The sequence below is a fragment of the Pseudomonas sp. WS 5078 genome (assembly GCF_012985745.1).
GTDB classification, from domain to species: Bacteria; Pseudomonadota; Gammaproteobacteria; order Pseudomonadales; family Pseudomonadaceae; genus Aquipseudomonas; species Aquipseudomonas lundensis_A.
This window is the reverse complement of record NZ_JAAQWX010000022.1, coordinates 1-44832: the sequence shown is the minus strand read 5'-3', so window position 1 is coordinate 44832 and position 44832 is coordinate 1. Positions and strand designations below refer to the sequence as shown.

General features: G+C 57.3%; 38 protein-coding genes. 23 read left to right on the top strand and 15 right to left on the bottom strand.

Annotated elements, in window-relative coordinates:
* The first annotated feature begins 292 nt into the window (after window positions 1-292).
* The 12 genes from HBN68_RS21670 to HBN68_RS21615 all read left to right on the top strand — a co-directional run bounded on the left by HBN68_RS21670 (window position 293) and on the right by HBN68_RS21615 (window position 11767).
* On the top strand, window positions 293-952 hold the full coding sequence (locus tag HBN68_RS21670; RefSeq protein WP_169966067.1) for a paraquat-inducible protein A: 660 nt from the start codon (window positions 293-295) through the stop codon (window positions 950-952).
* Window positions 939-1562 carry a paraquat-inducible protein A gene (locus tag HBN68_RS21665; RefSeq protein WP_094995238.1) on the top strand — a complete coding sequence of 208 codons (624 nt, stop codon included), beginning with the start codon at window positions 939-941 and terminating at the stop codon, window positions 1560-1562. The genes HBN68_RS21670 and HBN68_RS21665 overlap by 14 nt, the downstream gene beginning before the upstream one ends.
* Complete coding sequence (locus HBN68_RS21660; RefSeq protein ID WP_169966069.1) at window positions 1555-3858, top strand: MlaD family protein; 2304 nt, start codon at window positions 1555-1557, stop codon at window positions 3856-3858. The genes HBN68_RS21665 and HBN68_RS21660 overlap by 8 nt, the downstream gene beginning before the upstream one ends.
* 383 nt (window positions 3859-4241) lie before the next feature.
* Window positions 4242-4772: a fimbrial protein gene (locus HBN68_RS21655; protein WP_094995240.1), complete on the top strand. Its 531-nt coding sequence runs from the start codon at window positions 4242-4244 to the stop codon at window positions 4770-4772.
* Window positions 4773-4825: 53 nt separating this feature from the next.
* Entirely contained in the window at window positions 4826-5389 is a 564-nt protein-coding gene (locus tag HBN68_RS21650) for a fimbrial protein (RefSeq protein WP_094995252.1), read from the top strand.
* On the top strand, window positions 5390-7948 hold the full coding sequence (locus HBN68_RS21645) for an outer membrane usher protein (protein ID WP_169966071.1): 2559 nt from the start codon (window positions 5390-5392) through the stop codon (window positions 7946-7948). It begins immediately after the preceding gene.
* Complete coding sequence (locus HBN68_RS21640; protein WP_094995242.1) at window positions 7945-8706, top strand: fimbria/pilus periplasmic chaperone; 762 nt, start codon at window positions 7945-7947, stop codon at window positions 8704-8706. The genes HBN68_RS21645 and HBN68_RS21640 overlap by 4 nt, the downstream gene beginning before the upstream one ends.
* Window positions 8707-8727: 21 nt before the next feature.
* Window positions 8728-9303: a fimbrial protein gene (locus tag HBN68_RS21635; protein WP_169966073.1), complete on the top strand. Its 576-nt coding sequence runs from the start codon at window positions 8728-8730 to the stop codon at window positions 9301-9303.
* Window positions 9296-9808 (top strand): fimbrial protein, encoded by a 513-nt coding sequence (locus tag HBN68_RS21630; RefSeq protein WP_169966075.1) that lies wholly within the window; start codon window positions 9296-9298, stop codon window positions 9806-9808. Before HBN68_RS21635 ends, HBN68_RS21630 begins: the two co-directional genes overlap by 8 nt.
* Before the next feature lie 13 nt (window positions 9809-9821).
* The gene (locus HBN68_RS21625) at window positions 9822-10301 is read left to right on the top strand and encodes a fimbrial protein (RefSeq protein ID WP_169966077.1); all 480 of its coding nucleotides are present in this window, start codon (window positions 9822-9824) and stop codon (window positions 10299-10301) included.
* Between the two features lie 11 nt (window positions 10302-10312).
* Window positions 10313-10867 carry a fimbrial protein gene (locus HBN68_RS21620; RefSeq protein ID WP_169966079.1) on the top strand — a complete coding sequence of 185 codons (555 nt, stop codon included), beginning with the start codon at window positions 10313-10315 and terminating at the stop codon, window positions 10865-10867.
* Window positions 10868-10915: 48 nt separating this feature from the next.
* On the top strand, window positions 10916-11767 hold the full coding sequence (locus HBN68_RS21615; protein WP_169966081.1) for a hypothetical protein: 852 nt from the start codon (window positions 10916-10918) through the stop codon (window positions 11765-11767).
* Here HBN68_RS21615 and HBN68_RS21610 read toward each other — a convergent pair.
* On the bottom strand, window positions 11760-12203 hold the full coding sequence (locus HBN68_RS21610) for an Hpt domain-containing protein (RefSeq protein WP_094995248.1): 444 nt from the start codon (window positions 12201-12203) through the stop codon (window positions 11760-11762). The genes HBN68_RS21615 and HBN68_RS21610 overlap by 8 nt on opposite strands.
* A gap of 45 nt (window positions 12204-12248) precedes the next feature.
* Here HBN68_RS21610 and HBN68_RS21605 point away from each other — a divergent pair, with 45 nt between their 5' ends.
* Complete coding sequence (locus HBN68_RS21605; RefSeq protein WP_169966083.1) at window positions 12249-13193, top strand: fimbrial protein; 945 nt, start codon at window positions 12249-12251, stop codon at window positions 13191-13193.
* Window positions 13194-13264: 71 nt separating this feature from the next.
* On the opposite strand, the gene HBN68_RS21600 is transcribed toward HBN68_RS21605, so the two are convergent.
* The 5 genes from HBN68_RS21600 to mksB all read right to left on the bottom strand — a co-directional run bounded on the left by HBN68_RS21600 (window position 13265) and on the right by mksB (window position 22721).
* Window positions 13265-16894, bottom strand: coding sequence for a transporter substrate-binding domain-containing protein (locus HBN68_RS21600; protein ID WP_262373583.1), 3630 nt, complete (start codon window positions 16892-16894; stop codon window positions 13265-13267).
* Complete coding sequence (locus tag HBN68_RS21595; protein ID WP_094995251.1) at window positions 16891-17520, bottom strand: response regulator transcription factor; 630 nt, start codon at window positions 17518-17520, stop codon at window positions 16891-16893. Before HBN68_RS21595 ends, HBN68_RS21600 begins: the two co-directional genes overlap by 4 nt.
* A gap of 431 nt (window positions 17521-17951) precedes the next feature.
* Window positions 17952-20792 (bottom strand): Mks condensin complex protein MksF, encoded by a 2841-nt coding sequence (mksF, locus tag HBN68_RS21590; protein ID WP_169966085.1) that lies wholly within the window; start codon window positions 20790-20792, stop codon window positions 17952-17954.
* Entirely contained in the window at window positions 20789-21451 is a 663-nt protein-coding gene (gene mksE, locus HBN68_RS21585) for an Mks condensin complex protein MksE (RefSeq protein ID WP_047273292.1), read from the bottom strand. Before mksE ends, mksF begins: the two co-directional genes overlap by 4 nt.
* Window positions 21441-22721 carry an Mks condensin complex protein MksB gene (mksB, locus tag HBN68_RS21580; protein WP_094994818.1) on the bottom strand — a complete coding sequence of 427 codons (1281 nt, stop codon included), beginning with the start codon at window positions 22719-22721 and terminating at the stop codon, window positions 21441-21443. The genes mksE and mksB overlap by 11 nt, the downstream gene beginning before the upstream one ends.
* A 169-nt stretch (window positions 22722-22890) precedes the next feature.
* On the opposite strand from mksB, the gene HBN68_RS21575 reads away from it, so the two are divergent.
* Window positions 22891-23664 (top strand): energy transducer TonB, encoded by a 774-nt coding sequence (locus HBN68_RS21575; protein WP_169966087.1) that lies wholly within the window; start codon window positions 22891-22893, stop codon window positions 23662-23664.
* Window positions 23657-24109, top strand: a complete 453-nt coding sequence (rimI, locus tag HBN68_RS21570; RefSeq protein ID WP_047281800.1) for a ribosomal protein S18-alanine N-acetyltransferase — start codon at window positions 23657-23659, stop codon at window positions 24107-24109. The genes HBN68_RS21575 and rimI overlap by 8 nt, the downstream gene beginning before the upstream one ends.
* 48 nt (window positions 24110-24157) lie before the next feature.
* Here the strand turns inward: rimI and HBN68_RS21565 are convergent, their stop codons facing one another.
* Entirely contained in the window at window positions 24158-24574 is a 417-nt protein-coding gene (locus HBN68_RS21565) for a serine kinase/phosphatase (protein ID WP_094994816.1), read from the bottom strand.
* A gap of 153 nt (window positions 24575-24727) precedes the next feature.
* Here HBN68_RS21565 and can point away from each other — a divergent pair, with 153 nt between their 5' ends.
* Complete coding sequence (can, locus tag HBN68_RS21560; protein WP_094994815.1) at window positions 24728-25372, top strand: carbonate dehydratase; 645 nt, start codon at window positions 24728-24730, stop codon at window positions 25370-25372.
* A 52-nt stretch (window positions 25373-25424) separates the two neighbouring features.
* On the opposite strand, the gene HBN68_RS21555 is transcribed toward can, so the two are convergent.
* Entirely contained in the window at window positions 25425-26843 is a 1419-nt protein-coding gene (locus HBN68_RS21555) for a TIGR00366 family protein (RefSeq protein WP_094994814.1), read from the bottom strand.
* 209 nt (window positions 26844-27052) lie between these two features.
* On the opposite strand from HBN68_RS21555, the gene HBN68_RS21550 reads away from it, so the two are divergent.
* On the top strand, window positions 27053-27217 hold the full coding sequence (locus HBN68_RS21550; RefSeq protein ID WP_094994813.1) for a metallothionein: 165 nt from the start codon (window positions 27053-27055) through the stop codon (window positions 27215-27217).
* 55 nt (window positions 27218-27272) lie between these two features.
* Here HBN68_RS21550 and HBN68_RS21545 read toward each other — a convergent pair whose 3' ends face one another.
* On the bottom strand, window positions 27273-27503 hold the full coding sequence (locus HBN68_RS21545) for a DUF6555 family protein (protein ID WP_094994812.1): 231 nt from the start codon (window positions 27501-27503) through the stop codon (window positions 27273-27275).
* A gap of 223 nt (window positions 27504-27726) precedes the next feature.
* Here HBN68_RS21545 and HBN68_RS21540 point away from each other — a divergent pair, with 223 nt between their 5' ends.
* The 6 genes from HBN68_RS21540 to HBN68_RS21515 all read left to right on the top strand — a co-directional run bounded on the left by HBN68_RS21540 (window position 27727) and on the right by HBN68_RS21515 (window position 38189).
* Window positions 27727-29043 carry a methyl-accepting chemotaxis protein gene (locus HBN68_RS21540; protein ID WP_094994811.1) on the top strand — a complete coding sequence of 439 codons (1317 nt, stop codon included), beginning with the start codon at window positions 27727-27729 and terminating at the stop codon, window positions 29041-29043.
* A gap of 97 nt (window positions 29044-29140) precedes the next feature.
* Complete coding sequence (locus HBN68_RS21535) at window positions 29141-30025, top strand: Dyp-type peroxidase (protein ID WP_169966089.1); 885 nt, start codon at window positions 29141-29143, stop codon at window positions 30023-30025.
* Window positions 30026-30116: 91 nt separating this feature from the next.
* Window positions 30117-32951: an ATP-binding protein gene (locus tag HBN68_RS21530; protein WP_169966091.1), complete on the top strand. Its 2835-nt coding sequence runs from the start codon at window positions 30117-30119 to the stop codon at window positions 32949-32951.
* The gene (locus HBN68_RS21525; RefSeq protein ID WP_169966093.1) at window positions 32941-34131 is read left to right on the top strand and encodes an EAL domain-containing protein; all 1191 of its coding nucleotides are present in this window, start codon (window positions 32941-32943) and stop codon (window positions 34129-34131) included. The genes HBN68_RS21530 and HBN68_RS21525 overlap by 11 nt, the downstream gene beginning before the upstream one ends.
* 119 nt (window positions 34132-34250) lie before the next feature.
* Complete coding sequence (locus tag HBN68_RS21520; RefSeq protein ID WP_169966095.1) at window positions 34251-37472, top strand: hybrid sensor histidine kinase/response regulator; 3222 nt, start codon at window positions 34251-34253, stop codon at window positions 37470-37472.
* A gap of 69 nt (window positions 37473-37541) precedes the next feature.
* The gene (locus HBN68_RS21515) at window positions 37542-38189 is read left to right on the top strand and encodes a response regulator (RefSeq protein ID WP_169966097.1); all 648 of its coding nucleotides are present in this window, start codon (window positions 37542-37544) and stop codon (window positions 38187-38189) included.
* A 12-nt stretch (window positions 38190-38201) separates the two neighbouring features.
* Here the strand turns inward: HBN68_RS21515 and HBN68_RS21510 are convergent, their stop codons facing one another.
* From HBN68_RS21510 to HBN68_RS21485, 6 genes are all read right to left on the bottom strand, one after another.
* On the bottom strand, window positions 38202-38963 hold the full coding sequence (locus HBN68_RS21510; RefSeq protein WP_169966099.1) for a molecular chaperone: 762 nt from the start codon (window positions 38961-38963) through the stop codon (window positions 38202-38204).
* A 2-nt stretch (window positions 38964-38965) separates the two neighbouring features.
* Window positions 38966-40279, bottom strand: a complete 1314-nt coding sequence (locus HBN68_RS21505) for a fimbrial protein (RefSeq protein WP_169966101.1) — start codon at window positions 40277-40279, stop codon at window positions 38966-38968.
* 25 nt (window positions 40280-40304) lie between these two features.
* The gene (locus tag HBN68_RS21500) at window positions 40305-42950 is read right to left on the bottom strand and encodes a fimbria/pilus outer membrane usher protein (protein ID WP_169966103.1); all 2646 of its coding nucleotides are present in this window, start codon (window positions 42948-42950) and stop codon (window positions 40305-40307) included.
* A gap of 15 nt (window positions 42951-42965) precedes the next feature.
* Complete coding sequence (locus HBN68_RS21495) at window positions 42966-43694, bottom strand: molecular chaperone (protein ID WP_169966105.1); 729 nt, start codon at window positions 43692-43694, stop codon at window positions 42966-42968.
* 99 nt (window positions 43695-43793) lie between these two features.
* On the bottom strand, window positions 43794-44321 hold the full coding sequence (locus HBN68_RS21490; protein ID WP_169966107.1) for a fimbrial protein: 528 nt from the start codon (window positions 44319-44321) through the stop codon (window positions 43794-43796).
* 329 nt (window positions 44322-44650) lie between these two features.
* The coding region (locus HBN68_RS21485) for a DUF6482 family protein (RefSeq protein WP_222931634.1) at window positions 44651-44832 on the bottom strand (182 nt) is incomplete at its 5' end.

The window sequence follows — 44832 nt, the reverse complement described above, 5'->3', positions numbered from 1 at the left end:
CGATGCATCGCCGATGGTAGTGTGGGGTTTCCCCATGTGAGAGTAGGTCATCGTCAAGATTAAATTCCAGAATCCCTGTCTGCTCACGCAGACAGGGATTTTGTTTTTGTGGCTGAAAAAGAGCGTGTACGCCATCTCTACGCTGGACACTCCTTACCCCGTCCCCGCACGCATTTCATTTTTTCAGCGTGGTTTCAACCGAGTGCTCCTAAAGTCCTACAAATAGGCCGCGTCATTTCGTAGTTCGCACACTAGAATAGGCGCACTCATTTTCAAGCCAGAGACGCCTTATATGCCAGATCCGGTTGACGCTCGCAGGGTGTCAGATTTACCGCTGGACGAGTTAGTGGCCTGCCATGAGTGCGATCTTCTGATGCGCAAACCGCACCTTGCCCTCGGTGAAAAAGCGCAATGTCCGCGCTGTGGTTACGAGCTCTACGCCCATCGCCATAACGTCGTAGAGCGCAGCCTTGCACTCGTTATCGCTGCGTTGCTGTTGTACGTGCCTGCGAACTTTTTGCCCATCATGCAACTCAATCTGTTGGGGCAAGCTTCTCAAGACACTGTCTGGAGCGGAGTGGTCGGCCTGTTCGACACCGGCATGCAAGGCATCGCCGTGGTGGTGTTCTTGTGCAGCATGGGAATCCCGCTCCTTAAACTCCTATGCCAGCTGGCAGTCTTGCTTAGCATTCGCTGGAATATCGGCCGTTCCTATGGATTGCTGATCTACAGGATTTATCACCACTTGAAAGACTGGGGCATGCTTGAGGTGTACCTGATGGGCGTGTTGGTGGCCATTGTGAAATTAGCCGACATGGCAGAATTAAGCCTTGGCCTGGGCCTGACGTGCTTTGTGAGTTTATTACTGGTACAGGTCTGGTTAGAGGTTGTCATGTCACCCCATCAGATCTGGCAGGCCCTTTCAGGGGAGGACACTCATGCGTGCGATTGATGCGGGCATTTTGATATGTGCCGAGTGTCACGAGCTGAATAGGCAAGACGAAGAGGCTGACGAGCAAACCTGTACCCGTTGCGGGGCGTTGGTGCATGCGCGTCGCCCTGACAGTCTGATGCGCACTTGGGCTTTACTGCTGACGTCCGCCATTCTGTACATTCCTGCCAACCTGTTGCCCATCATGACCGTCAGCTCACTGGGTCAGGGTTCCCCAAGCACCATCATGGCAGGGGTTATTGAGTTGGTGCAGCACGGCATGATCCCCATCGCCGCAGTGGTATTTATCGCCAGTATTCTGGTGCCGACCTTCAAACTGGTTGGCATTGCCTTGCTGCTGTTCTCGGTGCAACGCCGTCAGCCTTTATCGGCCCGTCAGCGCATCATCATGTACCGGTTTATCGAATTCATTGGCCGTTGGTCGATGCTGGATATTTTTGTCATCGCCATTCTGGTGGCGGTGGTCAACTTTGGGCGAATAGCTAGCGTAGAGGCCAACCTCGGCGCTGTGGCCTTTGCCAGTGTGGTGATATTAACGATGCTTGCTGCTGTTACTTTTGATCCCCGACTGATTTGGGATAACACGGAGTCGGACGACGACCATGAGTGAGTTACCTACCGCAAAAACCCGCCCGGCTTCTAACTGGTCGGCTATCTGGATTCTGCCCCTGATCGCGCTGATTATTGGAGGCTGGCTGGGGTGGCGCGCCTACAGTGAAACCGGGATCAACATTCAGGTGCGTTTCGAAAGCGGAGAAGGGATCGTCGCCAACAAGACCGAAGTGGTCTACAAAGGCATGCCTGTGGGCAAGGTAAAAACCTTGGCGCTGGATGAGGACGGCCCCAACAAAGGCGTGATTGCCACGGTTGAAATGGACAAGGATGTCGAGCGATACCTGAAAACCAATACCCGTTTCTGGCTGGTCAAACCCAGTGTCACACTGGCCGGTATTACCGGCCTTGAAACGTTGGTTTCCGGTAATTACATCGCGGTCAGTCCTGCCGACGGCGAGCCTGCGCGCAAGTTCAAAGCCCTGTCGCAAGAGCCGCCGTTGTCGGATGCCAAGCCCGGTCTGCACTTAACGCTCAAAGCCGAACGCCTGGGGTCGTTGAACCGTGGCAGTCCCGTGTTCTACAAACAGATCCAAGTCGGCCAGATTAAAAGCTACGTGCTGTCGGAAGATCAGAGCACTGTTGAGGTCAAGGTCTACATCGAGCCGACCTACGCCAATCTGGTGCGTAAACACACACGCTTCTGGAATGCCAGCGGCATCAGTATCGACGCCAACCTGTCCGGCGTGAAACTGCGCAGTGAATCACTGGCCAGCATCGTCGCAGGCGGCATTGCCTTTGCCACCCCTGAAAACCGTAAAGACAGCCCGCCGACGGATCCAAACCTGCCGTTCCGTTTGTATGAAGACTTTGACGCGGCTCAGGCGGGCATCAAGGTCAAAGTCAAACTCAGCGACTTTGAGGGCCTCCAGGCCGGGCGTACGCCCGTGATGTACAAAGGCATTCAGGTGGGCAGCCTTAAAGGTTTGAAGGTTGATCCAGACCTTACCAGTGCAAGCGCAGAGTTGGCCCTGGATCCGTTGGCCGAGGACTACCTGGTGGAAGGCACTCAGTTTTGGGTGGTGAAACCGTCGATTTCCCTGGCGGGTATTACGGGGCTCGAAGCGTTGGTCAAAGGTAACTACATTGCGATTCGTCCAGGTGACAAGGGCAGTAAACCCGAGCGCGAATTCATTGCGCGTCCAAAAGCACCGCCTCTGGATTTGCGTTCACCGGGCCTGCACATGGTGCTGTTCACCGACAATCTGGGCTCACTGGATGTAGGCAGCCCGATTCTCTACAAGCAAGTGAAAGTAGGATCGGTACAGAGCTATCAATTCTCGCGCACGAAAAAGCAGTTGATCATTGGTGTACACATCGAGAAGGAATACGAAGGGCTTGTGAACGCCTCGACCCGTTTCTGGAACGCCAGTGGTGTGACATTGACGGGCGGATTGACCAGCGGCATACAGGTTAAGAGTGAGTCGCTGCAAAGCTTGATGGCCGGTGGCATTGCGTTTGAAACACCCAAGGCGACAGCGCCTTTGCAAAAGCGTATCCCGCGCTTCCGCCTCTTTACCGATCGTGACGCCGCCATGCAGCAAGGGGTGCCTATCACCATCAAAGTGGCACGTGCTGACGGTTTGAGCACCGGCTCGCCGATACGCTTCAAAGGGCTGACAGTCGGCAAGATCGAAAGCGTTGACTTGAGTGATGACCTTCAATCGGTTTTATTGCAGGCACGCATCACCGAAGTGCCAGAGCGTATTGCCCGGGAAGGCTCACTGTTTTGGGTGGTGAAGCCTGAACTGGGCCTGATGAAAACCGCCAACCTTGAAACGCTGGTAACTGGCCAATACCTCGAAGTGCAACCTGCTCCCAAAGACCGTGGTCCGCAAACCCGGTTTGTGGCACTGGATCAGGCGCCTGACGCCGTAGCGCCCCAAGCCGGTTTGCGTCTGGTACTGAGTGCAGCGCGTCGCGGATCGCTCAAAGAGGGTGTGCCTGTCACCTATCGGGAAGTCACTGTAGGCAAAGTCACCGGGTATGAGTTGGGCAATACGGCGGACCGAGTACTGATCCACATCTTGATCGAGCCTCGCTATGCGCCATTGGTGCGCAGCGGAACCCGTTTCTGGAACAGCAGTGGCTTTGGCGTCGATTTTGGTTTGTTCAAAGGGGCCACGATTCGTACAGAATCACTTGAAACCCTGGTTCAGGGCGGGATTGCATTTGCCACCCCGGGCGACGACAAAATGGGCAACCCGGCGCGGCCGCAACAGACCTTCCCGCTTTTTGACAAATTCGAGGACGAATGGCTGCAGTGGGCACCCAAAATCCCCCTGGGAAAGTAACTGTCCCTAACGACTAACACCCTTTTAAAAGGCCGCGATCAACCCCTGATCGCGGCCTTTTTGCATTCGGCATTGCCAGCGGTCTTACTAATTAAAATTGTTCAGAGAATTCCTACGTAGTTCTTAAATACGGTGCGGTAACTTCTTATCAGTTTTCACCGCAGGGGTTTAACAAAGGCGCGAAAACTCATTGAGTTTTCTGTTGTTTCCTTTGTTTAAAAGAAGGTGCGGTAAAACGTGCTGGCTGTGCTCATTAACACCTGAGTGTTGTTATGAGCCATTCATTGTTGCCCGGTATACACCCGTAAGTACGCGGTGGGCGCAAGGTCGGCCTGTAGATGAGAGTTGCTTGACTCTTTTAATAACTGAATGGGAATACTTGAATGAAATACGTACTTAAATCTGCTTTGGCTTCCATGGTCTTGCTGGCGGGCTCGGCCTCTATTGCACAAGCTGCCGGAGCCGGGGCGGGGACGGTAACGTTTGAAGGCGCCATTATCGAAGCGGCCTGCTCCATCAAGCCAGAAAGCGTTGATCAAACCGTTAAGCTGGGCCAAGTGGCTCGCTCTGTTTTGGCCGATGGTGGCGCTGCGAGCCCTGAGCCGTTCTATATCGACCTGGTAGGCTGCGACACATCTACCCTCAAGACCGTTACCACGAAATTCACAGGCGCTGAGTCGGTTGCTGTACCGGGTGCCCTGGGGATTGTCGGTACTGCCAGCGGTGCCGGCATCATGATGCGTGATGGCACAGGTGCACAAATTGTGTTGGGAACTCCGACCAAGCCCCAAATGTTGGATGACGGTAATACGAAGTTGTCCTTTGGTGCTTACTTGCAAGGCAGTACGGCAACCGACGCTGTTAAACCGGGTGAATTTACAGCGGTCACTAACTTCTCATTGGCTTACCAATAAGAATGTGCCCTGCCACCGCAAGGTGGCAGGGTTTAGTGGATGGGAATAAGAACGTGAACGTACTTTCACCGGCGACGTTTGCAGCATCGCTCGTACTTCTAACGCTTTCTGTTAATACAGCGCAGGCCGCAGGTCAGGGCAATGGTGTCGTTACATTGGGTGGCGAAATCGTTGATACCGCCTGCACGCTGGATACGGGAAGTGCCTTTCAGGTCATAGAAATGGACCCTATGCCTGTTGGGCGCATGATTCGTGAAGGAGAAGGTGATCCACATCCCTTTACCTTGCGCTTAATCGGTTGCTCGCTTACCCGGCAAGACCCCAATCACTTGGGCGAACGTTTACCTGACTGGCAGCATGTCAGGGTGACCTTTGAGGGTGAGCCAGACCGCGAAGGTCGTTCTTTCGCGGCAAGAGGTACTTCGCAGGGCGTTGCGCTGCACATCATCGATGCGCTAGGCAGGGAAAGTCTGCCGGGAGTGCCGATGCCACTGGTTTCAATCTCGGCCAGTAAAGATCAAGTTCTTCATTACACCCTTCGTTTGGTCGGCAATGACCAACCTATGTATGTGGGCAGCCATAGCGCTGCTGTGCGGTTCAGGCTGGAGTATTACTGAATGAATGGGTTGTCTACTCTGCTGAGTCCATCAGCAGTCAAGGCGTTGTTGCGCCCGGGTTTTGTCGGCGGCCTGATGTCAATTGGAAGTGCCGCCTTTGCGGCTGAGATTCAATTTAATACCGATATTCTGGACTTGAACGATCGGACCAATATCGACCTGTCACAGTTTTCTCGCAGTGGTTTCATATTGCCGGGTGTTTACCCGATGAACGTGCAGATAAATGCGCAGAGTTTGTCTGAACAACGTGTGGTTTTTATGCCCCCGGATGACGATCCAAAAGGCAGCGAAGCCTGCCTGACACCTGAGTTGCTGGAGCAGTTTGGTCTCACAAAAGAAAGCCTTGCGCAGCTTACCTGGTGGAAAACTGCCGAATGTCTGGATGTCCGCAGTTTGCCGGGTCTGGAGGTCAGCGGGGACTTGAGTACTTCAACGCTGCGTATCTCATTGCCCCAGGCGTATTTGCAATACACCGCCCCGAATTGGGATCCGCCCTCGCGTTGGGATGAAGGCGTGCCGGGGGTGCTGTTTGATTACAACCTTACGGCGCAGTCGATCCATCAGGAGGACAGCGAGGCACGACTCGGTTTTAGCGGCACCGGCACAGTGGGAGCGAATGCCGGCCCGTGGCGATTTCGCGCTGACTGGCAGGGACGGGTTGATGATGATGGCACTCAACGTACGCAAAACCTGGAGTGGAGCCGTTTCTATGCCTATCGGGCAGTACCGGCATTGCAGGCGCGCCTGACGCTGGGTGAAAACTATTTGTATTCGGATGTGTTCGACAGCTTCCGTTATATCGGAGCTTCCCTGAACTCTGATGACAATCAGTTACCTCCCAATTTGCGCGGGTATGCACCGGAAGTGGTCGGTATGGCCAAAACCAATGCCAAGGTCATCATCAGCCAGCAAGGTCGCGTGTTGTATGAAACGTTAGTGGCAGCGGGGCCTTTCCGTATTCAGGACCTTAATGATGCCGTCACGGGCACGCTCGATGTTCGCGTCGAGGAGCAAGACGGCTCGGTACACTCCTTCAAAGTGGATTCAGCCAGCATTCCGTACCTGACGCGTCCTGGCACCGTGCGTTACAAATTGGCCACTGGGCGACCCTCGGCCTTGCACGCAGGCGAGCAAGGCGATGTCTTTGGCACGGGTGAATTTTCATGGGGTATCAGTAACGGTTGGTCGTTGTATGGCGGGGCACTGGGCGACAACAACTATAAGGCTCTGTCACTGGGGTTGGGGCGAGATCTGCTGGCGTTTGGTGCCGTGTCACTGGATGCCACGCGTGCGAAAACCCAATTGCAGGATGAAACCTTGTCAGGTGCTTCTTACCGGTTGAGCTACTCAAAAACCTTTGCCGAGTTTGACAGCCAGGTCACGTTTGCGGGGTATCGCTTTTCCGAGAAAAACTTCTTGAGCATGAGCGAATACCTGAACGCACTTAATTATGGAGGCCCGGTGGGGGGCAGCAAATCGCTGTACACCGCGACGTTCAATAAGCAGTTTCGCGAATCAGGGGTCTCGGTATTTCTTAACTACAGCAATCAGTCTTATTGGGACCGTGCTGACCAGAAACGCTGGAATCTGTCTGTTGCGCGTTATTTCAATGTTGGCCCGGTCAAGAACGTCAGCGTCTCGCTAAATATGTTCCGGACTCAGGAGCGTGACCAGCCGAGCAGCGACGGGCTTTATCTTTCACTCAGCATGCCCTTGGGACGCTCGGGCTCTCTGTCGACCAGTGCAAGCCGGTCTCAGAACAAAAACAATTACTCAGCGCGTTTCAGCGACCGCTTGAATGAGCGAACCCATTATCAGCTGACTGGCAGTAACACCTCAGTCGGGGGTTATTTGAGCCACATAGGCGACCGTGCGGACATAGATATCAGCGCTGGCCTTGAGGAGGACAACTACACCAGCCTCAGCCTGTCAGCCAGGGGCGGCGCGACCGTCACCGCTCACGGCGCGGCCTTGCACCGCAGCAGCAGTATAGGCGGCACGCGGTTGATGGTGGACACCCTTGGCGTCCCCGACGTGCCCGTTCGCGGTTATGGCACTCCGACGCGCACCAATACGTTCGGCAAAGCGGTGATCGCCGACATCAGCAGTTATTACCGGACAGACGCCAGCGTCGACCTGGAAAACCTGCCCACAAACGTCGAGGCCACTCAGTCCGTTACCCAACTCACCCTGACCGAAGGTGCCATTGGCTACCGCACGCTGGATGTGATTGCCGGTGAAAAAGCCATGGCGGTACTGCGCTTGCCTGATGGAAAAACGCCTCCTTTTGGCGCCATCGTCAAAAACAGCCGGCAACAGGACACGGGCATCGTGAATGACGGCGGCATCGTCTACTTGAGCGGTATTCAGCCCGCAGACCAGATGATCGTCAGTTGGGGCGAGGACGAACAATGCACGCTGACGCTGCCAGCGGACCTTCCCACGGATGGACTGAGTTCAATGTTGAACCTGCTGTGCCAAACCAGTACCTCCAAGAACGCTCTGCCTGAACCCACCACCGTGGGCACCCCTGACAAAACGGAGAAGAAAAACTCATGATCGCTCCCACACGCCTTATGCCGTTGGCACTCACCGTTCTGGCGGGGGCTTTGACTCTGCCGGCTCAGGCCGCCATTGGCCTGGACCGGACCCGCGTGATTTTCGACGGCGCCAAGGATGCCGTCAGCATGAACATCGCCAATAACAATACCGAGCTGCCGTATTTGGCACAGGGCTGGATTGAGGACGAACAGGGCAACAAAATCACTTCGCCCTTGACGGTACTCCCGCCTGTGCAACGACTGGAGCCTGGCAAACACAGCCAGGTAAAGGTCCAGGCGTTACCAGGCGCCAAGCTACTCGCCCAGGACCGGGAGACGGTGTACTACTTCAACCTGCGCGAAATTCCACCTCGGAGCGACAAAAGCAACACGTTGCAGATCGCTTTGCAGACGCGGATCAAGCTGTTTTATCGGCCCGCCGCCATCATTCCGAGCCAACAAGAGCTGGCGAACCCGTGGCAGGAGAAGTTGACCCTGACCCGACAGGGCAACCACTTTCAGGTCAATAACCCGACGCCTTACTACGTCACCCTGGTGGACGCACGCAGTGGGAAAGACGCCAAAACCGCAGCCGATTTTGAGCCAGTCATGGTGCCGCCTAAAGGTTCGCTGCCGCTTGGGCCGAGTGCCGCCGCGCTGGGGCCTACCCCTTATCTGACCTACATCAACGACTACGGAGGCCGCCCCACACTGGCGTTTTCGTGTAATGGCAATAACTGCACGGTCGACCTTAAAGCGTCGCCGGGCAATGAATAATCGCAGTTACCGGAGACCGTCATGAAACCTTGTTCGATCATGGCATCGCTGGGGCTGGTGTTCGCCTCATGCGTCAAGGCCGTTGAAGAAGAGGCTGCCATGTCTGTTGACGGCATCCTGGATATCCGCGGCTCTCTGCACCATGCCCCTTGTATTCTGGAAATGACCTCGGCTTACCAAACCGTTGATTTGGGCAACGTGCCGCGCAGTTACCTGCAAAAACCCGGCGACATGGCGCCCCCCATCGCGTTTCAACTGCGCTTTATGGAGTGTCGGCGTATTGCCGGAGGTTTGCCTGATGCGCGCACTTCCACACTGGTATGGAGCCCCTACGAGCCCGTGCTCTCCGTGGCGTTCGTAGCGCCCGCCGATGCCGATAACTCCCGGCTTGTGAAAGTCAAAGGGGTGACGGGCATCGGACTGCGCCTGACCGATGAGCTGGGTCGAGACAGCCGCCTCGGCGCGTGGGGCGCTCCGTTATTCCTGACCACTGGCAGCGATGTGGTGACCTGGTATGTCCAACCTACACGAACCTCCGCGCCCTTGACCAATGGCGCATTCAGGGCTGTGGCCGATTTCAGGCTCAACTATGACTAATCAACGTCAGATACATCAATCCAGCTGCATTTACGCACTCGTTGTGTGGAGTGCTTTAGTGGGAATACCCACACAAACTGCCCGTGCGGATCTCAACGTGACCATAAGGGGAACCATCGTGGCCCCGCCTTCGTGTGTGATCAATGGCGGCAATACCCTGACAGTACCCTTTGGTAACAACTTACTGACGACCCGCGTAGACGGTGTGACATACCGACGCTCTGTGCCCTATACCGTGACCTGCACCGGCGCGCCCTCTAATGCGATGACGCTCACATTGAAGGGGGCAGGCGCTGCTTTTGATGCTCAGTCATTGGCGACAAATAACACTGATCTGGGCATCAGGATGTATGTCAACGGAGCCTTATGGCCAGTCAATACAGTCGTGAAATTTACTTACCCGGTTTTGCCCGTGATGGAAGCGGTACCCATTAAAAAAGTCTCGAGCACACTCAAGGGCGGCGGGTTTTCAGCGGTAGCCACTTTGATCGTGGCACAGCAATGAGAAGGAATAAGTGATGAAAATCTGCAAACAGCTAGCCCTGTTAGTGTTGTGCACCGCGGGTATTAATGCTGCTGCATCGGCCAATCTGGCGTTCACCGGTACGCTGGTTGAACCTCCTTTGTGCACCATCAATAACGGAAATACCCTGACCATTGATTTCAAGGATGTGGGCGTCAATAAGGTGGACGGGATCAACTACCGTCTGCCGATGAATTACACGATTACCTGTGCGGGCAGCACATTGCCGTGGGAAATGGTGTTGACCGTCAAAGGGACGGCTAGCTCGTTTGAATCTGCTGCGGTGCAGAGCAGCGTCACCGACTTGGGGATTAAGCTTTTGCAAAATGGCCAACCTTTTCAGCTCAATACCCCCATCGTTATCAATCCGGCGACACCTCCTGCATTAGAAGCTGTTCCTGTGAAGCGGCCGGGCAGTACGCTGAAGTCTGGTGGTTTCAGCGCGGCTGCCACATTGATGGCCGAGTACCAGTGATGAGCCCCGGCATGGCGTATGAACTATCAGCTCGTGGTTGGCTGCCGATGACTGTGGCTCTGGTGTTGAGCCTGCCTCTAATGATGCCCGGAAAGATTCAGGCGGCCGATAACCTCAACTTCACAGGAAATCTGGTGGCCGAAGCCTGCACGATCCGCCCGGGCGACGAGGCACTGCAACTCCGATTCGACGACCTTTCCAGTCACTACTTGTACGTCAACACCCGAACGGTAGGGCAGGCCTTTTCTATCCATCTGGTGGGTTGTGACATCAGCATTGCCGATTCAGTGACCACGACGTTCAGCGGTCAGGAAAACACAGAATTACCAGGGCTTCTGGCCTTGGCCTCAGGCAGCCGCGCGCGCGGTATTGCCATTGGTCTGGAGACACTCTCAGATAAATTGTTGCCATTGAACGTAATCAGCGAGCCGCAGGCCCTGAGCATTGGGGACAGTGTGATCGGGTTCAAAGCGTATGTCCGCGGCGAGCCGAAAGCTATCGCGCAGCAAACCATCAGGGCGGGGCAATACCGTGCCGTTTCTACGTTTACCTTGGCTTACCCTTGATCCTTTTAAACACATGTTTTGTTGGTTCAAATGAATATATATAAAGTTATGTTCCGTTTGATGGGGGGCGCTTTACTGCTAGGGATAGCGTCGAACTCGAATGCTTGGCACCTTGTCAATAAAGTAAACGCTGACAGTCGCCCCCTACCCGGTGCCGAGACAATTGTATCGGTCGCTTCCGGTACAGCCAGTGCATATGCGTCGGCCAGTAACGCCTACCCCGGTAAAGTGATCTGCACGGGTGCTGCGACGTGTAAGTTCGGTCCCATTTCTGCCACCAAACTGTACAACGGTCGACGAACATTTTCGGTGATGGGGTGTACGTCGCAGTATAACTGTGGTTATCAAATTACTGATACAAATGTGTCGGTCAATACCGGCATGACCTGGGAGGCTGCTATTGAGGCTTGGGTCTCCCGGTATGGCACCAGCGTTACCAGAACCTACGGATATTCTTACTCGACCGACCCCGGCTGGACCATACAACTGTGCGCCGCTTGGGCAACCTATTCGTTTTCCGGACTCTACACGTTGCCTAGCACCGACTCCTGCGCCACGCCCCCCATCCCGCCCAACCAGTGCGATATTCTTGGTTCAAATGTGGATTTGAATCATGGGGCATTGAAACTGGGCGAAATTGCCGGTGCCAAGGCGCAGGCAACGCGTCAGGTCAAGTGCACGCATAAAGCCAGCGTGCGTTATCAGGTATCAGTGGGCAATCCTTTTCCCTTGGGGCAGGGCGTTAGCACAACCCTCACGGTAAACGGAGTGCGCGCCGGGGAAATGATCAACCTGCCTGCTGGGACATCCACATTGACTATTGGCTCAACATTGGCGGACAACGGCGCTCAAGCCGGGACGTTTTCCAAAACAGTGGTCTTGATTCAAAGCTTCATGTGAGCAGCGTGTTTATCTCACACCCGGCACACTTCAATGACCTCCAATACTTGCGCCATCGCCTCGTATTGTTCGTCAACCCGTGCGCCCAATGGCTCCACTCAGGGCTGAGACAGGCCAGCTCAAGCCCTTCACAGCAGTGGGCCAAGTGCGTTGCCTTGATTATGCGGGCGCCACTTTTCACCTTGTGGGCAATTTCGCTCAAGCCCGGCAAATCGTTTTTGGTGAACGCGTTCAATAGACCGCCCATGTCGTCTTCCAGGCTGTCAATCAACGGCTCCAGCAGGCTCTTCAAGGCATGCGCGTCGCCCTCGGTCAAATGCTCCAGGGCTTCGAGATCAATCAATGGGCTAGTGCCTGAAACATCGTCATGGTTGGGCAGATCCAGGGGCGTACGGCCCCCCGCTTGACTCGCTTTGATGTTGAGCAGCGTGGGCACTTATAACAATGGTTACTTCAACGCGTTCTTAAATGAGAGCCTTAAATGAAATATACAATCGGTTTTTTTTTACTGTTGTTTGGTATGTCAGCGTTCGCCTCACAATGCCGGGTGAATGGAGGACAGTGGAAAAGTATGCCTTCCAATAATTCGCTTGATATCAAGGTTCACGTGCAGCTGTCAGCGAGTTCAAAGCGCATTATGCTCGAGGGGTATTCGCTGGAATGCAGGTTTTCTCGGGATAGCGGCCTCCCCAGTTCGGCCAGGGATTTCTGGCATACCACCATGGGGGGGATTGTCCCTGGGCCTAAATTAGCGGGCTATAACATAGGATTGAATATCCGCAGTGCGGATTATAATGCGCCTGTTCCGGAGATACTCCTTGCGACGTTGTATAACTATGACATGGCCGCTAACTTGAATACGTATATGTATATCATCACGCGTGGCAGTCCGGGCAGTCCAATTAATATAGAAACTAACGATCTGCTGGGAACGATACAGTTAAGGCAAACCAATAATACGGGCAAACCGCCGGTGCCCCTTGTGCGTATCAACCTTATTGCCAATAACCGGCTTGTCATTGAACCTTCCACCTGCACGATTAATGGGAATTATCCCATCACCGTAGACTTCAGTAATGTAGACCGTACGCGCATCGGAGAGTCCGTCTCGAATACGCCGATTCGTAAAGCCGTTCGTTTGAATTATTCATGCCCGGATCCGGGTATCACGCTACCCATCAAGATCACCATGAAAGGTTATTCGGCATCGTTTAGCCGCGACGTCCTGTACATGAGCAATCCTAATGTGGGGACTGGGTTGTTGCGTAATGGCGCGCTCGTGAGACCCGAAGGCTGGTTCAATACCTATATCAGCAACAGTGGGGGCGGCGACAATCTGGAGTTTGTTCTCGTTCGTAAACCCGGCAGCGTGCCTACGACGGGAGCATTTACAGGCAGTGCAACCTTGGTGATGGGCTTGCCATGAGTCATCGACGGGCCGTCTCTTGTTAATGCAAACCCCTTCGTCCTGAGCCCTGTTAGCGGGACGAAGGCTTTTCACACCCGGTACACCTCAATAACCTCCAATACTTGCGCCATCGCTTCGTATTGTTCGTCAACCCGTTGCGCCAAATGGCTCCACTCAGGGCTGAGACAGGCCCGCTCAAGCCCTTCACAGCAGTGGGCCAAGTGCGTCGCCTTGATCATGCGGGCGCCACTTTTCACCTTATGGGCAATTTCGCTCAAGCCCGGCAAATCGTTTTTGGTGAATGCGTTCAATAGACCGCCCATGTCGTCTTCCAGGCTGTCAATCAAAGGCTCCAGCAGGCTCTTCAAGGCATGCGCGTCGCCCCCGGTCAAATGCTCCAGGGCTTCGAGATCAATCAGTGGGCTAGCGCCTGACACATCGTCATGGTTAGGCAGATCCAGAGGCGTACGGTCTGCACTTGCCAAGCGGGCTTCAAGGCTCTGCAAGCTGATGGGCTTAAACAGGCAATCATTCATTCCCGCTGCCAGACAGCGTTTGGCTTCTCCAATTTGGGCATTGGCAGTAAAACCGACGATCAGGATTGCCGCCCCATGACCTGCTGCTTCCTCGGCGCGGATGGCGCGGGTCAGCTCGTAGCCATCCATCACAGGCATGGCGCAGTCGGTCATGATCATGTCGAAGTGACGGCTTCTCCATATTTTCAGTGCTTGGGCGCCGTCTTCAGCCTCCATCGCCGAGTGCCCCAAATACCCCAATTGCTGCGTCAGTAACTTGCGGTTTGGCGGGTAGTCATCAACCACCAAGACCTTGAGCGGGCGTGCATTGCGTGAAGGCACGCGGGGCGCTGGCGCGGCGGGCGTTTGCGACAGCAAGGTCACGATGTCGAATTGCATTGTGATGCAGGTGCCTTTACCCACGGTACTTTTGAGCGTCAGTGTGCCGCCCATCAAGTCGCAGAGCTGACGGCTAATCATCAGCCCGAGCCCTGACCCGCCGGGCTTTTGCGCGCGGGTGTTGACTTGGGAAAAAGGGCTGAACAAGCGTTTTTGATCGCTGGTGGAAATGCCGATGCCGGTGTCTTCAACTTGCACATAGAGTTGAAGCCGCTCACCGTCTTCAGACCATGTGGCCCGCACGCTCAAGCGTACCTGACCGGCATCGGTGAACTTGATGGCGTTGCTCAGCAGGTTGGACAGAATCTGCCGGAAGCGCAGCGGGTCAATCAAAACATCAAGATTGATTTTCGGGTCCAGCTCGGCGCTCATCTGTATCCCTTTTTGTTGTGCCATGCCTTCAAATACGCGCACGGTGGATTGAACCAGGGTCATCAAATGCGTGCGTTGCTGGTTCAGCGATATACGCCCGGATTCAATCTGCACGATGTCCAGAATGTCTCCGATCAGCTCAAGCAATCCGTGCGCAGCTTCGGAGGCCACGTTAATCGAGGCCTGGTCGGCCACACCTTGTTCGGCTTTTTTCATGGCCAGCTCAAGCATCCCGATCACAGCGTTCATTGGCGTACGGATCTCGTGGCTCATGGTGGTCAGAAAGTCGCTCTTGGCCAGGTTGGCCTGGTCGGCATGGTTTTTCGCTTCTTTGAGTTGCTCGACCAATTGCTGGCGTTCACTGATATCGATCCAGCCACCGATGATGCCCATGACGGCGCCATCGCTGCCGCGGTAAGGCAGCACCCAGTGATAAATGGTCAGTACCTTGCCATCGGGCAAGGTCAATGAATGATCGCGCAGCACCGGACAGCCCTCTTGCATCACCTGCAAGTAGTCCGTGTGGTAAATCCGGCTCTGGTCCTCGGGGCTGAAGGTGGATTCCAGCAAATTTTTGCCGATGACCGCGTCGCGGCTGACACCGAAGGCTTGCAGATAGACCTCGTTGCAAATCAATAGCCGTCCTTCGCGGTCGCGCACATAGATCGGATGCGGTGTGCCGTCGATCAAGGTGCGCATGAATGCCAACTGGTCATTTAACGCGCGCTCGGCGTGATCCCGTTTTTGCACCAGCCCGCGCAAGTAAGCAATCCACACAATGCCCACGGTCAGTATGCCCAGCAGTACCAGTGTCACTTTTATAACTGTGGACCGATTGCGGACCCAGTAGCGATTGTCCAGAACCACCGCGCTTTGCCAGCGGTTCGTCATGGTGTCCATTTCTTCGGGTGAAATACTGGTCAGTGCTTTGCCCAGAATCGAGTACAGCTCGTGGGCTCCGGGGTTGGTGGCCAGAGCGAACTGCGCAGGGGCTACACCGACGGTACTGCGTATTCGCAGGCGGCCGCTGTATTGCTGTTTGATCAAATAGCGGGCACTGATCAAGGAGTTAATGGCGCCGTCAACGTCCCCTTTCGCGGCCATTGCCAATGCGTGCGCCGAGTTGGGCGCAGGCACCAGATTAACCTCGGGATAGTGCTGATCCAGATACGCCTGCATCAGGCTATCGGCCACCAGCGCTACCCGTTTACCCTGCAGCTCATCCAGCGTGGCAGGGCTTCCGGGTTTTAATGGCGTGACCAATACAAAGGGCGTGGTGAGATAGGGTTTGGTAAACCTAAGCACATCTTGTCTGTAGCTGCTGGGCGTAAAGGCTGGGGTCAGGTCGGCCTCGCCCCGGTTAATCAGTTCGGTTAACTGGCTGACCGACTGGCTGCGTACCAGATCAAACTTGATCCCGGTGCGCACACTGATCTTGGCCAGCAAGTCGGCTGCCAGGCCGCTGAAGATTCCATGCTCGTCATAAAAGTTGAAAGGCAAAAAATCCTCAGTAATGGCGACTTTCAGGCGCGGGTTTTGATCGATCCAGCGTTGTTCGGCGGGTGAAAAGTTCAGGGGGCCGCGACCTTCGAACCTCATCCCGCTGACGCCCCAACGGCTCAGGATTGCATACTGCTCGTCGCTGGGGATGCGCGCCATGGCCGCATTGATCAGCCGCAGCAAGCGCGGATTGGGGTGATGCACGGCAAACGAAAAGGGATGCCCCTCAAGGGTGGAGAAATCCTTGAGGTAAACGTTGTTCAGGTAGTTTTTGTTGATCAGGTAATTGGTGCTGATCGCGTCTCCCAGATACAGGTCAGCCTGACCAAAGGCGACGGCGCCAATGGCACTCAGCGTGGACGCATACAGCTGCACGTCGGCTTGCGGGTACGCAGCTTTGACTTCCTCCACCGGCTGGTAGTGATACAGCATGGCCAGGCGCAGGCCATCGGGCAGCAGTTTTGCCCTTGGGTCATCGCCCATCCGTGTCACCAGTACCGGCGTGTCCAGCGCATACGAGGAAGAAAAGACCAGTTGCGGGTCCGCCATCTCATACCCGTTAGCGGTCCCCAGCAGGTCAATTTCGCCTTTTTTTAACGCTGAAATAACGTCGCCCCGGGTTTCGTACCGAGACACCTTGATCGGGACTTGCAGCAGGTGGCTGAGAAGCCCGGCATAGTCTGCCGTTACGCCTTCAAAGTAATCACTGCCTGTGGAGATATCGAAGGGCGGATAGTCGGGTGCGGAGGTGCCCAGCGTCAGGGCAGCTTTACCGCTTAACCACTGCCGGTCACCTTCGCTTAGCGCCAGAGGCAGGATGTCGATTTGCGAACGGGCCAATAACTGCAAATCAACCGGTCCGGCCTGACTGACTGAGGTCATGCACAGCGACAAACACAAGGGCAGATATCGCCGGGCAGACACGTTCTTCATTCGACCAAATTATTGCGTTTGGCAAACTCAGCCAGGTACACCACGGACTTAATGTTGAGTTTGTTCAGGACGCGTGTCTTATAAGTGCTGACGGTTTTTTCGCTTAACAGCATGGTTTCAGAGATTTTTTTATTCGAGTAACCCGACACCAGGTATTGAAGTGTGCGCAGCTCACGGTCAGACAGTTTTTTAATAAGTTGTAGGTCGCTGGGGGTGTCGTTGTCAGCGGTTGCGACATTGGCATTCAAGTCATTTAAATAAATGCGGCCATTCATGACGTGATTAATCGCCACGGTCAACGCTTCGACATCTTCGGTTTTTTCAATGAAGCCGATGGCGCCTGCGCGTATACAGCGATCAGCGAAAAACGCAGACCCCTTTGACGTTAGAACCAGTACTTTAATAGGCAAGCCGAGAATATTTAATCGCTTCAGGACTTCAAGCCCGTCGAGCTTGGGCATTGAAAGATCAAGCACGATCAAATGCGGCACATGGGAGCGCGCCAGATCCAGCGCGGTGGCGCCATTGTCTGTTTCAGCGGCGATATGGAAGTTGGCTTTTTCAAGTACCAATCTGACGATTCTTCGAATAAAGGGATGGTCGTCTACGATAAGGGCTTTACGCATGATGTCTCCTACAACTTCTCAAGAGGTTCTTGTAGGCTTTATCTTCAATGCTCACAAGTTGTGAAAGCAAAGCGCTGTTTAATAATGCAAAGTTTAAACGTTAATTCTGTCCCTCCGTGTATTTATTCTGGCTTGATTGCTGCTTGCAACATTCGTCGGTTAGGCGGTGATGGTGTGGGGAGATCTGTTGTTTTCCTTGTTAAAGGTGTTAAGGCTTTTTAATTATCTGTTGGCAGTTTGCCGTTTGATTGATTGATGTCAGGTAGGAATTTTCTGAAATTTAAAATATATTTTTATTTTGCTCAATAGTGTTCTAAGGCCTGTTGCGGGAAGTCATTTTTTGCGTTATCGCGTGCGGTTATAAAGCACGTGTCGAAGGGGAAAAAAAACCGCGATCCGGGATCGCGGTTTTCGGTTACAGGTAATTAGCCTCAGGCTTCGTCCAGCTCAGGCAATGCCGCGTTTATGGGCTTCACGGAGTGTGCTTCGTCATGGCGGCGAATGTACTTCCAGTCGTCCTCATCGATATAAATCCCGTTAGGCCCGCTGCCGCCTTCAAGGTCGATAGCGACATGAGCGCAGACCTGCGGTTTAACGCTGGCCAGAATCGGCACAAATCCCAGTTGCAAACTGGTTTCCAGTAGCGCGGTCTGGTTTTTTTCGTCGATGTCCGCCGCCTCGTCCAAGTAATACGGCAGGCGAATGCGCCCGGCCAGGTCGCGGTCCATCAAGTGCAACAACAAATACATGTTGGTCAGCGCCTTGATGGTCATGGTGGTGCCGTTGGACGCAGCGCCGTCAATGTCGGTGTGGATCACCGGCTGGCCATTGACCTTGGTGATCTCAAACGCCAGCTCGAACAAGTCCTTGAGGCCCAGCTGGTTATGGTTGGCGGCCACCAGGCGTGCCAAATACTCCTTGGCTTCCTCGTTTTTGTTGTCCTGCTCGGCGCTTTGGCTGAGGTCGAACACCGACAGGGTTTCGCCTTCTTCGTACTGGCCGGCGCTGTGGATAATTTGATCGATGTGCTTGAGCGCTTCCTTATTGGGCGCCAATACGATGCGGAAGCTTTGCAGGTTGGACACCTGGCGCTTGTTGATCTCGCGGTTAAACAGCGCCAGTTGATGCTCAAGGCTGTCGTAGTCACTGCGAATGTTGCGCAAGGTGCGGGCGATGTCGGTGACGGCGGCACGACGTGCCTTGCCCAGGGTCAGCGCTTCTTCGGTACGGTGCGCGTAAGCGTTAATCAGCAGTTGCAGGCGGCGTTCCATGTCGTCTTCGCTGTCGAACTTGGCGACGCCTTTCAAGCGCACTTGGGCATACAGCGCTTCGATCTGGCCGTCACAGCGCAGCAAGCCCTGCCAAGTGTCCTGGTAGTCGTTGAGCAAGGGCAGCAGGTTGTCCATGGTGTCGTCGACCGGGTCCATGAACGGCGTACCGAACGGCAGGTCGGCGGGCAGTAACTGACGGCGACGCAAGCTGTCATCCAGTGTGCGCTGTTTGGCTTCCATGTCGCCCAGTTGACGGGCAACCAGTTGCAGCTTGGCCGACAGCTGCTGAACGCGCTCAGTGAAGGCATCACTGGAGCGTTTCAACTCGTCCTGCGCGGCCTCAGCCTGGGCCAGTTGTTCGAGTTTTTCGCCTTCCTCGGCACTTAACGTCTGGCTGCGGCGGAAATCCTCCAGCGCCTTTTGCGCGTCAAGCACCTGTTGGTAAAGCGACTCGGCTTCGCTCTTGCTCGCTGCCCGATCAGACGTCACGGCCTGCTGGGTTTTAAGCTGCTTGAGCTCTTTGTCCAGACGCTCTTTCTGGTCGCGCAACGCTGCCCGGTCAGCCAGCGCTTGCAAGGCTGGTGGCTCGATGTGGCTCAGGTCGATAGATAACCCCGGCGCTTCAAAGCGCTCGCCCTTGAAGCCGTCGAGGATCATCTCCAATGACTTGACCCACGCGTTGCTGTCGTCCAGCGCAATCCCGTGCTCACCCAGCGGCAGGCTGAACAGGGCGCTGTTGAACAGGCGCATCAGGCGCTCAACGTCCTGCTGGGAAAACTCTTCGCGCAGGCGGGCATAGCTGTTGTTGTCGGCGTGATCGAGTTGCTGCTTGACCGACTTGAGGCGTTTTTCCAGGTCCCGGACCCGTTCGTCCAGGTCTTCGGCACTGAACTGACGCGATTGCGCCAAGGCACCGGCCAGTTCGTCGTGGGCGTCCTTGGCCGCGAGCAATTGCTGCTCCAGCACTTTCACATCATCGACCAGAGCGAAACGGTGCTTGAGCACGGAAAGCTCACCCAGCCAGCGCTGGATACTGGCAATCTCACGCTCCAGGCGCATCAACTCCTGAGTGCTGCTGCGCTGATCGTTTTGCAGTGCGTCTTGCTCATTGCGGTAGTGTTCGGACTGGATCAGCAGCTCTTCTTTGCGTGCTCCGCAATAGTCCTGCCAAGTGCCGAGCAACGAGTCCAGCAGTGGTGACAAGCGATGCAACTTGCCGCGCAGCAGGTCGCGCTGGCGCACACCGGCCCCCAGCGACTCCACTAGCGGTCCGGCACCGACCAGTGCGTTGTAGTCCTGTTCCATGCGCCGCACATCGCGGAAGGCTTCTTCACAGGCGGCAATGTAATCCACGCTGCCCGAACGCAGGCTGTGCTCAAAGGCATCGAGAAACAGTTGCTTGAGTTTGGCCGCAGTGATTTCGCGCATGTGCAACAGGTTGATAAACAGCGCGCGGAAGGTTTTCAGACTTTGCTCGCTGGTAGAACGCAGTGGAATCAGCGTCAGGTCCAGCGGGATCGACGTATGGCCGCCCACCAGCAGACGTCGCAGTTCATCGGGTTTGAGCTCGTAGGCTTTAAGGCCGTTGCGCTCAAGGTTGCTGAACAACTCTTTTTGCCGCAGGCAGGTGTCATCTTTTTGATAGTGCGCCAGATCCAGTTGACCGGCGTAGGCAAAAAACTGGTGCCCGAAACCGCCCCCCGGGCCGCGGCCGACCACCCCAATCACGTGAGGGCCGTGGGGCAACGAGACTTCGACGAGGATGTAGCTGGTGTCGGAAGCAAAGTAAAAACGCCGCGATTGTTCGAGGCTGTACTTGCCGAAGCTCATGTCCGACATGCGCGCCAGAATCGGGAACTGCAAGGCGTTGATCGAGGCCGATTTGCCGAGGTTGTTGGCCCCATACACCGACAGCGGGTGTTCCAGCGGGAACAGCCCGAGGCTGTAACCGGCAGTGTTCAACAAGGCAAAACGGCGTATTCCGTAGCGTTCCTGGCTCATGCATCCATCTCCTGTTGCTCGGCGGCAATGGCACGCGCCAGTGCGGCTTCTTCGTCTTCTTCCTCGACCTCGGGGTCGTCACCGGCCAGTACGGGCGTCGGCAGCGGCAAGATGCTGTGCAGGCTGGCGGCCAGATCGCGGTCCTGCTGCACCGACAGGCACACATCCAGAAAGCGGTGCATCGGCGGCAGAAAGCGGTAAATGCCGTTTTCTTCACCGGCAAAGCCGAGCTGGGTCATGCGGCGCATGATCTTCTCCTCCAGCTCGTCCTGAGTGGTGACCTCGGCCTGTACGAACAGGTCGCGGTATTTTTCCAGCAGCGCGGGCAGTTCATCGCGCCCCAAGCTGCCGCCATCGAGCACGGCAATCGGGTCGCGGCCCTGATCGGCCAGGTGCTCGACAATGATGAAGGTGAACAGCGCCAGACGCTGTGCGGTTTTGTTCACCTGCGCGGTGGCGGTGTCGGGAACGAAGTAATAAAAGCCACGGGTATCACACACCAACTCAAAGCCCAGCGCTTTGAACAGCGCGCGGTATTGATCCTGGAAATTCGACAACTGCGCATACAGCTCAGGGTCGCGTCGGCTGACGTGATACCCCTTGAACAGTTCGCGAAAAATCGGTGCCAGTTGGGACAGTTCGGACAGATCAAGATGCATGGAGAGGGCTCGCAGTAGGCTCGGTTGCGTCTTCGCTACGTGACAGCAGGGCGAAAGAGCGCAGGCTGACCATGTGTTCGTGGGTGTGATACTCGCGGCGTTCGAGACGCTCGCGCACGAAGCGTTTTTCTCGCGACAGGCGCGAAAACCAGTACAGCAATTCGTCGGTGTCGCCTTCAGGTTCCTGGGTCAGCAGCCAGCTCATCAAGTCCGGCATGGGGAGCGCATCGCTACAACGGTCCAGCATTTCCTTGACCGTGCGCGGGGCTTTCGGGGCTTCACCGCCTTTTTGGGTTTTGTGCGCTTTGGGGAAGCGCGCCGGTTTGGGTTCAAAACGTGCCAGCGCATACACATACGCTTCGACCTGGCTGGCGCTGCCCAAGAACGTACTTTGAGGGCGGGTGAACATCGGCATCGCCGCTTGCGGTACCGCGTCCAGGCCCTTACGGCGGATGGCGGCAAGTGCCAGCGCCGCGCCGCGGGTCACGGCATTGTGGCGCCGGGCCTCTTCACGCAATGGCAGCAATAACTCACGGGCATGACGCAGGGTCAGTTGAGCACTGGTTTGCATTTCGAGGATGCGCGCGTGGGTACGCAGCAGCATGTCGTCGTCCACCAGATGGCCAAGGCGTTGCTGCTCGCTGAGCATGCGCAGCAGCACGTTTTCGACCTTGCGCACACCTTGCTCAAAGGCGCCGTCGGCGTTGACCAGCTGAATCATCGGCTCGACGTATTCATCCCACGTGGCCAGCACCTCGGCGTAACGCTGGCGCAACGGGATCTGCCGGTCGCTGGTCTTGGCGCGCTCTGCCACGGCCACCAGGGCCTGTTCATCGTTGGCCAGTTTTTTCAGCACATCGCGCACCCGCATATCCAGCAAGCGCAGCTGGCGCGCCAGGTCATTGCCGTCGCGGATGTCGAACGCATCCTGGATATAACCCGCCAGACGCTCCAGATGGCGCAGGTAGGCTTCGATTTCCAGGCACAGGCCGAGGCGGTGCTCACGGCGCAAATAGGCCAGGAAATCATGGATTTGTGCATTGAGCTCGAAGCGGTTCGGGCTTTTGGCGACCGGCACCAGAATGTCGAGTCGGATCCAGCTGTCGAGCACGTTCGTGATGTCTTGCGGGGTGCTGTCCAACTGGTGCGCTGCCAGTTGCAGGCGCAATTCGCTGAGGCTCAACGTGCCTTGGTCGAAGTGTTCGCACAAGGGCTCAAGGAGTGCCCAGTGTTCGGCAAGGGCACGTAAAACGCGCTTGGGTTCGATCATGGGAGGGCCGGTCGATTGGCAATGAAAGGCGGCGATTGTACTGCGCACATCTTCCCTTGGCGATCCGCCTCCCGGATCGCGCGTCCACCGTTTAGCGATCAACTGCGGGCGGGAAGGGCAGAAGGGCGGTAGAATCCCCGTTCTTTAGTTATCCACAGATGGCCGACCCTTGTTGAACGAGTCCCGCCGCCGCGCTTATTTGACTGCCATGCAGGTGGTTACGTGGTTACCCCGCACTGAGTTACCGTTCGCCGCCCCCTCGCGGCCCGAACTGCTGGTGCTCCCCGAGCCGCCCGCAGCACCTGTGATGGCGCCGCCAGCCAACGTGGCAGTGGTGCCGAGCAAACCTGTCGAACGGCCGAAGATTGAAGTGCCTCGCCCGTCCGTCGCCCCGCGTGCGACGAGCGCTCCGGTGACTGAAGCCGAAAAACCGCCCGTGGTCGCCAAAGTGGTGCCCCTGCCAGCGCCGCGTTTTGCCTTGCAACTGCTGCGAGCGGGACGCTGCCTGGTGCTGGTGGAGTTACCCACAGGCGGCGCGTTCCAAAGCCGCGATCCGGCTTACCTGTTACTTAAAGACATGCTGCGCGCTGCCGGTTTACCTGACAGCCCGCAAATCATTGGCGAGCCGATTCGCTGGCCTTTGCTGCGCCGTGGCAATGTCGATCAAGGCCCGGAGGCCGCCCGCGAATTTGTGCAGGGTTTCCTGATGGCACGCCTTGAAGACGCAGAATGTGCCTGTTTGTGGCTGATCGGTTTACCGGCCGTGCGCTTTGCGGGCGAAGCCAACGCCGAGGCCTATAACCGCGAACTGGAAATTGAAGGGCTGGGCTGCGTCTGGGCGCTGCCGGGCCTTGAACTCTTAATGGATGAGCCACAACGCAAAGCGGATGTGTGGCAAGCCATGCGCCGGCTGATGGCGCGCTGGAAACCAATCAATGAGTGACGCTGTAACTTTCCGCCCGATGACCGAGGCGGACCTCGATGCGGTGTTGAAAATCGAATATGCCGCTTTCAGCCACCCCTGGACGCGGGGCATTTTCCTCGACGGGTTGGGCAAATATCACATTTGGTTGATGTTCGAAGGCGAGCAACAAGTCGGTCACGGCGTGGTGCAAATTATTCTGGATGAAGCACACCTGCTCAACATCACGGTAAAACCTGAAAGCCAGGGCCGTGGCTTGGGGCTCAAATTACTGGAACACCTGATGTCGATCGCGTATCAACATGACGCTCGCGAGTGCTTCCTTGAACTGCGCGACAGCAATACGGCTGCGTTCAAGCTGTATGAACGTTATGGTTTCAACGAAATCGGCCGTCGTCGCGACTACTACCCGGCAGTGGGCGGGCGTGAAGATGCAGTGGTCATGGCGTGTACGCTGGTGGATTGATTCACACACCCTGTAGCCGCTGTCGAGCAGCGGCTACAAAAGAGGGACTCACCGTTTTTTGCGGCCCACCGGATCTATATCCGCCAGCTCAGCCTCATCCAGCCCGCGGCCTGCGCCGATCTCGTCTTCATTCACAACGCTCAAATCCCAGTCTGCCGCGCCGCCCTGTTCTTCAAGTGCTTCATATGCATCACGGGCACCGTCTTCGGGCGTTAGCATGTCGGCGTCCAGATCATCCGGGCTCGAATCGCGCCCCGGCAGCGCAGCACCGCTCACTTCCCGATTACGCGGGCGATGAGGGGCAATGTGACGTGCGTATTCCTCATCTGTCACCAAGTCGGTCAGCGGCTCGTGAGTATCTTCGGGATCATCGAAATCCAGCGGCTCAACCGAGCCCATGCGGTCTTCGGTGTCGTCGATGTCCAATGGTTCTTCTGCCCCGAACGGGCGACGTGAATCGGTCATGGTAAATCCTCATACTGTGGGGCCTTGATACGGTGGACTGTAGCTAAGCTTGAAGATTCCACCCGATTGACCACTGGATTTGGCATTTGCCCACGTGACCCCGGCCATCGGTCGGCTGTCATACCTGCGCATCAACTCTTGAGGCCTTACCGTATGAACGAACTACAAGACCTGATTGATAACAACGAACGTTGGGCTGATGCGATCAAGCAGGAAGATCCCGAATTTTTTGCCAAACTGGCCCGCCAGCAAACGCCGGAATACCTATGGATTGGTTGTTCGGATGCGCGCGTGCCGGCCAACGAGATCGTCGGCATGTTGCCCGGCGATCTGTTTGTGCACCGTAACGTGGCCAACGTGGTGCTGCACACCGATTTGAACTGCTTGTCGGTGATTCAGTACGCCGTGGATGTATTGAAGGTCAAACACATTCTGGTCACTGGCCACTACGGCTGTGGCGGCGTGCGTGCTTCGATGAAGGACCAGCAATTGGGATTGATCGACGGCTGGCTGCGCTCGATCCGCGACCTGTATTACGAAAACCGTGAAGTGCTGGCGCAGTTGCCTACTGAAGAAGAGCGGGTTGATCGCTTGTGCGAGCTCAATGTGATCCAGCAGGTGGCCAACGTTGGTCATACCAACATTGTGCAAAATGCCTGGCACCGCGGGCAGAGTCTGTCGGTACATGGGTGCATCTACGGGATCAAGGATGGTCGCTGGAAGAGCTTGAACACGACCATCAGCGGTCTGGACCAATTGCCGCCCCAGTACCGTTTGCGTCCAGTTAACCCTGTCTAGTTGTTCCTTGATCCTGCCCCTCTCCCAAAAGGAGAGGGACAGGGCGAGGGTTTTACGGCATCACAGGCGGCAGGTAAGTCAGTGTCGTCCCCAGCGCCCACAGCAAAAATAGCACCAGCGGCGCATGCACCAGCAACTGCACGAACGAAAAGCCGATCAAGTCCCGTGCTTTCAAGCCCAGTACGCCCAACAGCGGCAGCATGTAAAACGGGTTGATCAGATTCGGCAGCGCTTCGGCCGCGTTGTAAATCTGTACCGCCCAGCCCAAGTGGTATTCCAGGTCATTGGCAACTTGCATCACGTAAGGCGCTTCAATAATCCACTTGCCGCCACCCGACGGAATGAAGAAGCCCAGCACTGCGGAGTACACGCCCATCAGGACGGCGTAGGTGTCGTGGGAGGCGATTTGCACAAAAAACGTGGAAATGTGATGCGCCAGGGTTTCGCCGTCAGTGCCTTTGACCACGGTCATCAGGGCTGCAATCGAGCCGTACAGCGGGAACTGGATCAACACCCCGGTGGTGGTTGGCACCGCGCTGGCCACCGCATTCAGAAAGCTGCGCGGGCGCCAGTGAAGCAGTGCACCGAGCATCAGAAACAAAAAATTGTACGTATTGAGACCTGAAATGGCGCTGATCGCCGGTTTGGTCGAGAACTCATGGAACAGCCAGCCTGCAGCCAGCAGTACCAGCAAAAGGGTCAGCACCGGGCTGTATTCCAGCCACTCGCCGGGCCGTGTGCGTTCTGGCAACGTGGGCAGGCTGAAGGCCGGATCAACACCGCAGGCCGCCGCATCACGGGCAGATTCCGGTCCTGGCGCCGTGGCGTAGGCAACGATGAGCGACACCACCACCAGCGCCGCCAGCAACACACCGGATTGCCACAGGAAGATGGTTTCAGTGAACGGAATTACCCCGGTAATCGCCAGAATCGAGGGCGGCAAACTCGCCGGGTTGGCTTGTAACTGGGCCGCCGAAGATGACAGGCCCAGCGCCCACACGGCACCCAACCCCAGATAAGCGGCTGCACCGGCGGCGCGGTAGTCCATGCGCAGGTTCGTGCGGCGGGCCAGCGCGCGCACCAGCAACCCGCCGAACACCAACGACAACCCCCAGTTGAGCAACGACGCAACCATCGAAATCAGCGCGACCCAGCACACCGCCTGTCGGCCGTTTTTCGGGACGTGCGCCAGTTTGTCGATGAGTTTGACCGCTGGCGGTGAACTGGCCACCACGTAACCTCCAATCACGACGAAGGCCATTTGCATGGTGAAAGGGATCAGGCTCCAAAACCCGTCTCCGAACGCCATCGCGGCATCGGTGGGTTTGGCACCCATCGCCATGGTGGCCAGCGCCACGGTGATCACGGCGACGGCGGCAAACACCCAAGAATCAGGGAACCAGCGTTCTGCCCAATTGGAGCAGCGCAGGGCAAAGCGGGCATAACGGCTGGATTCAATCTCAGCGGCCATGGGAACTACCTCGTTTTTCTTATGATTATGGTGACGCCTCGCGCAGCCTTTTTTGTTTCAAGGCATCAATGGCGACGGCGCACACAGTAAATCAATCCGGGGGAATTTCCGATGGGCAGACGCTTTGAACCCTCGCAACCGGTCTACAGTCACTGCCTGTACGCGGCAATCCTGCCGTGGTGAAACGACCTGACAACATGGAGTTCACGATGAAAGAGCAAACGTGTGATTGTCCGACCTGTCATTGCAAAGTCGGTACTCAAGGGGTAGAGCGGGACGGTAAACATTACTGCTGCAAGGCGTGCGCCGATCATCATCCTGACGGCCAGGGGTGTGCATCATCCAGTGGTTGCCATTGCGGCGAAAAACGCTAAATGAGCTGAGTGCAGACCCGCGCAGTCGTGGACTGCGCGTTTGCGCGGTTGCCTCTCATGTTGAAGCCAGGCGCCACTTGACGTTGGCAATGCCTTTTCTCTCCATTTGCGCACGATCCAGCTTTTTGGCCGCTTCACGCTCATTGCGGGCAATACGTTCAACGCCTGCATCACACCCCGCCCAGTACCAGGCCGTGACATTGTCCAGCGCGGCATGGCGGATGATGAATGACTTGGGCTTGCCATGCAGCGTGTAATCAATAATGAATAATTTTGCCGAGTTCATGATTCAGATAGATCTCCCTGTATTGAATAAGTGAGTCTCTGGCGTTCAAAAAATTCACTCAAAATGAGCGCCGGATCACTGGGTCCGTTGCTATCAATCGTCTGATTGATGTGGATCCATAAAAAGGCTGAATTTATTTGATGGCCGGTCGTCTCACTGGCTCCAGAAAATCGGCTTGGCGCCGATCTCGTTCTACGCAGACATCCCTTTCATCAGGTACTCCATGTTTAACAAACGCTTGAAGCAAGAGCTATCGGCTCTTCGTGAAGAATTGTCCAGCCTCCAGCAAGTCAAGGAGAGTCTGGACAGTGAAATGCTGGTGCTCTCGCTTGGAGCGGACGGACGGATCGAGACCGCCAACCACAACTTTACCCAAGAAATGCTCTACGCCAACTGTTCGCTGGTTGGGCGACACATTGACGACCTGGTGCCCGTATACCTGAAAAATGACGAGCATTACCGCCGGTTCAAAACAGCGATGACCCGCAACGAGCATTTCAGCGGCACCGTGCGGTTGCTACGCGGTGATGGGCAGGAGGCGTGGCTGCGCTCGATCATGCAGCCGATTCTGGATTCCAGCGGCCGTGTGCTGCGGATTTCAATTTTCTCCAGCGACCTGACGCGCACCATCGAAGCTTCCCGCGATCATGAAAACCTGATGAGTGCGCTATTGCGCTCCACAGCCGTGATCGAGTTCAACCTCAAGGGTGAAGTCCTGACCGCCAATGATCGCTTTCTGCAAGGCATGGGTTACACCCTGGCGCAGATTCAGGGCAAGCACCACCGTATGTTCTGCACACCTCAGGAGCAGGGCAGCGAGGCGTATCAGGCGTTCTGGAAGCGGCTGAATGCCGGTGAATTTGTTGCCGGTCGTTTCCAGCGTATCGACAGTCATGGTCGTGATGTCTGGCTCGAGGCCTCGTACAACCCGGTGCGGGACGCGAATAACACGCTGTACAAAGTGGTCAAATTCGCCACGGTGATTACCGATCAGATCCATCAGGAACAAGCGGTTTCCGAGGCCGCCAGCATTGCTTACAGCACCTCCTTGCAAACGGATGAAAGCGCCCAGCGCGGCACTAAAGTCGTGACCCAGGCGGTCGAGGTGATGCGCGACCTGGCCAAACACATGCAGCAGGCAGGCAATGGCATTGAGGCGTTGAACGATCAGTCGCAGGTAATTGGCAGCATCGTCAAAACCATCAGCGGCATTGCTGAGCAAACCAATTTGCTGGCGCTTAATGCGGCCATTGAAGCCGCCCGCGCGGGTGAGCAAGGGCGCGGCTTTGCGGTGGTGGCAGACGAAGTGCGGCAATTGGCATCGCGCACCAGCAAGGCCACTGAAGAGATCATCAACGTGGTGCGTCAAAACCAGGACATGGCCCGTGATGCCGTGACCTTGATGGCCGACGGCAAGCTGCAAGCGGAAGAAGGGTTGGCGCTGGCGGCGGAGGCGGGCACGGTAATTGTCGAGATTCAGGACGGCGCCCAGAAAGTAGTGGATGCAGTCGGACAATTTGCAAATCAACTGTCGACCTAAGCATTGACGTGCGAGGGTTGTACCTAAGAAAAGTAACCCTCGGGTGACTGAAAAAGTACTGGTGGGAGTAAACTCTGCGCTTTCCAAAGGAGTTTCTATGAGTCTCTACCAGTCGAGCATTCTGGCTAAACCTATCCCTTCGCAAGCGCGTTACCTGTTTTTCGCCCTCAAGTCAGTAGAAGCATTGCCGGCTGCACTCGACGTTCTGTCGCAGTGGGTGGACGGCAAAAGCGTGGTGGCGGGGTTTGGCTCGCCGCTGGTAATGGCGTTGGGGGCAAAAGTCCAAGGCTTGCGCGTCTTCCCGGCACTCAATGCCATGGTTGAAAACCCGTCGACCCAGCACGCCCTCTGGTTGTGGCTGTTGGGCGATGACCGTGGGGAGCTGCTGCACCGCAGCCAAAAAATCGAGACTGCGCTGGCGTCTGCTTTCAACCTGCTGCAAGTGACTGAAGGTTTCCGCTACGGCACCGACCGCGACCTGACCGGCTACGAAGACGGCACGGAAAACCCTGTTGACGACGCGGCGGTCGAGGCCGCCATCGTCGCCAATGCCGGCGCGGGACTGGACGGTGGCAGCTTTGTGGCCATCCAGCAGTGGCAGCATGACTTGAACGGTTTTGCGGCATTGCCCCGCGAAGAGCAAGACAACATCATGGGCCGTCGCATGAGCGACAACGAGGAACTGGACGACGCGCCGGCGTCCGCCCACGTCAAGCGCACTGCACAAGAAAGCTTCACGCCTGAGGCCTTTATCGTACGTCGCTCCATGCCCTGGACTGAAAACGGCAAATCCGGCCTGATGTTTGTCGCCTTCGGTCGCACCCTCAACGCCTTTGAAGTGCAACTGCGCCGCATGAGCGGCATGGAAGACGGCATCGTCGATGGCCTGTACCGCTACAGCCGCCCGCTCAATGGCGGTTATTACTGGTGCCCGCCCATGAAAGACGGCCGCCTGGACCTCACTGCGGTGTGCGCTGCCTGAACGTTTCGGTGTTGACCCCCTGCCTTGGCTGAACCGTTTTTTTAAGGTTTGTCTGATATTTCAAATGCTGCCGGCTCCCTAGGCTGGCAGCATGAAGCTCAAACAGTTTTTCCGTCCGTTAGATGCCTCGTTCTCGACCTCAATCGCAGCGCGTACGTTGCTGCGTTCTTTTTTCGTGGCGTTGTTGCTTTCATTGTTCGGCGGGCTCTATGTCTATGTGAATTCCAGCTTTGACCGTGAGATATCCACGCGTCGCGGCTATATGAGCGGCGCCATTCTCGAAGCCCAGCGCTTTTTTACCGGCCATGAAATTCTCCTCAAGAACCTGAGCCTGTCGGCGGTGCGCAACAAAAAAACCGTCACCCTTGACGTGCAAGAAGACAGCGACGAGTTCCTGCTGGTGCTTGGGCAGGGCGCCCATTCGTGGAGCCTGTGGCAAACCTCCCGCGAGCTGGATTACCTGCGCAGCCAAAAAATAAACCTGCTATACGTCAAGGCAGGTAGCGCCTTGCAGGCGGAGCGCCTGACACAGGCGGCACTCAACCCCGTGGCCGTGAATCAGGATGTATTGCGTCAGCTCAAAGCGCTTGAGCACTCGCAGGCGCCGGTCACCGGTGAACATTGGTTTAACGCCACACCGAATCTGGTAATGACAGAAAACGCGGCGCTGTACCTGTTTACCTTGCTCGACAAGCGTGACCCGGCGTCAGGCTGGCTCGGACTGGAGATCGAAGGCGCGGATATTTCCGCCGCCATGAACCGCAAACACGCGGGTGACTTTGTGGTGCTCAATGCCCAGGGTGAAGAAATCTTCGCCAGTGCCTTGAACCCCGGTCTGCGGCAGGCGCTGCAACGGTTTCCCGGTGATCGGCATTTTGGATTTACCGGTGACGGACTGTTGCCCGATTACCTGATCATGCGCAACCAGTTGGGGTATGCCGACCTGCACGTGGTGTATTCGATGGAGTTCAGCCACTTACTGAGAGCCATGCGCGAGTCGTTGTTGATCGCACTGCTGCTGGGGTTTGGGAGTGCGCTCGTGATGGGTTTGCTGGTGCGGCGCATTGAGCGGCAGTTAATCACCCCGGCGATATACCGCAAACAGGCCCTGATCGAAAGCGAGGCGTTCAGCCGCGCGGTAATTCAGACCGCCCCCGTCGCGTTGTGTGTGCTGCGTCGCGCCAATGGTGCCGTGGTGCTGGAAAACACCCTCGCCCAGCAATGGCTGGGGCGCGGCCGTGAGCGCGATGAGTTGTGCCATGAATGGATCGATCACGCGTACAACAACAACGACGGCATTCACCGCATCGACGAATTTTCGGTAGCGGGGAGGCATCTGCACATCAGTTTTATCGCCACCCGCTACAAGTGCGAAGACGTGTTGCTGTGCGCATTCAGTGATATCAGTGCGCACAAGGAAGTCGAACTGGCGCTGGAGCAGGCCAAGCGGGAGGCTGACAAGGCCAATGAAGCCAAAACCCTGTTCCTCGCCACCATGAGCCATGAAATCCGCACACCTTTATATGGCGCGCTGGGCACCCTGGAATTGTTGGGTCGCACCCAGCTCAACCCGCGGCAACAGGAATACCTGCACGCCATTCAGAATTCGTCGTCGACCTTGTTGCAGCTGATTTGCGACGTGCTCGACGTGTCGAAAATCGAGGCCGGGCAATTGGCGCTGGAAGTCAATGAATTCGCACCGCTGGACCTGATTCAAGAGGTGGTCAACGGCTATTCGGCCGCCGCGCAAAGCAAGGGGTTACAGCTGTACGCACACATCGACCCGCACTTGCCCGATCAATTGATCGGGGATAGCCCGCGTATCCGGCAGATCCTCAACAACCTGTTGAGCAACGCGGTCAAATTCACCGAAAGCGGGCAGATCGTGGTGCGGGTCAACGTGCAAAGCCGGATCGACGAGCGCGTCACCGTGTCGTGGCAAGTGACGGACACCGGGCAGGGGATCGCGCAGCAAGACCAACCGTTCCTGTTCGACCCGTTTTACCAGACCGGCCACCGCGCCAACGTGATTACCGGCACCGGGCTGGGCCTGTCGATCTGTCAGCGCCTGATGTGCTTGATGAACGGCAGCATGCGAGTGGTCAGTGAGCCGGGGCTCGGCAGCAGCTTTACCTTGACCCTGCCCCTTGAGCAGAGCAAAGCGACGCCCGTGAACGCGCAGGTCGAGTTGTTGCCAGAAACGGTGTTTGTAGTGTCGTCGATGCAGGAGATGGCCGAGAACATCTGTGGCTGGTTGTGCCGCTGGGGTGCGAGGGCGCAAGTGTTGCGTCCGGGCATGGACATCAGTGACAGCAGCGCCGTGCTGGTTGAACTGTACCCCGGCGAATACGAGCAGCACATGGCGCCGGGTTGGCCGGGGCCGGTGATTGTGGCCTGTGGCAATGTCTGCTGTGCCCCGCCCGAGCAAGAAACGCCGCAATGGCACGTCAACTTGAGCTACTTGCAAGACCTGCGACGCGCGGTCAGTCAAGCCCAGGGGTTGAGCCCCTACGCGCGACCTGTCGGGCCGGGCACGCGTGTCTACAAACCGTTGGGCCTGCATGTCCTGGTGGTTGAAGACAACGCCATCAGCCAGTTGATTCTCAAGGATCAGCTCGAAGAGTTGGGCTGCACGGTGGATCTGGCCTCGGACGGGCTGGAGGCGCTGGCGCTGTGGCAACAGTCGACCTTTGACCGGGTGCTGACCGACGTCAACATGCCCCGCATGAACGGTTACGAATTGGCCACGCAATTGCGCCAACGCGATAGTTGCGTGCCGATCATCGGCGCTACCGCCAACGCCCAGTACGAAGAGCGCGAGCGCTGTCTGGCAGTAGGCATGAATGAATGCTTGGTCAAACCCTTCGGCCTCAGTGCCCTATTTACCTGCCTTGAGCAAACCGGGAGAACGTCTCATGCCGTATAGCGTACTGATTGTGGAGGACCATCCCTTCCAGCATGAATACTTGCTCAACCTGTTCCGCGACCTGGGCAATATTCGTGTCGAAGCAGCCCGTGACGGCAATGAAGCGTTTGAGTGGCTGCAAAAACAGCCGTTTGACCTGGTGCTCACCGACTTGCTGATGCCGGGTATGGACGGCGTGCAATTGATTCAGCGGCTGGCGTCTTTGCCACACAAACCTGCCCTCGCGATCATGAGCGCGGCCTCGCGGCGGATGATTGTCAGCGCCAGTCTGGTGGCGCAGAGCATGGGGCTGAGCGTGGTGGGGCAGTTGTCCAAGCCGGTCGTGCCGCTGGCGGTGCGCACGTTGATGACCACGCTGGATAAATTGATCACCACCGAACAACCCGTCGCTCGCGTGCCGCTGGCGCTGGCGCGGGAAACCCTGCGTGACGCCATGAGCAGCGGGGCGTTACAGGCCTGGTTCCAACCGAAAAAATCCCTGCACGACGGCCATATCGTGGCCGCCGAGGCGCTGGCGCGCTGGGTCCATCCTGAACTGGGGTTGCTGATGCCGGCTGATTTCCTGCCCTCGCTGGTGAGCCTGGGCCTGGAAAAAGAGCTGTTGTTGCTGTTCATCAAGCAAACGATTGCTGCCCAGACGAGCTGGGCCAGTCAGGGCTACGACATTCCGGTGTCGATCAACTTACCCACCCATTTACTCGACGACGATGACCTGGCTGATGCGCTTTACGACTACGTGCGTGCGGAAGGCGGGATCCCGGCAAAACTCGCTTTTGAGTTGATGGAGTGCTCGACCACCCAGGACATCAGCAAGTATTACGCCGGCGCCTGCCGGTTGCGCATGAAGGGGTTCGGGCTGGCGCAGGACGACTTTGGCCAGGGTTTCAGCTCGTACTTCAATCTGGTGTCCACGCCGTTCACCGAGTTGAAAATCGATCGTGCGCTGGTGCACGGGTGTGTGGAAAACGAGAACCTTGCGTCGGCGCTGGCCAGTATCGTTGGGCTGGGGCGGCAATTGGGGCTCGAAGTGGTGGCCGAAGGGGTTGAGAGTCAGGAGGAACTGGCCTTGTTACGCAAGCTCAACTGTGACCGGGTGCAGGGTTTTCTCATCTCGCGTGCCGTATCATCAGGCCACTTCGGCCACCTGCTGCACGAAGACGCACCGCCGCGACTGCACTGACATCACCCACGGCATCCCGTTGTTTTGAAAGGTGAAGACCGCACGCATTGGCCGGCTTGCGCTCGACTAAGCTTCGAGCCAGGGCCCTTCAGGCCATCACGTAAATTACAGGACGTACCATGACCACCGACGGCACCTCACTGGGCAAACTCGCATTGAGCTCCATGCGCTTGAACCGTGGCGTCCTGATTTTGGTCGGGGTGGCGGTCGTGCTGGTCGGCACCTGTGCGTGGGCGTTGCAGCGTTTGCTGGAAGTGGAAGTGGACAAGGTTGATTACCATTTTTCACGGCTGGTAGAGAGTCTGAATGAAAACCAACTTTTTTTAAGCAACGTCAACAGTGCGGTTAATGACGCACAAGATGTACTGGCCAAGAACATCACCCCGCTGCAAAGCACGTTGGTGTTTCATGGCGCAGGGGTGAATATTTACGAAGGCAAAGAGTATTCGTTTTCGACGCCATTCAACTTGGTACAGAGCGACGCGAGCGAGACGGTCAGCCAAACGGCCTGTTCACTGGGCATGCACCTGGCCAACTTCTATAGCGAGTTTTGGTCGGGCTCGGTGGTCCCGTCACCGCAATTGTTTCTGTTGCCGTCCGGTCATCAATTTACCCTTGCCGTGCCCGCCATCGGTGCCCGTCGCGGGCATGCGGCGATCCTGAGCCTTGCGTCTTATCTGGAAACCAGCAAAGGATTGTTGCAACTGTTCAAGGCGCGCAAATCATCGCTGCAAGAAGGGCAGGTGTATTGGGCCAATACGGGCAATGTCAGTGCAGGCAACGCCAAGGTATTCGGGTTTATAAAAATCCATTTGCCGAGCCAGTTACTGCGGCTTGACGGTGATGATCGCGAGGTGCTGCTGGTCGCGTTAATCAATGTGCGGCGCCTGTCTGAAACCCCCTCCAGTGTGGACACACCGGCGTTTGACGAATTGACTCTGGTTGCACCGTCGGGCGCGGTGTTGCTGGGGCATCTTGATGAAAACAACACGCGGCCCGACGGCATGCGCTTCACCTCCAGCGGGCTGGAAATGAAAGTCGCCAGCGCCGGCGTTGGCGACGAGCGTTGGACGGCGGTGTACCGGATCAGCTACGACAGCTTTTTTCACTACGCAAAATGGCAGTTGTTGAGTATTTTCGGCGTTGCCTTGCTCTGCGTTTACGTGGGCTGGCTGGTAAACCGCTGGTATCGGTTGCGCGTGGTGCGCCCGGCCGAGCAGGCGCATCGGCAGGTGATTGAAAGCGAAATATTCAGCCGCGCAGTGATCGACACCGCGCCCACCGGTTTGTGCGTGGTGCGTCAGTCCGATAACCGGATGTTGCTGGCCAACAAAAGGGCGCAGGTGTGGCTGGGCAACTCTCAGTACATCTCACGCTTGATCCGCGAGCAGCAAGCCGACATGGGGGAAGCGTGCGTTGAGGTGGGCGGGCGCTATTTGCACGTCAGCTTTGGCAGCACGCGCTACCAGGGGCAGGACGTGATTGTGTGCGCCTTCAGCGATGTGACCGGGCACAAGGACGACGCCGCCGCGTTGACCCGCGCCAGGCAGCAGGCCGAAGAGGCCAGCCAGGCCAAGACTACCTTTCTGGCCACCATGAGCCATGAGATCCGTACGCCACTGTATGGCGTGCTGGGCACCCTTGAATTGCTGGAACTGACGCCGCTGGACAGGCGCCAGCAGGTGTACCTGAACACCATCTCGCGCTCGTCCTCGACCTTGTTGCAGTTGATCAGCGACATTCTGGATGTGTCGAAGATTGAGGCCGGACAAATGGCGCTGGAGCCGGGACGGTTCTGCCCGCTCGACATGGTCGAGGACGTGGTGGATGCCTACGCGGCAGCGGCTGAAGGCAAGGGACTGCAAATCTATGCCTGCATTGACCCCGAGGTACCCGATCAGTTGGATGGCGACCAGTCGCGCATCCGCCAGATCCTGAATAACTTGCTCAACAATGCGATCAAGTTCACGGACTATGGCCGCGTGGTGCTGCGTCTCAAAGTGGTGCAGCGCGACACGCATCACGTGACGTTGCAATGGCAAGTCACCGACACCGGCGTGGGGATTTCCGAAGCCCAGCAGCAGCGCTTGTTCGAACCGTTTTATCAAGTGTTCAACGGCCACTCGTCGGGCGGTACTGGGCTTGGGCTGTCGATCTGCATGCGCCTGTCCGAGTTGATGGGTGGGCAACTGCGCGTGGTCAGTGAGCCAGGCCTGGGCAGCAGTTTCAGTTTGCTGCTGAGCCTACCGATTCTGGAGGGGACGTTACCGGCCGTCAGTGACTTGCAGTTGCGCCCGTCGCCGGTTTACGTGCGCGCTCCGGTCACCGAGTTGGCTGAAAGCACCTGCGGCTGGTTGAACCGATGGGGCGCACAGGCACTGGTGGCGTCTGCTGGGACGATCAACCCGTCGCCGGGCGCGGTACTAGTGGATTTGCTGCCGGGCCGTCATGCGTCGCTGGAATGGAACGGCCCTCGGGTGATTGGCGTACCGGGTGCCGGGCAACCCGAGCACACGCCCCAAGGGTGGCAGGTGGGTGTGCACATGATTCGCGGGCTGGCGCGGGCGGTGATGCTGGCCCAGCTCGGGCGGGTCGCTGCCGATACCGGCCGGGTGCCTTTAAGCCGCGAGAAGCTGGCGCTGCGCGTGCTGGTGGCCGAAGACAACCCGATCAACCAGACCATCCTTAAAGAACAGCTCGAAGAGCTGGGCTGTCGCGTGGTGCTGGCCTCCCACGGGCAGGAAGCACTCAGCCTGTGGTCTCCGGACGCCTTCGACGTGGTGCTGACCGACGTCAACATGCCGATCATGAACGGTTACGAACTGGCCGGTGCCATTCGCCAGCAGGATTCCCACATCCCCATCATCGGGGTCACCGCCAACGCCATGCGCGAGGAGGGCGAGCGGTGTATCGCCGTCGGCATGAACGCGCGCATGGTCAAACCCATGACCTTGCAAACGTTATGGAGCGAGTTGACCCGCGCCTGCGACATCGGCACGGGAGACGCGTTGCCTGAGGCCGGAACCGTTGCAATGGATCACGATCACGCGGCAGTCGAGGCTCCGATTGTAGTCAGTGCTCGGATGCGCGACTTGTTTATCAATACCATGAGCGCGGATATCAATACCGCGCAGCAAGCGTTAACGCTGCGCGACAGTGACGCACTCAAAGCCCGGCTGCATTGCATCCGGGGCGCACTGGCAGTGGTTCAGGCCCATGCGCTGGCCGAAGGTTGCGGCGAACTTGAACGCCGCCTCGAAGGTCATGTACTGGATGAGTCCTTGCACAATCAGATCGAGGTGTTGTTGGCGCGTATAAAGCGCGCCGTCGCCGCTGTCTGATATTTTCGTTTTTCCACGCCACCGATTGAGCCGTTCACCGTGTGATCGCTCTTTTGACAGGATGTACCTGTGCCAAAAATAAAAGTCGTATTAGCAGATGACCATCCGATTGTGCTGATGGGCGTAAGCGAGCTGATCGAGCGCGACGAGCGTTATCAGATCGTGGGCCAGGCTCAGACCTCCACAGAGCTTATCGAGCAGTTGCACCGCTTGCAGCCCGACATTGTGGTCACGGACTACAGCATGCCGGGGGATGAAACATACGGTGACGGGGTCAAGCTCATCGAATACCTGATCCGGCACTTTCCCGAGGTAAAGATTCTGGTACTGACCATGCTCACCAACAACCTGATCCTGTCGCGACTTTATGACCTGGGAGTGGGCGGGATTATTTTGAAAAACGGCGACTTGAACGAGATCCCGCTGGCGCTGGGTGCGTTGGCCAAAGGCGATAAATGGCACAGCAAAGCCGGTCAGGGTGCGGCCAGCGTCGTCGAGCGCTCAGATGCGGTGCAGGCGAGGATTGCCAGTCTGTCGGTCAAGGAGTTTGAGGTGCTGCGCCGGTTTGCCTCGGGCATGAGTGTGCGCGATATCGCTCACTCGCTTAACCGAAGCGTGAAGACCGTGAGTTCGCAGAAGGTCTCAGCCATGCGCAAGCTGGATGTGGAAAACGACCACGCCTTGTTGACCTTCTGCATCAGTATGAGTCTGATTTGAGCCGGGGCGGCTTCAGGGTTGGAGCAGCGGGGCGGTGCGTGTGTGGAAGTGGCCGCCGTCATCGACCCAGGTAAAACTGATGTTCAGCCCTTGAGGGTTAATCTGGCTGCCCGGGGCCAGGCGGTAGCGCTTTTCGCCAAAGGGCGGCGCCATCATGTCGAGGGTTTGCGGCACCGCCATTTCTTTGTCCTTGTCGACTAGCCGCAATGACGCCATCGACGCGTGGTACGGGGTCGGGTTGCGCAGCACCAGCACCCAGTGTTCGCCCTGTTGCTCAAGGGCGAAGGTCAGCCTGCCGGGCATTTCGTCCGCGGTGGAGGGCAAGTTTTTCGGGCGATAAAAAATCTTCATCTGGGTGTTCATGGCCAGCGCTACGGCGGCTTCCGGGGTGGGCGTGGCGCTGGATTTCGGGGCGATTTCATAGAGGTTGAGCCAAAACACGGACTCACGGTCCTTGGGCAGCGCATCGCCGTTATAAAGAATGCGCAACCCCTGGACCGCGCCCGGCTGCATGCGAAAAACCGAGGGCAAAGCAATCATCGGTGACGTGCTTTTCTCGGGGGCTTGCTGGTCTTCGCCGTCATTGACCCAGGTTTGCACCACCACCGGGTAGGGGTTGATGTTGGCCAGCATCAGTGAACGTTCGGTTTGCCCTTGTTCGTAAATCACCCGCGTGCGAGACGCCATGACGCCCGCCTGCGCCGGGAGAATGAACACAAACAGCAGGCCGATCAGCATCAGGCACGTGAGGATGAAGGGGATTTTTTTAGTCATGATTACTGCACCTTAACGAGAACATAGGCGGTGGCATTCACCTTGCCCGGTGTGGCTTTGCGGCCCGGCAGGGTTTTGAGTACCGCGGTCAACGTCTGTGTGTATGTGGTGTAACCCGAGGCCGCGCTGCCGTTGGCGCTGGCTCCGTCCTTGACCGGGTACCAGCCGCTGGCATTACCGCCCCCGGCGATCCCGGTGCCCAGAAAATTCATCGGTTTGCCGTCTTTGTTCAGGGCAATGCCCACCCCGGTGGCGATGGAGTGATCGGTGCCGTAGCCGTTGGAGACCAGATGCGTGACCCCTTGTGTCCCTGTCAGCAACCCCAGCTCCACGGCCTTGGCATACGCGGCTGAAGAGACTTGCACGCCCAGCGCAGTCTGATTGGTGTTGACCCCCGACACCGCCTGATCGCTGCATTCAATTTCGATGCTGAAATCGCTTTCGCGGGTCATATTGTTGTTCAGCTCCTGTGCTGTGACTGGAGGGAAAACAACCAGTGGCGTGACATTGCGCGCGACGCAGGTGGCGGTGTAGCTGATGGAGGCCGCACTGCGCATGCCAAAGGCGATGCCGTTGTAATGGCCCCAGAAGTAATAATTGGTATTGGAGTCGGTGCCTACGGTGTCGGATTTGTAGCCTGGCCCCTGAAATTGGACATAGCCATTGGGCTGGGTGCAAGTGTAGCTATAGTTGCCGCTGCCACTGGCTGCCGCTTGGCCGCCGCAAAAGTTACTGCCGCTGCCGGATCTTGGCGGCAGGCTGGAGACGCGGGCCAGATCCGCTTGCACCATGCTCAGGTGCTTGGGTTTGATCTGCAGCTTGTTGCCGACCACGTCGTATTGGGTGATTTTGCTTTGCTGCCAGTAGCGGGTGAACACCTTGCCGGAATTGAGGTGCGTCAGTTTGAGCCCAACATAGGGGAAGTAAGTGGCGTAGTAGCCGGGCAATCCGTCGTTGGTCGAAGTGCCGGCACCGTTGCCAATTTCCCAGTAGCCACCAACTCGGTCGTCGCCGTTGGTGGCAAAGAGTTCATACAGCTCGTCTTTGTCCGCCAGGTCGCATTCCCACAGCACCGTTTCGCTGTTGAGGCCCGTGGCGGCGGCGCTGTCGACAATCGTCGTGCCCAGCGGCGTCCCCACCGGTTGCAGGTAGGTGCTGGTGAGATTGATTCGGCCAAAGTTGATTTGCGCTGAATTAGAGTCCAGTACGGTGATGCCGCTGTAGACCCGTCGGCAGGTGGCCTCAGCAGTGGGAAGTAAGACGAGTGTCAGCGCCAGCAGCAGTAACTGATTCAATCGTGGGCGTAGAGTGAACATAGAAAGCCTCGATTTTCGGGGTGAATTAAAGCGATGAATCCACTGGGCGGCAGTCGCTGGTCACACGCAGCAATGGCTGGTCCAGATCGCGCCCGGAGATGTCGTAGTGCAGGACGCATTGCTCTTCAGGGCGATCGCCCCAGCGCAAGGTCAGTGCGCCTGCTGGCTTCTCGCTGCGCAAGTAGGCTTGGCTACCTTGACCCACCATGCCAATCACGCTGCCGGTTTCATCGAGTACATCCGCGCCCATCGGTACGGCCTGGTTGTCGGGCAGCAGGGCCTTGACCAGCAGGGCGTTGCCACTGCGAGTCTTGAACGTGATCTTGACCGCGGCACCGGCATATGGCGCCACACGACGCTGGCCATCGTCGAGTTCGGTTTTCTGGTTCATGCCTTCCGGGGTGATGGCCACGGTGTTGTAGCGGTAGGGCGTGAGCGCTGGCACCAGCGCATAACCCGCGTCATCAATGGTCGTGCCTTGGCTGTTCATGACTTTTGCACCGCTGGCGCCTTTGGCTTCTACCAACGCAAAGGTATCCCCCAGATAAGGGCCGAAGGTCACACCTCCGCTGTGGAGTGCCACTGCACCGCGGGCGCTGCCGGACGCTTGCCAGTAATCTTCCCCTTTGGACGCGCTGAGGGCGAGGCTGGTCTTGGGCAAGCGTTTTTGCAGGTTGCCGCTCCAGGTGTTCTGTTTCTGTTCGGCGTCGTGGGACACATCCACGCCGTAGCTCAGGGTCTGTTCAGTCCCGGCGGTGCCGGACATCGAGGTCTGGTACACGTTGCCGTAGGTTGAGCTGTGGCTGACAGAGTTGCTCAATGTCGGTGTGTTACTTTTCGACGGGCTGCCCAGCGGGAACGAGACCGAGAGCAATGTGACCGTTTCAGTCGTGCCGGGGGAGGCCGGGTTCCAGCTCCCGCCGTTGACGTTATTGCCCGCGTTGTGGCCGTCATAGCCGCCGAAACGGGTGTTCTCGACGCTGCCGGTGGATTGGCGCGAGACCGACAGGTTAAAGCTCACCGAATTTTGCAGGGTGTTGGCATAACCCAATTGCAGTTGCGTGTCGCGCTCGCGGCCGTTGCGGTAGTCCTGAGTCGAGCCCGACACATAAATCGAGCCGTACGATTCCAGGCTTTGGTTCACGGACACTTCGAAGCGCGAGCGTTGCAGGTAGCTGGCCGAGTCCCACACCTCACCTTTGTGCAGGGATTCGCGCACACCGAGCACATCACCAAGGTCGCGATAACCGGCGGTTGAGTAGCGGTAACCGGCAATCGACAGCGTGGTGTTGGTCGGTGCGAAGGTGCGGCTGTATGACAGGCGCGCCATCCAGCCATCGACCAGCCCTTCTTGCGGCATGTCGGCGCGCGAGTAGGTGGCATCAAGGCCGAACGCCCCCAGCCAGTTGGCATAGACGCCACCGAACACCAGTGCCTGATAGCCGTCCGCGACCCGCAAACCGGTGTTGGCAGTGAGGGTGTTGGTCAGGCCGCGCTGATAGGTGAATTCGCTGAACAGGTCGTTGTCGCCCACGTCGCTGGTCTTGCCCACGGCCGCGCTGTAACGCGAGGTGCCCGGACGCAGCGATTCCGGCACTGCCGAGAACGGTACGCTGAAGCGGCTGATGCTGCCGTCCGCTTCCTGCACCGTGACCTCAAGGTCGCCGTTGTAGTTGGTGGCGTACAGGTCGCTGATTTCAAACGGCCCCGGTGCGACGGTGGCTTCGTAAATGTCATTGCCATTCTGGCGGACAGTGACCTTGGCGTTGGTCTTGGCAATGCCGCGCACAGTCGGCGCATAGCCGCGCACCGATTCGGGCAGCATGCGTTCGTCGGAGGTGATTTGTACCCCGCGAAAACCCAGTCCGGAGAAAAAACGACCTGAGGTGTAGCCTTCGCCCGCCGTCAGTTCGCTGCGCAGGCTTGGCAGAGCACGTTGCACATACGTGCGGGTGGCGTTCCAGTCGCTGCCGTTTTTCGAGTCATAGCGCAGGGACGCTTGCTGACGCAGGCGCCACATGCCCAGGTTCAGGCCACTGTTGAATGCCACATAGCTGGAGTCGGAGTCTTGAGCATGACTGCCGCTGCGGCTGACGTGGTACTGGTTGGCGCTGTAGTTGATGAACCCGATGGTGTCGCCCGCGTCTAGGTTCTGCGGCGACACATAGCCACGCGGCACCCGCAGCATCAGGCTTTGCGGCATGCTGATATCGAGGCGCAATTGAGCGAAATCGAAATGGCTGCTGGCGCCTTTGACCGTGTCGCTGAGCAACTGACAATCGCTGCCGGGTGTTTCGGTGATTGCCGTGGCCAGCACGCCTGCGCCTTCCAGCAGCGCCCTTGGCAGACAAGGTTGCACATCGCCCTGCGCCACCGCGACAAACTGCACGGGCACGCGCTCGACAAAACGGTCATTGAGGTACAGGTCGACCGTGTAGTTGCCCGGATCAATGGCGTTGATTTTATTGAAGCGCGACAGGGAGCCGCCGCCAAACATCATGTTGTCGTCGAACTGGTAGTCGTCGGTACTCGCTGTCTCGGTTTGTGCCTGTGCCGTGCCCGCCGTCAATACACCACACAGGATCGACGGCACCAGCAACATGGCCCACAACCAGCGGCTATGCGGGGCGCGTGTGCGGATCCGGCAGGGGATGTATTGAGCCGTGGACATGTGTATTTCTCGAGGTTACTGAACAGGCTGGTCGGTGGTGACGTCTGCGCCGTAATCGTTCACCAGCGTCAAGCGCAATTGATTCCCGGCGCTGGCCCCTTTGACTGGCCATTGCACCTTGGAGAAGGGCGGGATCATCACGGCCTTGGCCACGTTGACCGGCTTGGCGCCCACCAGCAGGTTGGCTTCGCGGATAACCGCGTGATAACCGCTGTTGTTTTCAGCGCTCAGGCGCTGGTTTGAGCCGTTGCCTTGCAAGGTGAAGGTCATCGACTTGCCGATGTCTTCGGGGGTACCGCGAATATTTTGCGGGCGATAAAAAATCTTCATCCGGCTGCTCACGGTGAGCATCAGCTTGTTGGCTTCCATGTCGTGAGCCTTGAGCGCGGGCATTTGCATGAAGTTGATGTAGAACACCGACTCACGGTCTTGCGGCAGGTCCTTGCCGGTGTACACCAGACGCACGATTTGCCCGGCCTTGGGGTTCATCCGGAAAATCTGTGGGCTGGCGATAAAAGGGGCGTCGGCGGTTTGTGGTGTCGACGTCGGGTCGCCTTTATCCACCCAGATCTGCACCAGATTGGGGTACGCGTCATGGCTGGTGAGTTGCAGGGCTTTTTCGCGAATGTCGGCCGGGTAGATAACCCGCGTTCCGTTCATGACCACACTGGCCATCGCGCTCTGGGCAAGCGTTACGCCTATCAGCAAACCGACGGACAGGGCTAAGCGTTTCAGGCAGGTCATGGCCAACTCCTTCCGAAAGGCTGGGACAATAGAAAAGGACAATCGGGGGGCGGACCCGCCGCCTCGCAAAGCGCGAAGACGACAGGTCCGGGGTTACGCTTACAGGTAGTCGAGGGCGTATTGAGCCGACGCCGAAACGGTACCGGCCGTGGCGGCGCCCGTGCTGATGTAACGTGCAGCGAAGTCGTGGCTGGTGGCGGTTTCGTCTTTTTTCAGTACCAGACCTTCAACAGACGTCATGCCGCTCAGGGTGATAGGCGTGCCACCGGTGGCATCCAGCAATTGGATGGCAACGTTTTGTGCTGTCCCGGTATTGCCCAGGTTGCCGCCTGCGTTGACGTTGGCACCCAGGAACGTGGTGCGAATGTTCAGGTCGCCCGTGGTGGGGGCGGTGCAACCTGTCACTGCGATGGTGAAAGGCGTTTCCCCGGCGAACTTGCCTGCGGTATCCAGATCACTGGACGCCACGGTTGGCAACAACACGATCGGGCTGCCGGAGTTGCCGTTGACCGACACCTGGCACGTCTGGTCAGAGACCTGGCCTTTGAACGTGATGGTGTTTTGGCTGGCGGCGAAAGAGATCGCCGGGAAGGCCGTCATCGCGATGAGCAGAGCAGTACGCTTCATAGTAATAATCCTGATAACTGGAGATGAGGCTCGAGCCCAACCCATTCTTCGTGGAGTCGGTCAGGAGCAGATTCAGCCAGTGCAGGTTATCGGGGGCAGGGCGGGGCTTTAATCAGACGATTCTTAAAAGGCCGGTGAGGGCGATTCAGGCGAGGTAGATTTTCGACAGGCAAAAAAAATGGCTCACCGTGAGGCAAGCCATGATTCGGTACGGGGACACGGTCTTTTTGAGCAGGGTTTGGACGCGACCTTACCCCCGGGATCGAAGGCCAACGGATCGCCCAAACCGTCGAGTAACGCTCATTCAGTTATGTGCGACGCCTTCGCGTTCATAACGGCGTGGAGAGCGAAAACGGAATTCGCAGCTCTCCGACAGGCTCAGTGTCCCGGCCACACATTTCGTCATGCACGCATTGCTGCACCAGCACACAAGGAAATGCCGGCACGGTCTGCAGCAAATCACGCAGGTGGGTCATCGAACGCAGGTGCATCGGCTTGGCCGCCTCGTCAA

Bases quoted from the DNA above. Each gene is read 5' to 3' on its own strand.
- HBN68_RS21670 (WP_169966067.1), top strand. From the start codon at position 293: ATGCCAGATCCGGTTGACGCTCGCAGGGTGTCAGATTTACCGCTGGAC.
- HBN68_RS21665 (WP_094995238.1), top strand. From the start codon at position 939: ATGCGTGCGATTGATGCGGGCATTTTGATATGTGCCGAGTGTCACGAG.
- HBN68_RS21660 (WP_169966069.1), top strand. From the start codon at position 1,555: ATGAGTGAGTTACCTACCGCAAAAACCCGCCCGGCTTCTAACTGGTCG.
- HBN68_RS21655 (WP_094995240.1), top strand. From the start codon at position 4,242: ATGAAATACGTACTTAAATCTGCTTTGGCTTCCATGGTCTTGCTGGCG.
- HBN68_RS21645 (WP_169966071.1), top strand. From the start codon at position 5,390: ATGAATGGGTTGTCTACTCTGCTGAGTCCATCAGCAGTCAAGGCGTTG.
- HBN68_RS21640 (WP_094995242.1), top strand. From the start codon at position 7,945: ATGATCGCTCCCACACGCCTTATGCCGTTGGCACTCACCGTTCTGGCG.
- HBN68_RS21635 (WP_169966073.1), top strand. From the start codon at position 8,728: ATGAAACCTTGTTCGATCATGGCATCGCTGGGGCTGGTGTTCGCCTCA.
- HBN68_RS21630 (WP_169966075.1), top strand. From the start codon at position 9,296: ATGACTAATCAACGTCAGATACATCAATCCAGCTGCATTTACGCACTC.
- HBN68_RS21625 (WP_169966077.1), top strand. From the start codon at position 9,822: ATGAAAATCTGCAAACAGCTAGCCCTGTTAGTGTTGTGCACCGCGGGT.
- HBN68_RS21620 (WP_169966079.1), top strand. From the start codon at position 10,313: ATGGCGTATGAACTATCAGCTCGTGGTTGGCTGCCGATGACTGTGGCT.
- HBN68_RS21615 (WP_169966081.1), top strand. From the start codon at position 10,916: ATGTTCCGTTTGATGGGGGGCGCTTTACTGCTAGGGATAGCGTCGAAC.
- HBN68_RS21605 (WP_169966083.1), top strand. From the start codon at position 12,249: ATGAAATATACAATCGGTTTTTTTTTACTGTTGTTTGGTATGTCAGCG.
- HBN68_RS21600 (WP_262373583.1), bottom strand. From the start codon at position 16,894: ATGAAGAACGTGTCTGCCCGGCGATATCTGCCCTTGTGTTTGTCGCTG.
- HBN68_RS21595 (WP_094995251.1), bottom strand. From the start codon at position 17,520: ATGCGTAAAGCCCTTATCGTAGACGACCATCCCTTTATTCGAAGAATC.
- mksF (WP_169966085.1), bottom strand. From the start codon at position 20,792: ATGAGCCAGGAACGCTACGGAATACGCCGTTTTGCCTTGTTGAACACT.
- mksE (WP_047273292.1), bottom strand. From the start codon at position 21,451: ATGCATCTTGATCTGTCCGAACTGTCCCAACTGGCACCGATTTTTCGC.
- mksB (WP_094994818.1), bottom strand. From the start codon at position 22,721: ATGATCGAACCCAAGCGCGTTTTACGTGCCCTTGCCGAACACTGGGCA.
- rimI (WP_047281800.1), top strand. From the start codon at position 23,657: ATGAGTGACGCTGTAACTTTCCGCCCGATGACCGAGGCGGACCTCGAT.
- HBN68_RS21565 (WP_094994816.1), bottom strand. From the start codon at position 24,574: ATGACCGATTCACGTCGCCCGTTCGGGGCAGAAGAACCATTGGACATC.
- can (WP_094994815.1), top strand. From the start codon at position 24,728: ATGAACGAACTACAAGACCTGATTGATAACAACGAACGTTGGGCTGAT.
- HBN68_RS21555 (WP_094994814.1), bottom strand. From the start codon at position 26,843: ATGGCCGCTGAGATTGAATCCAGCCGTTATGCCCGCTTTGCCCTGCGC.
- HBN68_RS21550 (WP_094994813.1), top strand. From the start codon at position 27,053: ATGAAAGAGCAAACGTGTGATTGTCCGACCTGTCATTGCAAAGTCGGT.
- HBN68_RS21545 (WP_094994812.1), bottom strand. From the start codon at position 27,503: ATGAACTCGGCAAAATTATTCATTATTGATTACACGCTGCATGGCAAG.
- HBN68_RS21540 (WP_094994811.1), top strand. From the start codon at position 27,727: ATGTTTAACAAACGCTTGAAGCAAGAGCTATCGGCTCTTCGTGAAGAA.
- HBN68_RS21535 (WP_169966089.1), top strand. From the start codon at position 29,141: ATGAGTCTCTACCAGTCGAGCATTCTGGCTAAACCTATCCCTTCGCAA.
- HBN68_RS21530 (WP_169966091.1), top strand. From the start codon at position 30,117: ATGAAGCTCAAACAGTTTTTCCGTCCGTTAGATGCCTCGTTCTCGACC.
- HBN68_RS21525 (WP_169966093.1), top strand. From the start codon at position 32,941: ATGCCGTATAGCGTACTGATTGTGGAGGACCATCCCTTCCAGCATGAA.
- HBN68_RS21520 (WP_169966095.1), top strand. From the start codon at position 34,251: ATGACCACCGACGGCACCTCACTGGGCAAACTCGCATTGAGCTCCATG.
- HBN68_RS21510 (WP_169966099.1), bottom strand. From the start codon at position 38,963: ATGACTAAAAAAATCCCCTTCATCCTCACGTGCCTGATGCTGATCGGC.
- HBN68_RS21505 (WP_169966101.1), bottom strand. From the start codon at position 40,279: ATGTTCACTCTACGCCCACGATTGAATCAGTTACTGCTGCTGGCGCTG.
- HBN68_RS21500 (WP_169966103.1), bottom strand. From the start codon at position 42,950: ATGTCCACGGCTCAATACATCCCCTGCCGGATCCGCACACGCGCCCCG.
- HBN68_RS21495 (WP_169966105.1), bottom strand. From the start codon at position 43,694: ATGACCTGCCTGAAACGCTTAGCCCTGTCCGTCGGTTTGCTGATAGGC.
- HBN68_RS21490 (WP_169966107.1), bottom strand. From the start codon at position 44,321: ATGAAGCGTACTGCTCTGCTCATCGCGATGACGGCCTTCCCGGCGATC.